This is a genomic window from Streptomyces goshikiensis (genome assembly GCF_014650555.1).
Lineage (GTDB): Bacteria > Actinomycetota > Actinomycetes > Streptomycetales > Streptomycetaceae > Streptomyces > Streptomyces goshikiensis.
This window is the reverse complement of sequence record NZ_BMVE01000004.1, coordinates 170406-227409: the sequence shown is the minus strand read 5'-3', so window position 1 is coordinate 227409 and position 57004 is coordinate 170406. Positions and strand designations below refer to the sequence as shown.

Here is a 57004-nt window from a genome sequence, read left to right as displayed (position 1 = left end):
AGGTCAGCAGCAGGGTGTTGATGTGCTGGCCGTCGACGTCGGCGTCCGCCATCAGGATGATCTTGTGATAGCGGAGCTTCTCGATGTCGAAGTCCTCGTGCACACCGGTGCCGAAGGCGCTGATCAGCGCCTGGACCTCGGTGTTCTGGAGGATCTTGTCGATACGGGCCTTCTCGACGTTCAGGATCTTGCCGCGGATCGGCAGGATGGCCTGGTACATCGGGTTGCGGCCGGACTTCGCGGAACCACCGGCCGAGTCACCCTCGACGATGAAGATCTCGCACTTGGTCGGGTCGTTCGACTGGCAGTCCGAGAGCTTGCCCGGCAGCGAGGCGCTCTCCAGCAGACCCTTGCGGCGCGTCAGGTCGCGGGCCTTGCGGGCCGCGACGCGCGCCGTGGCCGCCTGGATCGACTTGCGGATGATGTCCGCGGCCTCGACCGGGTTGCGGTCGAACCAGTCGTTGAGGTGCTCGTGCACGACCTTCTGCACGAAGGTCTTGGCCTCCGTGTTGCCCAGCTTGGTCTTCGTCTGGCCCTCGAACTGCGGCTCGCCCAGCTTGACCGAGATGATCGCCGTCAGACCCTCGCGGATGTCCTCGCCGGCGAGGTTGTCGTCCTTCTCCCGCAGCAGCTTCTTGTCGCGCGCGTAGCGGTTCACCAGACCCGTCAGCGCCGCACGGAAGCCCTCCTCGTGCGTGCCGCCCTCGTGCGTGTGGATCGTGTTCGCGAAGGAGTAGACGCCCTCCGTGTACTGCGAGTTCCACTGCATCGCGATCTCGACCGAGAGCATGCGCTCCTTGTCCTCGGCCTCGACGTCGATGACGGTCGGGTGGATCATCTCGCCCTTGCGCGAGTTCAGGTACTTCACGAAGTCGACGATGCCGCCCTCGTAGTAGTACTTGACCGTGCGCGCGGGGGGCTCGACCGCGTCCGCGTCGGGGTCGTCCGCACCGACGGTCGCCTTCGCCGACTCGCGCTCGTCCGTCAGCGTCAGGGTCAGGCCCTTGTTGAGGAAGGCCATCTCCTGGAAGCGCCGCGACAGCGTCTCGAAGGAGTACTCGGTCGTCTCGAAGATGTCGCCGTCGGCCCAGAACGTGACCGTCGTGCCGTGCGCGTCGGTCTCCTCGTTCTTCGCGAGGGCGGCCGTGGGAGCGCCGAGCTTGTAGTCCTGGGTCCAGCGGTATCCGTCGCGCTTGACCTCGACCGCGACCTTCGTCGACAGGGCGTTCACGACGGACACGCCCACACCGTGCAGACCGCCGGAGACGGCGTAGCCGCCGCCGCCGAACTTGCCGCCCGCGTGCAGGACCGTCAGCACGACCTCGACGGCCGGCTTGCCCTCGGACGGCACGATGTCGACCGGGATGCCGCGGCCGTTGTCGACGACCCGCACACCGCCGTCGGCGAGGATCGTCACGTCGATGGTGTCCGCGTGCCCGGCCAGGGCCTCGTCGACCGAGTTGTCCACAACCTCGTAGACAAGGTGGTGCAGCCCGCGCTCACCGGTCGAGCCGATGTACATGCCCGGACGCTTGCGGACCGCGTCCAGGCCCTCGAGGACCTGGATCGCGCTGGCGTCGTACGAGGCGGTTACCTCGCCGTTCTCGCCGGCTGTGGACTCGTTCTTCTCGTTGGGGTTGCCGGAATCGGCCACGAAGCGCCCTTTCTGGCACAGCACAGGCCGTACTCCGGGCCAGCAGGCATGCAAGCGGGAGCGGCTGCGTCGATCTGCGTTGTCAGCGTGTATCAGCTAGATCCCGCGAGCGCGCGGGATTCGCTTCAGTCTACCGGTACCACGGACATGAATGGGGGTTTGCCGGTACCTGAGTCCGCATGTGCCGCCCTGAACCTCCTCTCTCCGACTCCCCATATCCGGGAAGGGGCTCAAAGAGGCTCACGCGGGCATCCAGCGCTTCGGCCTGTCAACCTCCCGCTACGGTGAGGGACGCCACCCGGCGCCGGGTGGCGAGGCGGGCGCCGCAGACCCTCGCCCGGGCCGCCGTACACCCGTTCGGCGCAGTGCGCGGGCCGCCGCCGGGCGGGCCGCGCAGGCGGTGCGGGGCTCAGGAGTACGTGTCCCCCGGGCCCGTGCTCCCCGGCGCCCGCCACGGCCCGTACCGCTTCGGCCGCCCGCCCGGGCCCTGCACCTTGATCAGCCGTACGGTGCCCTGCCCCAGGTCGGCGTTGAGCCGCGCCACCAGCTGCGGGGCCAGCAGCTTCAGCTGCGCCGCCCACGCCGAGGAATCGCACCGCACCACCAGTTCACGGTCCTCGTAGCGCTCCGGTTCACAATGCGCCGCGATCTCCGGTCCGACGATCTCCGGCCAGCGCTCCATCACGCCCGCCACCGCCATCGGCATCTCCCAGCCGCGCTCGGTCCGCAGCCGGTCCAGCGCCGCCATCAACGGCATCGGATCCCGGCCGTCCGCCCGCGCGCCCGACCGCAGCCCCGGATGCTGCCGCTTCTTCCCGGCCGCCGCGTTGCCCCGCGCCCGCGCCTGCTCCCGGGCCGCCGCCAGCGCCTGCCGCGCCAGGTCGACCCCGGACGGCTCCGGGGCCTTGCGCGGCTCCCGCTCCTGCTCGTTCACAGCCGGGTCACCTCACCGCCGGACACCCCGAACCGCGCTCCCACCAACACACCCGGAACGTCATCGTCCACCGCCGCCGTCACCAGCACCTGCTCACCCGGGGCCACCAGCTCCGCCAGCCGCTCCCGGCGCCGCGCGTCCAGCTCCGCGAACACGTCGTCCAGGATCAGCACCGGCTCCGCGCCCTCGGAGCGCAGCAGCTCGTACGAGGCCAGCCGCAGCGCCAGCGCGTACGACCAGGACTCGCCGTGGCTCGCGTACCCCTTGGCCGGCAGCTCGCCGAGGCGCAGCAGCACGTCGTCGCGGTGCGGGCCCACCAGGGTCACGCCCCGCTCGATCTCCTGCTTGCGCACGTCGGACAGCGCGCCCAGCAGCACCTCGTACAGCGCTTCCCGGGTCCGCGCCTCGCCGCTGTCCACCGCCTCGCCCGCCGAGGACTTGTAGGCCAGCCCCAGCGGGCCGCCGCCGGGCGCGAGCTGCTCGTACGCCTTGTCCGCCAGCGGCAGCATCGTCGCGATCAGGTCGAGGCGCTGTGCCAGCAGCTCCGCGCCCGCGCGCGCGAGGTGCTGGTCCCACACGTCGAGGGTGGACAGGTCCATGGACCGGCCACCGTGCCGGCGGGCCATCGCCGCCGACTTCAGCAGCGTGTTGCGCTGCTTGAGCACCCGCTCGTAGTCGGAGCGCACCGCCGCCATCCGCGGCGAGCGCGCCGTGACCAGCTCGTCGAGGAACCGGCGCCGCTCGCCCGGATCCCCTTTCACCAGCGCCAGGTCCTCCGGCGCGAACAGCACCGTGCGTACGATCCCCAGCACGTCCCGGGGTCTGACCTGCGAGGACCGGTTGATCCGGGCCCGGTTCGCCCGCCCCGGGTTCAGCTCCAGCTCCACCAGCTGCTGGCGCTCGCCCTGGGTGACGGCCGCGCGGATGACCGCCCGGTCCGCGCCCATCCGTACCAGGGGGGCGTCCGAGGACACCCGGTGGCTGCCCAGCACCGCCAGGTAGCCGATCGCCTCCACCAGGTTCGTCTTGCCCTGGCCGTTGGGGCCCACGAAAGCCGTGACGCCCGGGTCGAGGGGAACCTCGGCCCGGGCGTAGGAGCGGAAGTCGGCCAGTGAGAGATGCGAAACGTGCATACGGCGCCGACCTCCCCCGGCTTCCTGCTGCTCTTTTCCTACGTTGTCACCGCTGTGCGGCCCGGCCCGTGGACGGGGCCGCTACTTCTTCTCCACCGCGTGGCCGCCGAACTGGTTGCGCAGCGCGGCGATCATCTTCATCTGCGGGGAGTCGTCCTGACGCGAGGCGAACCGCGCGAACAGCGAGGCGGTGATCGCGGGCAGCGGCACGGCGTTGTCGATCGCCGCCTCCACCGTCCAGCGGCCCTCGCCCGAGTCCTGCGCGAAGCCCCGCAGCTGCTCCAGGTGCTCGTCCTCGTCCAGCGCGTTCACCGCGAGGTCCAGCAGCCAGGAGCGGATGACCGTGCCCTCCTGCCAGGACCGGAACACCTCGCGGACGTCGGTGACCGAGTCCACCTTCTCCAGGAGCTCCCAGCCCTCGGCGTAGGCCTGCATCATGGCGTACTCGATGCCGTTGTGGACCATCTTCGCGAAGTGGCCGGCGCCGACCTTGCCCGCGTGCACCGCGCCGAACTCGCCCTCGGGCTTGAGGGCGTCGAAGACCGGCTGGACGGTCGCGACGTGCTCCTTGTCGCCTCCGTACATCAGCGCGTAGCCGTTCTCCAGACCCCACACGCCGCCGGAGACGCCGCAGTCGACGAAGCCGATGCCCTTGGCCTTCAGTTCCTCGGCGTGCTTCTCGTCGTCGGTCCAGCGGGAGTTGCCGCCGTCGACGACGATGTCGCCCGGGGACAGCAGCTCCGCGAGCTCGTCGACGGTGGACTGCGTCGCCGCGCCCGCGGGGACCATCACCCACACCACGCGGGGGGCCTGCAGGCTGTCCACAAGTTCCGACAGGCTGTGGACGTCGGCGAGGTCCGGGTTGCGGTCGTATCCGATGACGGTGTGGCCGGCGCGGCGGATGCGCTCGCGCATGTTGCCGCCCATCTTGCCGAGACCGACGAGACCAAGCTCCATCAGGTGGTTCCTTAAGCGTTGTGGCCGTCTGTGCCGGGGTTCCCCTGCTACCCGGGGACACCCCCGGCCCCGAGCCTACGCCCGGCCGCCCTGCCGGGCCCCACGGGCGCTCCAGAGCGCCCGCAGGAGGGTCCGTGGGCCCCGCGCGCCGGGGCGGACGAAGGGGGACGAACGCCGTCGGGCCCGGTCCCGCAGCCTGCGAGACCGGGCCCGACGTACGAAGGCGTCAGCCGGACAGGCGCACCGGCATGATCAGGTACTTGTAGGCCTCGTCCGCCTCGGCGTCGACCGCCGGGCGGCCGCTGAGCAGCGCCGGCTTGGTGGAGGTGGTGAAGCTGAGCTGGGCGGCCGGCGAGTCGATCGCGCTGAGGCCGTCCAGCAGGAAGGTCGGGTTGAAGGCGATCGAGATGTCGTCGCCCTCCAGGTTGGCGTCGACGCGCTCCACAGCCTGTGCGTCGTCGGAGGAACCGGCCTCCAGGATGAGCACGCCCTGCTCGAAGCTCAGGCGGACCGGGGTGTTGCGCTCGGCGACCAGGGCCACGCGCTTGACGGCCTCGACGAACGGGGCGGTCTCGATCACGGCGATGGAGTTGAACTCCGTCGGGAACAGCGTGCGGTACTTCGGCAGGTCGCCTTCGAGCAGCCGGGTGGTGGTGCGGCGGCCGGCGCCCTCGAAGCCGATGAGGCCCTCGCCCGCGCCGGAGCCCGACAGCGCCAGGGTGACGGTGTCACCGCTGGTCAGGGACTTGGCGGTGTCCAGCAGCGTCTTCGCCGGCACCAGGGCCACGGCGGAGGCGTCCGGGTTCTCCGGCTTCCACAGGAACTCGCGGACCGCGAAGCGGTAGCGGTCGGTGGAGGCGAGGGTGACGCGGTCGCCCTCGATCTCGATGCGGACACCGGTCAGCACGGGCAGCGTGTCGTCGCGGCCGGCGGCGATGGCGACCTGGGCCGCCGCGGAGGCGAAGACCTCGCCGGGCACGGTGCCGGTCGCGGTCGGCATCTGCGGCAGCGCCGGGTACTCCTCCACAGGAAGGGTGTGGAGTGTGAATCGCGAGGAGCCGCAGACCACGGTCGCCCGTACACCGTCTGTGGAAATCTCCACCGGTCGGTTGGGGAGGGCGCGGCAGATGTCGGCGAGCAGCCGGCCGGAGACCAGGACGGTGCCGTCCTCCTCGACGTCCGCCTCGACGGAGACGCGGGCCGAGACCTCGTAGTCGAAGCCGGAGAGGCTCAGCGTGCCCTCCTCGGCCTTGAGCAGCAGGCCCGCGAGGACGGGCACCGGCGGCCGGGCCGGGAGGCTACGGGCCGCCCAGGCCACCGCCTCCGCGAGTACGTCGCGCTCCACCCGGATCTTCACCGGAACCGCCTCCTGCTGTTGCTCGCTCGTCTGGCCGGCCTTCGTCTTCGGCTCCCGGTGCCTCCCGGTCTCGGCGGACCGGGGCCTCGGTGCCGGGGACCAGTCTGACGTACGGCGCCGACAGTCGTCGCGGCTGGCGGTCAAGTCGGGAGCGCGGCGGCGGCGAGGCTGCCCACCGAGTTGTGCACAGGACCTGCTTGAAAACCGAAACCGGCCTCAATCTCTATGGGGGTAGTAGTAGGGCCTGTGGAAACGGTGGATAAGCCCGTTCTCGCAGGTCAGCCCACGTTTTTTATCCCCACACCCTGTGGGTGACACCGGTGGAAAACAGGGGTGTGCTGTGGAGAACGAAAAGTTCTGCACAGGCCGTCCCCAGGTGACCCCGAGTACTCCACAGCTGCGTCCCCAGCTTTTCCCCAGTACTCCACAGCCCAAACGTCTACTTCTGTGTGACCGCTTTCACTCGGGGCGGTGAGAGGGGGTGGTGCGTTGCCGAACAGTGGACAACGGTGTGGGTAACTCGTCGGATCCTGTGCACAGGATGCGGCAACCTGTGGGTCGACGGTGGACAGAGGCGTGGATGAGGCTGTGGATGAATATTCTGTCCACAGCCTGTGGATGACGCTTGCGCACAATTCCACAGGTGGCTGACCTGGGCTGATGGTGCCTCAACCAGCGAGCCTGTGGACAGATTGTGGGTGACGGAACCCGTCCCCAGGGTGTGGACGGAAAAAAGTCGGTGAATCTGTGGATGAGTTGGCCCGTTGGGGGCGCATTCGAACAGGTTGGGGGCGCGGGGCTGAAGGAGGGCGCCCCCCAAGTACTCCGGGAGCGCCCTGTAGAAACGTTTGAGGGGGCCGCGGAAGGGCCCTCGCAGACCCTCACACGGCCCCCTCAGGGCGCGCGTCAGCCGTTCTTGATGCGGTTGGTGAGCTCCGTGACCTGGTTGTAGATGGAGCGTCGTTCCGCCATGAGGGCGCGGATCTTGCGGTCCGCGTGCATGACGGTGGTGTGGTCGCGGCCGCCGAACTGGGCCCCGATCTTGGGCAGCGAGAGGTCGGTGAGCTCCCGGCAGAGGTACATCGCGATCTGCCGGGCGGTGACCAGGACCCGGCTGCGCGAGGAGCCGCACAGGTCGTCCACCGTCAGGCCGAAGTAGTCGGCGGTGGCGGCCATGATGTCCGAGGCGGTGATCTCCGGTGCGCTGTCCTCGCCGCCCGGGATCAGGTTCTTGAGGACGTCCTCGGTCAGGCCCAGGTCGACCGGCTGCCGGTTCAGGCTCGCGAAGGCCGTGACCCGGATCAGCGCCCCCTCCAGCTCGCGGATGTTGCGCGAGATGCGGGAGGCGATGAACTCCAGTACCTCCGGCGGGGCGTTGAGCTGCTCCTGGACGGCCTTCTTGCGCAGGATCGCGATACGGGTCTCCAGCTCGGGCGGCTGGACGTCGGTGATCAGGCCCCACTCGAAGCGGTTGCGGAGCCGGTCCTCCAGGGTGACGAGCTGCTTGGGCGGCCGGTCGGAGGAGAGCACGATCTGCTTGTTGGCGTTGTGGAGCGTGTTGAAGGTGTGGAAGAACTCCTCCTGCGTCGACTCCTTGCTCGCGAGGAACTGGATGTCGTCGACGAGCAGGATGTCCATCTCGCGGTAGCGCTTGCGGAACGCGTCGCCCTTGCCGTCGCGGATGGAGTTGATGAACTCGTTGGTGAACTCCTCGGAGCTCACGTAGCGCACGCGCGTGCCGGGGTAGAGGCTCCGCGCGTAGTGCCCGATCGCGTGCAGCAGGTGGGTCTTGCCGAGGCCCGACTCCCCATAGATGAAGAGGGGGTTGTACGCCTTCGCGGGCGCCTCGGCGACGGCCACCGCGGCGGCGTGCGCGAAGCGGTTGGAGGCGCCGATGACGAACGTGTCGAAGAGGTACTTGGGGTTCAGCCGGGCGGTCGGCTCCAGCGGGCCCGAGGTGGAGCCGCCGGAGGACGCCGGCGGCGCGGGCCGGCCGGGCGCGGGGCGCGGGGCCGGCTGTTCGTACTGCTGCTGCTCGTACTGGTGGTTCTGCTGGGGCTCGTACCCGGACTGCTCGTACTTCTGCTGCTCGTACTTCTGCTGTTCATAGGAGCCCTGGTCGTAGCCGGAGGGCTCGGACTGCTGGAGGTAGCCGGGCTGCGGGGAGGCGTAGGGGTCGCGCTCGGGGAAGCCGCCGAGGCGGGGCTGCTGCCAGCCGTAGTCGTCCTGCTGTCCGCCGCGGGGCCAGGCGCCGGGCTCGGGGCGCTGCTGCTGGTAGTCCGGGTAGGCGGGGCGGGCGGTGGGCAGCTGGTCGTCGGAGGGGCCGCCGCCGTGGCCGCCCGGTCCGCCGGGGCGCTGGCCGCCGTACGGCTCGTAGGCGTCGCGCTGCGAGGAGGACGGGGCCGGGGGCGCGGGCTCGCCGGCGGAGTCGTCCACGGTGATGGCGATCCGGATGGGGCGGCCGCACTCGCGGCTGAGGGCGTCGCTGATGAGGGGGGCGAGGCGGCCTTCGAGGACGCGCTTGCCCCATTCATTGGGGACGGCGAGGAGTGCGGTGTCGGCGACGAGGGCCAGGGGCTGGCAGCGTTCGACCCACTGCTTGTCCTTGGGCTCGATCCCTTGCTGGCCCTCCCCGAGGAGCTTTTCGAGCACTCGTGGCCACACTGCGGCAAGATCGGCAGGTACGTCAGCCACAGAGCACGCTCTCTCACAGGTCCCGGTCCCACGTATGTGTGGTTCTTTGGGACGGTCGGGACAAAAGAATCCGGGATCAGACAACGGTAGTCAGGCCGGTGGGTAGGGTTCAAGTCGTTGTCCACAGCCTGTGCACAGTGTGGGGCACCGATGGCTCGGTTTGACCGGATGGCGTAGCCGCGCGTACCGTAACGAGGTCGAGTTGTCGATGGCTGCTGCCGCCTGCCTACCGATGGGCGAAGATCACGAATTGTGATCATTTAGCGGTGCCACTCGGGCGAACACGCGAGTTTCCTTCGTGGGCGCACGGTGACAGCCAGGCGATGTCCCGCCACAACGATTCATTCTCTGGAGCCCCCGAGTGAGCAAGCGCACCTTCCAGCCGAACAACCGCCGTCGTGCCAAGACCCACGGCTTCCGCCTGCGGATGCGTACCCGTGCCGGTCGCGCGATCCTCGCGAACCGTCGTGGCAAGGGCCGCGCCGCCCTTTCCGCGTAACAACACGCAGGTCATGACGTCGTGCTGTCTCCCGAAAATCGGCTGAGGCGGCGCGAGGACTTCGCGAGCGCGGTGCGCCGAGGGCGGCGGGCAGGTCGCCCGCTCCTCGTCGTCCACCTACGTACAAGCGGTGCAACGGACCCGCACGAGCCGGGGGAGATCGATCCCTCGACGCGTGCGGGTTTCGTCGTCAGCAAGGCTGTCGGCATCGCTGTGGTCCGTAACCGGGTGAAGCGCCGTTTGCGCCATCTCGTACGGGAGCGGCTGTCTCAGCTGCCCCCCGGTAGCCTGGTGGTGGTGCGGGCTCTGCCCGGATCGGGTGATGCCGGCCTTGACGAGCTGGCCCGTGACCTGGATGCCGCCTTGGCGCGGCTGCTGGGAGGCACGGCTCGATGAAGTACCCGCTGCTCGCTTTGATCAAGCTGTACCAGTGGACGATCAGTCCGCTGCTCGGCCCGGTGTGCCGTTATTACCCGTCGTGCTCGCGCTACGGATTCACGGCCATCGACCGGCATGGTGCGGTCAAGGGGACCGTCCTGACCGCCTGGCGGATCCTGCGGTGCAATCCGTGGTCCCCGGGCGGTGTGGATCACGTCCCACCCCGTAAACGCCCGCGTTGGCACGAGCAGCTGCGCAGTGCGTTGCGTAGATCTCGCAATGCTCAAGGAGCCTGATTAGTGGACACGATTGCCGGTCTGTTCAGCTTTATCACCACGCCTGTCTCGTGGGTCATCGTCCAGTTCCACAGCGTGTACGGCGCGATCTTCGGCGCGGACAGCGGCTGGGCCTGGGGCTTGTCCATCGTGTCCCTGGTGATCTTGATTCGTATCTGCCTGATCCCGCTCTTCGTGAAGCAGATCAAGGCGACGCGAGGCATGCAGGCGCTCCAGCCGAAGATGAAGGCGATCCAGGAGCGCTACAAGAACGACAAGCAGCGTCAGTCCGAAGAGATGATGAAGCTGTACAAGGAGACGGGTACCAACCCGCTCTCCTCGTGCCTTCCGATCCTGGCGCAGTCCCCGTTCTTCTTCGCGCTGTACCACGTGCTGTCGGCCATCGCCAACGGCCAGACCATCGGCGTCATCAACCAGTCGCTGCTGGAGAGCGCCCGTCAGGCGCACATCTTCGGTGCGCCGCTGGCCGCGAAGTTCACGGACAGCGCCGAGAAGGCCGCGAGCCTGAACGCCTCGATCACCGATGTGCGCATCGTCACCGCGGTCATGATCGTCCTGATGTCGCTGTCGCAGTTCTACACGCAGCGCCAGCTGATGCAGAAGAACGTCGACCTCTCGGTCAAGACGCCGTTCATGCAGCAGCAGAAGATGCTGATGTACATCTTCCCGGTGATCTTCGCCGTGATGGGCATCAACTTCCCCGTCGGTGTCCTCGTCTACTGGCTGACCACGAACGTGTGGACCATGGGCCAGCAGATGTACGTGATCAACCAGAACCCGACGCCGGGCAGCAAGGCGCAGGACCAGTACCTGACCCGTCTGCTGAAGCACGTGAGCTCGCACGGTGACGTCAAGGGCCGGGGCAAGAAGAAGATCGTCGCGGCGATCGTGGCCAAGGGCCCGGACCGCAACGACAACGAGCGCAAGTTCATCACGGCGCTGACCAAGCAGGGCATGGCCGCTCAGGCGGACGGTTCCGTGATCAAGAGTTCCGAGGCCACGGCCGACGCCGATGCGGCGAGCGGTGGTGCTCCGAAGCGACAGCAGCCCAAGAGGCAGTCGAAGTCGCAGCGTCAGACGCCCCCCAGCAAGCCCTCCAAGAAGTAAGAAGGAGTCCCTCCCGTGACGGAAGGCACCACCACCGCCGCCGCTGAGAGTGGCGACACCCTGACCCGCCTTGAGCAGGAGGGTGAGATCGCGGCCGATTACCTTGAGGGTCTGCTGGACATCGCCGACCTGGACGGCGACATCGACATGGACGTCGAGGCCGACCGTGCCGCGGTGTCGATCGTCAGTGACTCCGCCCGTGACCTGCAGAAGCTCGTGGGCCGCGACGGTGAGGTTCTGGAGGCTCTGCAGGAGCTGACCCGCCTCGCCGTGCACCGGGAGACCGGGGACCGCAGCCGTCTGATGCTGGACATCGCCGGCTTCCGTGCGAAGAAGCGCGAGGAGCTCGCGGCGCTGGGCGCGCAGGCCGCGGCCGATGTGAAGGCCTCGGGCGAGCCGCTGAAGCTCGCTCCGATGACGCCGTTCGAGCGCAAGGTCGTCCACGACGCCGTGGCGGCCGCCGGTCTCAAGAGCGAGTCCGAGGGCGAGGAGCCGCAGCGCTTCGTCGTTGTGCTCCCGGCCTGACCGGAAGTGTGTGTGGTCGGCCCCGTCTGGATCGCAGGCGGGGCCGATGTTTGTAAGCCTGACAGTTGACGACACCATCGGTTCTGTACGGAAGGACGGTCCCCGTGACGGAGGCAGCGGAGCTTCCCCCGGCGCCTGAAGAGGCGCGCGCGGTGTTCGGTGAGTTTTTCCCGGAAGCTGTGCGGTATGCGGAGCTGCTGGCGGATGCGGGTGTCCAGCGGGGCCTGATCGGTCCGCGTGAGGTGCCGCGGCTGTGGGAGCGGCACCTGCTGAACTGCGCGGTGCTGTCGGAGGTGGTGCCCGAGGGCGTCACCGTGTGCGACGTGGGCTCGGGGGCCGGCCTGCCCGGCATCCCGCTGGCCCTGGTACGGCGCGACCTGAAGATCACGCTGCTTGAGCCGCTGCTGCGACGGACGAACTTCCTCCAGGAGGCCGTGGAGCTGCTGGGCCTGGACCATGTCACGGTGGTGCGCGGCCGGGCCGAAGAGGTTCTGGGCAAGCTGCAGCCGGTGCATGTGGTGACGGCGCGAGCGGTGGCTCCGCTGGACCGGCTGGCCGGCTGGGGTGTGCCGCTGCTGCGTCCCTACGGCGAGATGCTGGCCCTGAAGGGTGACACCGCCGAGGAAGAGCTGGTGTCGGCGAAGGTCGCGCTGACGAAGCTCGGTGTGGTGAAGACCTCGGTACTCCATGTGGGCGAGGGCGTCGTGGATCCGCTGTCGACCGTGGTGCGGGTCGAGGTGGGGGAGAGCCCCGGCGGCGTGCGCTTCGCAGCGAAGCGGGCGAAGGCGGCTCGGGTGAGCCGTACGCGTCGGCGTCGCTGACACCCCTGTTCCCTTGGGAATGAGGGCCCGTTGCGCCCTATAGGTATGGATTTCGGAGTGTCGTAGGGGCCGGATGACTCGGCCCGGGCATCGTGTTTCACGTGAAACGTCGCTCTCTGCTGCACGGAATCATCAGCCGCGGTCGCGCCGCTGCGTCCCCCCGTCCCCGCAAGGGAGCAGGGGGGACGGAGTTGTCCACATCGGTGGATTCATCCACAGGAGTACGGGCCCCGCTGGTTCGCGACCCCGGGGTCATGGCAGGCTCTGTTCATCGCGAGCCCGCTGTCGAGGAGAGTGACACCGTGCGGTCCGACGCCAACCTCGCGGGGCCGATGGCCGATCCGGTCCCCGGTCCCCGCTCTGAATCGGCGGCGGACGATGTTTCACGTGAAACATCGTCTCCGCCCCTTGTAGACAACGACGCCCCCATCGGCCGAGCCGCTCAGCTGGCCGTCGATGCGCTGGGCCGTGCCGGTGAGCGGCTGCCGCGTCCGGCGCAGACCCGGATCATGGTGGTGGCCAACCAGAAGGGCGGCGTGGGCAAGACCACGACGACCGTCAATCTGGCGGCCTCTCTGGCCCTGCACGGGGCGCGCGTCCTGGTGGTCGACCTCGACCCGCAGGGCAATGCCTCCACGGCACTGGGTATCGACCACCACGCGGATGTGCCGTCGATCTACGACGTGCTCGTGGACAGCCGTCCGCTGCTGGAGGTCGTCCAGCCGGTGGTGGACGTGGAGGGCCTGTTCTGCGCTCCGGCCACCATCGACCTGGCGGGTGCCGAGATCGAGCTGGTGTCGCTGGTGGCGCGGGAGAGCCGGCTTCAGCGGGCGATCCAGGCGTACGAGCAGCCGCTGGACTACATCCTGATCGACTGCCCGCCGTCGCTGGGCCTGCTGACCGTGAACGCCATGGTGGCGGGCGCGGAGGTGCTGATCCCGATCCAGTGCGAGTACTACGCGCTGGAGGGTCTGGGGCAGCTGCTGCGCAATGTCGACCTGGTGCGGGCGCACCTGAATCCGACGCTGCACGTCTCGACGATCCTGCTGACGATGTACGACGGCAGGACGCGGCTGGCCTCGCAGGTGGCGGAGGAGGTGCGTACGCACTTCGGCAAGGAGGTGCTGCGCACGAGCATCCCGCGGTCGGTGCGCATCTCCGAGGCCCCCAGCTACGGGCAGACGGTGCTCACCTATGACCCGGGGTCCAGCGGTTCGCTGTCCTACCTCGAAGCGGCGCGGGAGATCGCGCTGCGGGGGGCCGGAATTTCGTACGACGCCTCGCAGGCCCATCTGGGCGCGGGCATGAACAGCACGCAGAGCATGGCGGAGGGGATCCACAGTGAGTGAGCGACGTAGGGGTCTGGGGCGGGGGCTCGGCGCGCTGATTCCCGCCGCTCCGCAGGAGAAGACGCCGCAGGCGATGGGCGGAGGGTCGGCGTCCGCGTCGGCCGTTCCGGTGCTGACCTCGGAGCGCGGGATCGCGGCGGCGAAGCTGGCCGCGCTGGCGCAGGCGGATGGATCACTGGAGCCGTCCCCGGCGGTGGCCGGGGGAGCGACGTCGCCGAGTGAGCCGGAGCCGGCGACGAACGAGGTGGCGGGGGCGACGTTCGCGGAGCTTCCGATGGACTCGATCACCCCGAATCCGCGGCAGCCGCGTGAGGTGTTCGACGAGGACGCGCTGGCGGAGCTGGTCACCTCCATCCAGGAGGTGGGTCTGCTCCAGCCGGTGGTGGTGCGACAGGCGGCCCCGGGCCGCTACGAGCTCATCATGGGCGAGCGCCGGTGGCGTGCCTGCCGGGAAGCCGGGCTGGAGCGCATCCCGGCGATCATCCGGGCGACGGATGACGAGAAGCTCCTCCTGGACGCGCTCCTGGAGAACCTTCACCGGGCGCAGCTGAATCCGCTGGAGGAGGCGGCCGCGTACGACCAGCTGCTGCGGGACTTCAACTGCACGCACGACCAGCTGGCGGACCGGATCGGGCGTTCGCGTCCGCAGGTGTCGAACACGCTGCGGCTGCTGAAGCTGTCGGCGTCGGTTCAGCGCCGGGTGGCGGCGGGCGTGCTGTCGGCGGGGCACGCGAGGGCGCTGCTGTCGGTGAGCGATTCCGAGACGCAGGACAAGCTGGCGCACCGGATCGTGGCCGAGGGGCTGTCGGTGCGCGCGGTCGAGGAGATCGTGGCGCTGATGTCCTCGGAGCCCGAGAGCGTGGTGAAGCCGAAGGGCCCGCGTGCGGGTACCCGGGTGGCTCCGGCGCTCAGTCAGCTGGCGACGCGGCTGTCCGACCGGTTCGAGACGCGGGTGAAGGTGGACCTGGGCCAGAAGAAGGGCAAGATCACCGTCGAGTTCGCGTCGATGGAGGATCTGGAGCGGATTCTGGGCACGCTGGCGCCGGGCGAGGGCCGGGTGCTGGAGCAGGGTCTTCCCGGGGAGTGATGCCCGGGTTCCGCCGTGGGGGCGGGCCGTACCGGTGGGAGCCGGCGCGGTCCGCCCCTTTGCCTTGCTGCGGTTTCACCTGATTCGAGCTCTGGATACGATGCCGTCATGGGTCGTCGGCTGGTACCGCTCACGCTGGACAACCTCCAGGATCTGCCCAGGCGTTGCCGCTCCTGTGTGTTCTGGGAACTCGACCCCGTGAGCGGCGAAGCCGCCGTGAAGGCGGGGACTCCGGAGCTGGAGAAGGAAGCGTGGATCTCCGCCGTCCTTCTGGAGTGGGGCTCCTGCGGCCGGGTGGTCTACGTGGACGAGGTCCCGGTGGGGTTCGTGATGTACGCGCCGCCCGCGTACGTGCCGCGTTCGACGGCCTTCCCGACCAGCCCGGTCTCTCCTGACGCGGTCCAGCTGATCACGGCATGGATCATGCCGGGCTATCAGGGGCAGGGGCTGGGGCGGGTGATGGTCCAGACGGTGGCGAAGGACCTGTTGCGGCGGGGCTTCCGCGCCATCGAGGCGTTCGGGGACGCGCGGTGGGACGGCCCGGCCTGTCTGCTCCCGGCGGACCATCTGCTCTCGGTGGGGTTCAAGACGGTGAGGCCGCATCCGGTTCATCCACGGCTGCGGCTGGAGTTGCGTTCGACGCTGTCGTGGAAGGAAGACGTCGAGCTGGCGCTGGACCGGCTGCTGGGCGCGGCGCGCAAGGAACCGGTACTGCGCCCGCTGTGAGCGGTGCTACGCGAACGGGGCCGCCCTGGTAGGGGCGGCCCCGTTTCACGTGAAACAACGGGAGGTGCGTCAGACGGCCTTGGCCTGGACGAAGCCCTCCAGGTCGCGCAGGATGGCGGCCTTCGGCTTGGCACCGACGATGGTCTTGGCGACCTCGCCGCCCTGGTAGACGTTCAGGGTCGGGATGGACATGACGCCGTAGCGGGCGGCCGTGGCCGGGTTCTCGTCGATGTTGAGCTTGACGATCTCGATCTGGTCGCCGTACTCGGCCGCGATGGCCTCCAGGGACGGCGCGATCTGACGGCACGGGCCGCACCAGGCGGCCCAGAAGTCCACCAGCACGGGCTTGTCGCTGGCGAGGACCTCGGTGTCGAAGTCAGCGTCGGTCACGTTCTTGAGGGTGCCGGCCACAGCGGCCTCCTTATTCCTGCGGGGTGTGGTGTGGGGGTGAACTGGGGGGGTCAGACAGTCGCGGTGGCGTGCTCGGCGTCCGCGAGGGCGGCGAGGTAACGCTCGGCGTCGAGGGCGGCGGAACAGCCGGTGCCGGCGGCGGTGATGGCCTGACGGTAGGTGTGGTCGACGACGTCGCCGGCGCCGAAGACACCCGTGATGTTGGTGCGGGTGGAGGGCGCCTCGACCTTGAGGTAACCCTCTTCGTCCAGGTCCAGCTGGCCGGTGAAAAGCTCGGTGCGGGGGTCGTGACCCACGGCGATGAAGAGGCCGGTCACGGGCAGCTCGGAGGTCTCACCGGTCTTGGTGTTGCGCAGGGTCAGACCGGAGAGCTTCGGGTCGCCGTGGATCTCGGCGACCTCGCTGTCCCAGGCGAACTTGATCTTCGGGTCGGCGAAGGCGCGGTCCTGCATGGCCTTGGAGGCGCGGAGGCTGTCGCGGCGGTGGACGATGGTGACGCTCTTGGCGAAGCGGGAGAGGAAGGTCGCCTCCTCCATCGCGGTGTCGCCGCCGCCGACCACGGCGATGTCCTGGTCCTTGAAGAAGAACCCGTCACAGGTCGCGCACCAGGAGACGCCACGGCCGGAGAGGGCGTCCTCGTTGGGCAGGCCGAGCTTGCGGTGCTGCGAGCCGGTGGTGACGATGACGGCCTTCGCGCGGTGCACGGTGCCGGCCGTGTCGGTGACGGTCTTGATCTCGCCCGTCAGGTCGACGGAGACGATGTCGTCGGGGATGAGCTCGGCACCGAAGCGCTCGGCCTGGCCGCGCATGTTGTCCATGAGGTCGGGACCCATGATCCCGTCCTGGAACCCGGGGAAGTTCTCGACCTCGGTGGTGTTCATCAGCGCGCCGCCGGCGGTCACGGCGCCTTCGAAGACCAGGGGCTTGAGCGAAGCGCGGGCGGTGTACAGGGCGGCGGTGTAACCGGCCGGCCCGGAGCCGATGATGATCACGTTTCGTACGTCGCTCACGGGTACTTTCCTCGTCTCTGCGGACTGCGTGCTGCCTACTGGGGGCCGGTGCGGACTCTCACCCCACCCAACGGATCCTAAGGCGCGCACATTCCCCGCTTGTCCGCGTGCCGCCCCGATCGGGTCAGCTTCGCGGGTAGGTGCTGGTCAGCAGGGGCTTTCCGGGGGCTGTCGTGGGGGTGTTCACACAGCCGGCGTCGACGAGATAGGCGTCCACCCGGGCGGCGTCGCCGGGGTGGGGGAGAACGACGAGGTACACGGGGGTGCCCTGGTAGCTGCCGCGTTCGGTGGCCAGCGGGGCGTCCGGGCGGCCGGTGGCCTCCTGCACGCAGGGCGGGACGGAGGGGACCGCGCGGTCCTGGGGGGCGACTCCCGGAGCGGGAGTGGTGTTCTCCAGCCCGAAGGTCTTGTTGCCCCCTCCCGTCTCGGCCTTGGCGCCGTCCGAGGCGGCGAGCAGCTGCTGGACGCTGCTCCGCAGGCCCTGCGCGGTGTAGGTGTCCGCCGAGGGCTGGGCTGCGCTGCTTTCGGCCCTGCCTCGGGTGGCCGTGTCGTGGGAGGGCGTGCCGGTGGGGCCGCCCAGCAGGAAGACGGCGAGGGCGAAGGCGCCGGCCCCGGCGAGGCCCGCCACGACGGCGATCCGGCGGCGGGCGCGTCGCCGGCCAGGTCCGGTTGCGCCGGACGGGTGACCGGCGGGCCGGCGGCCGCCGGATCCCGCTGCCGGGAGGGCCGGGACGGCCGGTGCGGCCGGTGTCTCCGTGTCGGCTTCCGCGGGCGGTGCCACCGGCGGGACACCGGTGTGGTCCTGGGCGGAGGGCGGGTCATCGGTGCGGTGCGCGGTGGAGTCGAGGAGCGCCTCGGCGGCGAGGGCCGCGTCGATGCGCCCGGCGACGTCCGAGGGCATCCGGGCAGGGCCCGGGAGGGTGCCGAGGAGCGCGCGGATCTCTTCGAGGGAGGCCTGGACGTCGGCGCACAGGTCGCAGTCGCCGAGGTGGCGGCGCACTTCGGCGGTGCGGGCCGGGGAGAGGAGTCCTTCGGTCAGCTCGGAGATCTCCGAGACGTCCGGGTGCCGGATCGTGCCGGTTGTGTGAGTCACGCTCGTCCACCTCCGCCCTTCACAGCGTCTGGATCCGGGGCCGGGTGCGGGGCCGGATGCATGGGGCTTGCCGCTGGTGGGACGGGTGTCCCCGGCGTTCGGTTCCTTCCCCGCTCGGTGGTGCCGTTATCCCCGGCATTGGTGCGTAGATGGGTGAGCATCGGGAGGAGCTTGGCCCGGCCGCGCGCGCACCGGCTCTTCACGGTGCCGGTGGGGACGTCGAGGATGCGGGCGGCCTCGGCCACCGGGTATCCCTGCATGTCGACGAGGACGAGCACGGCCCGCTGCTCCGCCGGGAGGGTGGCCAGGGCGGCCAGCAGCTGGCGGTGCAGGTCCTGGCGTTCCGCGGGTGCCTCGGCGGACTCGTGGGGCTCCAGGAGGCGCTCCAGGCGCTCCGTGTCGTCCAGGGGCGAGGTCTTGCGGGAGGCCGCCTTGCGGGCCCGGTCGAGGCAGGCGTTGACGGTGATGCGGTGCAGCCAGGTGGTGACGGCGGATTCGCCGCGGAAGGTGTGGGCGGCCCGGTAGGCGGAGACGAGGGCGTCCTGGACGGCGTCGGCGGCTTCCTCGCGGTCTCCGAGGGTGCGCAGGGCGACGGCCCACAGCCGGTCCCGGTGACGGCGTACGAGCTCACCGAAGGCGTCGGGGTCTCCGGCGGCGTGCAGCGCCAGGAGTTCCTGGTCGCTGCGGCCGCCGGTCTCGGCGTCGTCCAACGGTGAGCCCCTCCCCTGCCGCGTCAGCCGGCGAACTTCACATCCGTGATGGCCTGCTTGTACCCCGGTTTGGTGTAGTCGTCCGCACCGGCCTGCGGCATGGCGGTGATCCACAGGAGGACGTAGCGCGTCTTGACCGGGGTTTCCGCGGTCAGCTTGAGCGCGCTGTTCGAGCTGGTGGCGCCGACGATCTTCTTCATGGAGGAGACCGGCGTCTGCGAGGACATGTTCTTGGTCGCGTACAGCGTGACGGTGGTGTGGTTGCCGGCGTACTTCAGCGCTATCTCGGCGGCGCTGACGTCCTGCTCGGCGCCGAGGTCGTAGACGATGCCGAGGCCCTCCTTGACCTTCACCTCGGGACCGTCGTAGAAGGTGCGGGTCCGCCAGAAGGTGGAGGAGTCCCCGTCGTAGGTGTGGGGGACGCCGTCGAGGTCCTGGGGCGTGCCGTCGGGGTAGTACTCCTCGCCCCGCTTGATGGCGATCGGCTCAGGCGCCTTCTTCTCCGGTGCGTCGTCGCCGGTGGTGGTCGGCTGGTGCTGGTTGTCGCTGCTCTGGTTGCTGTGTTCCAGGAGCGTGTCGGCGAGCTGCCAGCTGCCCAGGCCGAGGGCGGCGATGAGCAGGGCCGCGACACCCCACTTGAGGGCCTTGCCGGTGCGGCTCTGCAGCGGGGGCGGCGGGGGCGTGACGGCGAGGGTCTGGGCGACGGGCCCGCCGGGAGGCGTGGGACGGCCGTAGCTGCCCTGCTGGTACGTGGTGTGCTGGTACTCGGGCGGGGCGGTGAAGACGGGCTCCGGCGGCCGGATGCGGGGCATCGCGGCGACGGCCTTGGCCAGTTCCTCGGGGGTGGTGCAGGCGGGCTCCTGGCGCGAGGCGGTGGCCCCGTCGTTGGCGAGGGCGCGCATGGCGAGCTCGCCCAGGCCCCGGTGGACGCCGGCGCGGACCTGGTCGGGAGCGATCAGGCCGACGCCCTTGGGCAGGCCGGTGAGGCCGTAGGCGTCGCTCTCGTAGGGCCAGCGCTGGGTGAGGGCGGCGTACAGGAGGGCGCCGATGGCCTCGGTGTCCGCGCGCTGCGGGGTCTCGCTGGTGATGCCGCGCAGGGCGGCGTTCACGGCGAGGCCGCGGATGCGGTACTGGCCCGTGGAGGTGCGCAGTATCGCGCTGGGCGTCAGGCGCAGGTGGGACAGGCCTTCGCGGTGGGCGGCGGCCATGGCCTGGGAGACCTGGCTGACGAGCTGGTAGGCCTCGTGGGCCTCCAGCGGCCCCACCGCGAGGAGCGCGGTGAGTTCGGTGGCGTCGGGCAGCCACTCGTGGACGACGTAGACGAGGTCGTTCTCCTCGACCGCGTCGAGGACCTGGACGAACCGGGGGTCGCCGAGGAGGGCGGAGGAACGGGCCGCGGCCAGCACGGAGCGGGCCCGCGGGTGGTCGGCGGGCAGCAGGTGGACGCCCACGGCGCGGCGGAGCTTCTCGTCCATCGCGCGCCAGCTGCTGAATCCGTCCAGACGGGTGACGCACTCTTCGAGCCGGTAGCGTCTGGCGAGTTTGTGACCGCTGTGGAGTTCGGGCGCAGCCGAGGGGGCCACGCTCGCGCGTTCGCCTTCCTTCTCGGGCATGGGTCCGTCCGCGGCTTGTCGGTTCTGGGTGTCCACCCCGTCGGCCGTGGCCTTGGCCGCTCCTGCGGCCAGCGGCTCGTCGCCGCTGTTGTCGGCCACGTCGACGGCAGCCGTGCTACGTTCCGCCACCGTCGTCCCTGCCTCCCCATCCGTTGCGCGCTGTCGGCCAGTCTGCGAAGCCATGCCAATTGTGCCCACAGTCTGGCGCTATGCACGACACGCGAAGAGGGGCAACGGTTGTGCGCATCAGCGCCCCATGCGCCCGCGGACCATTCCGACCATCGCGTTGAGCTCTTCGATGCGCATGCGCTTGGCCGCGGCGAGGAACACGGCGGCCAGGGCGATGAGTCCGGCGACCAGGGCCGCGGTGGAACCCAGGGGTCCGCTGCCCAGCCACTGGGTGATCCCGTACGCGACGGCGCCGGCGACGGCGGCGGCCGGGACACAGGCGCCGATGAGCCGGGTGTAGGTGCGCATCACGTGGGCGCCGTCGAGGTCGCCGCCGAGGCGGGCGCGCAGCCGGCGCCAGGCGACGCCCACGCCCACGGCGTAGCCGAGGCCGTAGGCCGCCGCCATGCCGACCACGGCCCAGCGGGCCGGGAGGACGACGAAGGCGAGGGCGGAGACACCCGCGTTGACCGCGGCGACGATGACGGTGTTGTAGAAGGGCGTCCGGGTGTCCTCGTAGGCGTAGAAGCCGCGCAGGACGACGTACTGGACGGAGTACGGGATCAGTCCGAGGCCGAAGGCCATCAGGATGAAGCCGATGTTCTGGGCGCTCTCCACACCGGACTTGAAGTAGAGCAGGGTGGCCATCGGGACGCCGAGCGCGAGGAACGCGAAGGCGCAGGGCACGATCGCCACGGCCGAGGTGCGCAGACCGTAGGAGATGTCGTCGCGGACGGCGGCGGCGTCTCCGTCGTGGGCGGAGCGGGAGATGCGCGGCAGGACGGCCGTCATGACGGAGACGGTGATGATGGCCTGCGGCATCTGCCAGAGCAGCAGGGCGTAGTTGTAGCCGGTGATGCCGGTACCGCCGTGGCCCTGCTTGTCGGCGACCCCGCCCGCCCAGGTGGCGAGCTGGGTGACGACGACGAGGCCGATCTGGTTGGCGAGGACGAAGAAGAACGTCCACTTGGCCAGGCCGGCGGCCTTGCCGAGGCCGTGTCCCTTCCAGTCGAAGCGCAGACGGGGCTTGAAGCCGGCGTCGCGCAGGTAGGGGATCATCGCGAGGGACTGCACGGCGAGGCCGAGCAGGGTGCCCAGGCCCAGCAGGCGGACGCCCTCGGGGGTGATGCCGGCCTCGGTGACGCCGGTGCTGGTGAAGCCGCCGAAGGCCCAGATGAAGGCGCCGAAGGTGGCGATGACGACGATGTTGTTGAGGACGGGGGTCCACATCATGGCGCCGAACCGGCCGCGGGCGTTGAGGATCTGACCGAGGACCACGTGCACGCCCATGAAGAACATGGTGGGCAGGCAGTAGTGGGCGAACGCGACGGCGACGTCCATCCGCTGCGGGTCGTCGGCGATCTTCTGCGACATCATGCCGATGAACAGCGGGGCCGCGAGGACGCAGATGGTGGTGACCGCGCCGAGCAGCACCATGACGAGGGTCAGCAGGCGGTTGGCGTAGGCCTCGCCGCCGTCCTCGTCGTTCTTCATCGCGCGCACCAGCTGCGGGATGAAGACGGAGTTGAGGGCGCCGCCGCCGACAAGGACGTAGATCATCGTCGGCAGGGTGTTGGCGACCTGGTAGCTGTCGTTGAGGGTGGCGACGCCGATCGCGCCGGCGATGACCAGGGTCCGCAGGAAGCCGGTGATGCGGGAGACGATCGTTCCGGCGGCCATCAGGGCGCTGGACTTGAGCAGACCCGCGGCGCGCCCGGCGGGCTTGCTCGGGGCCGGGGCGGCGACGGGTGCCTCCTCGGCCGGGGTGCGGGGCGCGGCCTGCTGGTCCCGGTAGAGGTGCGCGAACGCGTCGGGGCCGGGCCGGTCGTCCGTCGCGCCGGTCACGAGGGAGTCCACGCCGACGAACTGCGTGGTGGTGGCGTGGTCCCCGTACGGCAGGTGGCGGGAGGGGCCGTCGGGCTCGGGCGGCGGGGTCTGGGCCCACACCCGCGGGTCGGGACCGTGCACGGGCGTGGCCGGGGCCGCGTAGAGGGGGCCGGGCTCCTGGAAGGTGCCGGGCGGGGGCGGGGGGTGGGAGGCGCGGTCGTAGAGCACCTCCGCCACCGGGTCCTGGGCCGAGAGATCCTGCGACCGGTAGGGGTCGTGATCGTAGGCGTCCTGGACATAAGGGTCATGATCCGGCGCGGGCGCAGGCGCGGGAACCTGCCCGGGCACCGGTGTGCCCGGGGCAGTGCCCTGGGAGGGCGCTGGCCCGCCAGTGCCCTGCGCGCGGTCACCGTTGTACGGCGCGTTCATCGAAACCCCACCTCATCGTCCCAGGCCCGACCGGCCACGGCATCGCTCAACGGTCCACTGTCTCACCCGTGCCGGACCCGCTCGCGCTTTGCGGTCCGGTGTCCGGGGACTCGTCACTCGGCTGCGTGTCCTCCTCGGCGGCCGCGCGGGCCGCGACGCGCTTGCGACTGGCGTACATCTTGATGCCTGCCAGTACCAGGAGGAGCACGCCGCCGGCGATCACCAGCATGACGGTGGGAGTGATCTCGGTGGCGTCGACGGTGAACTTGCGTTCCTTGCCGTACGGCACGCCGTCCTTCGTGAACAGCTGCGCCGAGACCTCGACCGGACCGCTCGCGGTGGCGTTCGCGGTGAACTTCAGCGTCTGGCTGTGGTCGGCCTGGACGGTGACTTCCTGCTGGGCCGTGCCGCTGTCGCCGAACATCAGGCGGGTCGGGTTGGCGGACTTCACCCGCAGCACGAGGTCGTGGACGTCCTGGACCAGGCTGTTCTGCACGGTCACGGGGATGGTCGCGCTGTGCCCGGACAGGGTGGCGTCGGACTTCGGGATGACCTTGACCTTCTCGGTCAGGCCGAGCAGGTACCGCTGGGCCTGCTCCCGGTACTCCTTGGCCTCCTCGGGGCGGCCGCGCCACGTGGAGGACATCTCGCGGTTCATGGTGTTGCCGAAGGGGATCTCCACGCGGTCCGGCGCGGAGAGGATCACCTTGAAGTGATCGAGGGTGTTCTGGGTGGTGCGGATGTCCTCGAACGCGGACACCGGCAGCTCCTGCTTGCGCAGGGAATCCGGGTACTGGCCGGCCCCCGGCACCTGGGTGGCGGCGCCCGGGTCGGGCTTCGCCGCGGCCGCGGCCTCCAGATCGGTCGGCTGCGTCCAGCGGCCGCTCTGCAGGCCGCGCAGGGCGGCCGCCATCGTCTGCACCTGGCTGGAGGAGGGCATCCGCTGCGGGGCGACGACGAAGCTGCGCTGCTCCCCGGTGTTCTGCAGGTTGAGGGCGAGGCTGTGGGCCAGGAACCGCTGCACGGCGAGCGTGGAGTTCCCGGCGCCGAGCATGTCGCCCTCGAAGGCGGTGGAGAGGTCCGCGTCGGCCACGACCGCGGTGCTGCCCGCGCCGATGGGCCGGGCGGCTGAGGGGGTGTAGCCCAGGGAGCCGGTCTCACGGAGGCTGTCGCTGCGGGTGAGCACGTTGTGGGCGCCGGCCGAGGTGGCGACGTTCACGATCGACGGGTCGATCGCGCCGTCCACCGGCCAGGAGAAGCCGGTCGACGCGGGCACGTGCAGGACGGTCTCGACGGCCTGCTTCGCCTTGTCGGTGGCGGGCCGCAGCTGGCCCAGGGTGCCCGACACGTCCTTGCCGCGGTGGGCGAGGGAGGCGATGTCGGGGTCGGCGAACGGCAGCGCGACGACCTTCTTGCCCTGGACCGCGCTCTCCAGCGAACTGAGCCACTGCTCGGCCACGGCCTTGTTCTTGCCCTGGACGGTCCGGCCGTCGGGCGTGCGGACCCGGTAGCCCTTGGTCATCGCGTCGACCGTGTAGAGCAGGTCGGGATCGATGACCCAGGTGATGGGCAGCTCCTTGCCGAGCGTGACCATCTGCTCCAGGCGGCCACCGGGCTTCAGCTCGTCGGCGAGTTTGTCGTCCTGGAAGACGGGCGTCTGCGTCTCGTCCGAGCCGGTCTCCGCGGTCAGGTGCGTCGTGGAGATCAGCGGCCATGCGTAGGCCAGGTGGGAGCGCTTGGAGGCAGCCTCCGGCTGCCAGGGCAGGAAGGTCCGCTTGATGCCCAGGACCTGCTCGTACGAGCGGCTCCCGCTCTCCCCGGACAGGGACACGCCGAGCTGGTAGACGCCGTCCTTGTCCAGCGGCAGCTTGTTCACCGGGACCTTGAGGGTGAACGCCTGGCCGGCCTTCGCGGGCAGCGAGTCGATCTTCGCGGCGTACGCGGAGTCGATCTCCGCGGGGTCCGTGCCGGGCCGGAAGGCCGTGCGGTCCGCCACCTCGTCGATAGCGGCCCGGTCTCCCAGCGCCGGCCCGACCCGCAGCCCCACGTGGGCGTTGCTGATCTTCTCGCGGGTGTTGTTGACCACCGTGCCCGAGATCGTCAGCGTGTCGCCCTTGACCGGAGCCGTGGGCGCCAGTGTGTCCAATTGGACATCGACCGGGGCGTCCGCGGCCTCGGCCGGCGGCGCGGGGGCATAGACCAGGGCGGCGAGCACCGGCGTCCCGGCGAGCAGGACGACGGCGCGCCGCAGCCAGCGACGCCGGGCAGGGGCCGGTACTGCCCCCTGGTTGTCTGCCGCCTCGGCCACGCGCCCGCCCGTCCTCGAAGTGTCAGTGGTCGTCGTTTGTGCGTCCACGCATGGTAACGAGACCCGCTGTGCGCGAGTGCCGCGCCTTGCTCCACATGATCGGGTCCGCCCGCCCGCCGCCGTGTGCCGGGGTGGTCACAAACGAGGGAGCTCCCGCCGGGCCGGGCACGTACCCTTTTCTGTTGTGCCGAACGCCAATGAAGACAACCCCAGTGCCCTGAGTCAGGTGCAGCGCCGAGCGGTGAGTGAACTGCTGCGGGTCGCCCCTGTCGCCGACGAGCTCGGCCGCCGTTTCCAGGAGGCGGGATTCCGTCTTGCCCTGGTCGGGGGGTCCGTCCGCGACGCGCTGCTCGGGCGGCTCGGCAACGACCTCGACTTCACCACCGACGCCCGCCCCGAGGACGTCCTGAAGATCGTCCGGCCGTGGGCCGACTCGGTGTGGGACGTGGGGATCGCCTTCGGCACCGTCGGCGCCCACAAGCTCGGCTTCCAGATCGAGGTGACCACCTACCGGTCCGAGTCCTACGACCGGACCTCGCGCAAGCCGGAGGTCTCCTACGGCGACTCGATCGAGGAGGACCTGGTCCGCCGCGACTTCACGGTGAACGCGATGGCCGTCGCGCTGCCCGAGAAGGAGTTCGTGGACCCGCACGGGGGCCTGGAAGACCTCCAGGCGGGCATCCTGCGCACCCCTGGCACGCCGGAGGACTCGTTCTCGGACGATCCGCTGCGCATGCTGCGCGCGGCCCGGTTCGCCGCCCAGCTGGACTTCGAGGTGGCTCCCGAGGTCGTGGCCGCGATGACGGCGATGGCCGACCGGATCGAGATCGTCTCCGCGGAGCGGGTGCAGGGCGAGCTGAACAAGCTGCTGCTGTCGGCGAACCCCCGCAAGGGGCTCGGCCTGCTGGTGGACAGCGGCCTGGCCGACCACGTGCTGCCCGAGCTGCCCGCGCTTCGGCTTGAGAGTGACGAGCACCACCGGCACAAGGACGTCTACGACCACTCGCTGATCGTGCTGGAGCAGGCGATCGCCCTGGAGGAGGACGGTCCGGACCTGGTGCTGCGGCTGGCCGCCCTGCTGCACGACATCGGCAAGCCCCGCACCCGCCGGTTCGAGAGCGATGGCCGGGTCTCCTTCCACCACCACGAGGTGGTGGGCGCGAAGATGACCAAGAAGCGCATGACCGCGCTGAAGTACTCCAACGACATGATCAAGGACGTGTCCCGGCTGGTGGAGCTGCACCTGCGCTTCCACGGCTACGGGGACGGCGAGTGGACGGACTCCGCGGTACGGCGCTACGTCCGTGACGCGGGTCCCCTCCTGGAGCGCCTGCACAAGCTGACCCGCTCGGACTGCACCACCCGCAACAAGCGCAAGGCCAACGCGCTCTCCCGGACCTATGACGGCCTGGAGGAGCGCATCGAGCAGCTCAAGGAGCAGGAGCAGCTCGACGCGATCCGGCCCGACCTGGACGGCAACGAGATCCAGCAGGTGCTGGGCGTCGGCCCCGGCCCGGTGATCGGCAAGGCGTACGCGTTCCTGCTGGACCTGCGGCTGGAGAACGGCCCGATGGGGCACGAAGCGGCGGTCACGGCTCTGAAGGAGTGGTGGGCCGCACAGGCCTGACACCGGACCGCAGCGGTCGGCGGGGTCGATGTTTCACGTGAAACATCGACCCCGTTTCACGTGAAACATCAGCCGGAGCGGGTCAGCCCGAGCCGATGTTTCACGTGAAACATCGGCCCTGGCGCCGCAGGAGCGCCGCGGTCACGGCGTACACGACGGACACGCTCATGATCAGTACGACCGACTGGCCGTCGGCGGGAAGCATCAGGGAGGCGACCGCGGCGGCCCCGACGAACGCGACGTTGAACAGCACGTCGTAGACGGAGAAAACGCGCCCCCGGAACTCGTCGTCCACCTGTGACTGCACGACGGTGTCGGTGGAGATCTTGGCGCCCTGGGTGGCGAGGCCCAGTACGAAGGCGGCGGCCAGCATCGGGCCCGGGGCGAAGAACAGGCCCAGTGCGGGGACCAGGACCGCGGCGCCGGCGGAGCAGGCCGTGATCCAGCCGCGCGTGCCCAGCCGGCCCACGAGCCAGGGCGTGATGACGGCTGCCGTGAAGAATCCGGCGCCGGAGACGCCGACCGCGATGCCCAGCAGGGCCAGGCCGTCCGACTCGTTGTCCGACCAGGAGTAGCGGCAGAGGGTCAGCAGCATGACCGTCAGCGCGCCGTAGCAGAACCGCATCATGGTCATCGCTGCGAGCGCCTGGGCGGCCTCGCGCCGTTCGGCCAGGTGCCGCAGGCCCTCGGTCATGCCCCGGACGGTCAGGGCGATCCCCTCGGCTACGGACGGGTGGGTGTGGCCAGGGGGGTGGTCGGGTCCCAGGAGCCCGATGGCCAGGCGCAGCGACATCAGGGCGGCGGCCAGATACAGCAGGGCCCCGAGCAGGACGACGAGGGCATTGGAGCCCGAGGCCAGCAGCCGTACGAGGAAGGCCAGTCCCCCGCCGGCGGTCGCCGCGAGGGTCCCGGCGGTGGGCGACAGGGCATTGGCGGTGACCAGCTGGTCCGAGCCGACGACCCGGGGCAGCGAGGCGGCGAGTCCGGCCAGGACGAAGCGGTTGACGGCGGTCACCGACAGGGCGGAGGCGTAGAAGAGCCAGTCGGGGACGTGCGCGACGATCAGCAGGCCGGTGACGCAGGCCAGGACGGCCCGCAGCAGGTTGCCGTAGAGGAAGACCTGGCGGCGCCGCCAGCGGTCCAGCAGCACGCCGGCGAAGGGGCCGATCACCGAGTAGGGCAGGAGCAGGACCGCCATGGCCGAGGCGATGGCCGCGGGCGAGGCCTGCTTCTCCGGGGAGAAGACCACGTACGTGGCGAGCGCGACCTGGTACACGCCGTCCGCGGCCTGGGAAAGCAGCCGTACGGCGAGCAGATTGCGGAAATCCCTCAAGCGCAGGAGTACGCGCAGATCACGTACGACAGGCATGAGGGCAAGGGTCACATACGCGGAGGGTCCCCGGGCGTATTGCCCGGGGACCCTCCGCGGAAGAACAGCCGAAGTCCAGGTGTCCTCGCGGACCCTTGGGGTTCGACTAGCGCTCGACCTCGCCCTTGATGAACTTCTCGACGTTGGCCAGGGCCTCGTCGTCGAAGTACTGCACCGGCGGGGACTTCATGAAGTAGCTGGAAGCCGACAGGATCGGGCCACCGATACCGCGGTCCTTGGCGATCTTCGCGGCGCGCAGGGCGTCGATGATGACACCGGCGGAGTTCGGGGAGTCCCACACCTCAAGCTTGTACTCAAGGTTCAGCGGGACATCGCCGAAGGCGCGGCCTTCGAGGCGGACGTAGGCCCACTTGCGGTCGTCGAGCCACGCGACGTAGTCGGACGGGCCGATGTGGACGTTCTTCTCGCCGAGCTCACGGTCGGGGATCTGCGAGGTGACGGCCTGCGTCTTGGAGATCTTCTTCGACTCCAGGCGGTCGCGCTCCAGCATGTTCTTGAAGTCCATGTTGCCGCCGACGTTGAGCTGCATGGTGCGCTCAAGACGGACACCGCGGTCCTCGAACAGCTTCGCCATCACGCGGTGCGTGATGGTGGCGCCGACCTGCGACTTGATGTCGTCGCCGACGATCGGGACACCGGCCTCGGTGAACTTGTCCGCCCACTCCTTGGTGCCGGCGATGAAGACCGGGAGGGCGTTGACGAACGCGACCTTGGCGTCGATGGCGCACTGCGCGTAGAACTTCGCAGCGTCCTCGGAACCGACGGGCAGGTAGCAGATCAGAACGTCGACCTGGCGGTCCTTGAGGATCTGCACCACGTCGACCGGAGCCTCGGCGGACTCCTCGATGGTCATGCGGTAGTACTTGCCCAGACCGTCGTAGGTGTGGCCGCGCTGAACGGTCACACCGGCGTTCGGGACGTCGCAGATCTTGATGGTGTTGTTCTCGCTGGCGCCGATGGCGTCGGAGAGGTCGAGGCCGACCTTCTTCGCGTCGACGTCGAACGCGGCGACGAACTCGATGTCACGCACGTGGTAGTCGCCGAACTGGACGTGCATCAGACCGGGGACCTTGGCCGCCGGGTCGGCGTCCTTGTAGTACTCGACGCCCTGCACCAGCGAGGCGGCGCAGTTGCCCACGCCGACGATGGCTACGCGAACCGAACCCATTCCGGTTGCTCCCTGTTTGTTCTCGGACGAGGTCTGCGAGACCGCAGACCTCACTTTGCAGTTTCGTCGGGCGGGCCGGGATTTCTCTTGTCCCGTCCCGCCCGCTCGCTCTCGATCAGCTCGTTCAGCCAGCGGACTTCGCGCTCCACGGATTCCATTCCGTGTCGCTGCAGTTCAAGCGTGTAGTCGTCGAGGCGTTCCCGCGTGCGGGCGAGCGAGGCCCGCATCTTCTCCAGGCGCTCTTCCAGCCGGCTGCGGCGACCCTCCAGCACCCGCATCCGCACTTCACGTTCGGTCTGGCCGAAGAAGGCGAAGCGGGCGGCGAAGGACTCGTCTTCCCAGGTGTCCGGCCCGGTGTGGGAAAGGAGCTCCTCGAAGTGCTCCTTACCCGCCGCCGTCAACCGGTAGACGATCTTGGCGCGGCGCCCTGCGAGTGAAGCGGCGAGAGCGTCTTCCGGGGCGCTGCCCGGTTCCTCGATCAACCAGCCGTTGGCGACCAGCGTCTTGAGGCAGGGATAGAGCGTCCCGTAGCTGAACGCCCTGAACACACCCAGCGAGGTGTTGAGCCGCTTGCGCAGCTCGTAGCCGTGCATGGGGGATTCGCGAAGCAGGCCGAGGACGGCGAACTCGAGGATGCCTGAGCGTCTGCTCATCCGCCTGCCTCTCCTCCGCCCCTGAGTCTTTATGTCGAGCTGATGTATCGACTCGATACATCCAGACGATAGAACGGGCTGCCCCCGGCGACAAGAGATGGCGTAGTGACCGGCATCACATCACCAATTCGTACGAGGCAAGTTGCCTGATTTGGGGTGAACTTCGACACTGAATGGGTTTTGAGCGTGCGTAGTCTGTGCGCCATGACACCGGGGGGACCGGAACTCACCTGCCGCTTCCAGGCCACTCGCCTGGCCGAGGAGTAGTCGTTCGATGAGCGAGCACCGCCGCAAACCGCCCCAGCCCGAACCCCAGGGCGGGAGCCGCGCCGCGACCCGCCGGGCTGCCCAGCAGCGCCCAGGCCGGGGCGCCCCCGGCGCCGGACGCGACGTACCCACCGCGTCCCCGAGCGTCCCTTACGGCGAGCCGGCCGGCCGCGCCGATGCCCGTAGATCCACCCAGCGGGGGTCCGGCCCCCGTGGCCGCGGTCAGGCGGGCAGGGGTGCGGGGCGCCCGGACAAGCGGCTGATCAACTACCCGCGGTCCGACAAGGACGGCTGGAAGCGCTTCATGCCGTCCTGGAAGCTCGTCGGCGGCACCGCGCTGGGCTTCTTCGCGGTCGTCACCGCCGGCGCCGGCATCGGCATCGCCATGGTGAACACGCCGAACCCGAATCTGGCCGCCAAGGCGCAGAACAACGTCTTCTTCTGGGCAGACGGCACCCAGATGGTCGCGACCGGCGGTTCCATGAACCGGCAGATCGTCCCGATCTCCAAGATCCCCCGCTCGATGCAGGACGCGGTGATCTCGGCCGAGAACGAGTCCTTCGAGACCGACAAGGGCGTCGACCCCATGGGTATCGCCCGCGCCGTGTGGAACATGGCCAAGGGCGGCTCGACCCAGGGTGGCTCGACCATCACCCAGCAGTACGTGAAGAACACCTACCTCGACTCCGACCAGACGCTCAAGCGCAAGGTCACCGAGCTCTTCATCGCAATAAAGCTGGGTGTGAGCGCCGAGAAGGACGACGTCCTCGCGGGCTACCTCAACACCGCGTACTACGGCCGGGACGCCTACGGCATCCAGGCCGCGGCCCGTGCCTACTTCGGCAAGGACTGCGAGGAGCTCACGCCCTCCGAGAGCGCCTTCCTCGCCTCCGTGCTCAAGGGGCCGAACCTGTACAACCCGGACGGCGGCATCGGCACCGCCGCCACCCCGCAGGCCAACACCGAGCGAGCCCGGCAGCGCTGGGCCTGGGTGCTGGACCGCGAGGTCCAGGTCGGCCGGATGCAGAAGGCGGACCGGGACCAGATCAAGGAGTTCCCCAAGCTGGTGGACTCCGAAATGGCCCGCGGCATGTCCGGCCAGATCGGCTACCTGGTCGAGACCGCCAAGCAGTACGTGATGAAGACCAAGGACATCCCGGCCGAGAAGATGGCCCTGGGCGGCTACCAGATCCACACCACCTTCGAGAAGCCGAGGGTGGACGCCCTGGTCAAGGCCGTCGAGGAGACGCGCGACGACTTCCTCGACGAGAAGAAGCGTCCCGACTACGACACCTTCGTGCAGTTCGGCGCCGCCTCCGTGGACGTGAAGTCCGGGGCGATCGTGGCCATGTACGGCGGTCCGGGCTGGGACAAGAAACACTTCACCAACAACGCCAACACCATCGGTGTACCGGTCGGCTCGACCTGGAAGCCGTACGTGCTGGCGGCGGCGCTGGAGTACGGCACCCAGAACTCGAACGGGTCGGGCCTCTCGGTCGACAGCAAGTACCCGGCCAACGACCTCACCGTGATCAACAACCGTCAGGGCAAGCCGCTGACGGGCAGCAACGGCAAGCCGTTCCAGCAGAAGAACGAGAGCTCGACCCCCTACGGATACGTGACCCTGAACGAGGCGATGGAGAAGTCCATCAACGTTCCGTTCGCGCAGCTCGTCTTCGACGTCGGCCACAGCAAGGTCCGCGACGTGGCCAAGTCCACGGGCATCCTCACCGAGTCGATGGACCCGGACAACACCGCCTCCTTCGCGCTGGGCACCTCCACCCCCAGCGCCATCCGGATGGCCGACTCGTACGCCACCTTCGCCGCCTCCGGTACCCACCACGAGCCGTTCTCGGTGACCAAGGTCGAGCAGGACGGCAAGGAGCTGTCCGGCTTCGAGGCTCCCAAGGCGCAGCGCGCCATGGACAACGCCATCGCCGACAACGTCACCAAGGTGCTGGAGAACGTCGTCCAGAACGGCACCGGCGTCAAGGCCAAGAAGCTCAACCGGCCCGTCGCGGGCAAGACCGGCACCACCGACAAGAACAAGTCGGCCTGGTTCGTCGGCTACACCCCGGAGCTGTCCACCGCGGTCACCCTGTTCCGTACCGACCCCACCTCGGCGGACAAGAAGCTCATGTCCATGAACCACGTGGGCGGTGTCGACTCCATCCACGGTGGTGACATCCCGACCGTGATCTGGACCGAGTACATGCGCGAGGCGCTCAAGGGACTCCCCTCCAAGGAGTTCCCCGAGCCCGACGACATCGGCGTCACCGCGGACGCCTCCGGCGCGCCCTCCCCGAGCCCCTCGGTCGCTCCCTCGCCGTCCACGCCGCCGTCGCCGTCCACGTCGCCGAGCACCTCGCCCCCGGTCTCCCCGAGCCCGTCGGGCGGAGGCAAGCCCTCCTGCAAGCCGTGGCGGGTGTGCTACGACCCGACGACGAACGGGGGCACCACCAGCGGCGCCGACAACGGCGGAGTCAACGGCGGGGGTGTCAACGGCGGAGCGGCCAACGGCGGAGGCGTCAACGGCGGAGGGGCCGACGGCGGACCCACCGGGCCTCCGTCGCCGCCCACGGGCAAGCCGGGCCGGCCGGGCGGCATCACCGGCTGGGGCGGCACGTCCACCGGGACCACCGCCGGTACCGGGGGCTGACCCGCCCCGCCCCGCGCTGACGAGGGCCGTCGCACCCCGTGCGGCGGCCCTCCCTCATGCCCGGCCCCGTACGGCAGGATGTGCGCATGACGAAGGTGCACGAGGAACCGCCCGTACTGCCCACCCAGCAGGACGAGGTCGCCGCGGCCGGCAGCGAACTCATCGGCGGCCCGCTCGGCCGGCACGCCCGGCTGGGCGGCCACCGGCTGACTCCCGTGCGGGTCGTCATCCTCGTCGCCCTCGGGATGTTCGCGCTCGGCATGGTCCAGAAGCTCCCCTGCTACGACTGGGCCTGGTTCCAGGGAGCGGGTTCGCAGTACACCCACGCCTGCTACTCCGACATCCCGCACCTGTACTCCGCGCGCGGCTTCGCCGACGGGCTCATCCCGTACTTCGACCGGTTCCCCGACGGCGACCCGAAGTACGGCGACATGCAGTACGTCGAGTACCCGGTCCTGACCGGCGCCTTCATGCAGTTCGCCTCCTGGCTCACCCCGGGCGGCGGCTCCATCCAGCACCGCGAGCAGCTGTACTGGATGGTCAACGCGGGCATGCTGATGATCTGCGCGGTGGTCATCGCCTACTGCGTCGCCCGCACCCACCGCCGCCGGCCCTGGGACGCGCTGCTCTTCGCCCTCGCGCCCGCCTTCGCCCTCACCGCGACGATCAACTGGGACCTGCTGGCCATCGCTCTGACCGCCGCCGCGACGCTGATGTGGTCCCGTGGCCGGGCGGTCCTGTTCGGCGTGTTCATCGGACTGGCCACCGCCGCCAAGCTCTACCCGGTACTGCTGCTCGGCGTGCTGTTCGTGCTCTGCTGGCGGGCCGGGAAGTGGCGCGCGTTCGGCGCCGCCCTGCTGGGCGCGGCCGGCTCCTGGCTCCTGGTCAACGGGCCGGTCATGTACTTCGCCTGGGACGGCTGGAAGCGGTTCTACGTCTTCAGCCAGGAAAGGCCCATCGACTTCGGCTCCGTGTGGCTGCTGATCTCCCAGCGCTCCGGCAACCCCCTCGACGGCGCCAACACCTACGCGACGGTCCTGACGCTGCTGCTGTGCGCCGCCATCGGCCTGCTCACCCTGGCGGCCCCGCGGCGCCCCCGTTTCGCGCAGCTGGCCTTCCTGGTGGTGGCCGCGTTCATCCTGGCGAACAAGGTCTACTCGCCGCAATACGTGCTGTGGCTCATCCCGCTCGCCGCGCTGGCCCGGCCGCGCTGGCGGGACTTCCTGATCTGGCAGACCGGCGAGGTCATGTACTTCCTCGGCATCTGGTTCTACCTCGCCTACACGACCAGCGGGGACAAGCACCAGGGCCTGCCCGTGGAGGGCTACCAGCTGGCGATCGCCGCCCACCTGATCGCGACGCTCTACCTGTGCGCCGTCGTCGTCCGCGACATCCTGCTGCCCGAACGGGACGTGGTGCGCCAGGACGGCTCGGACGACCCCTCCGGCGGTGTCCTGGACGGCGCCGAGGACGTGTTCACCCTGGCGCACATGACGAAGGCGCCGCAGGATGCGGCGCCTTCGCAGGGACAGCGGGTCGAGTGGGGAGCGGACCTCAGGGACTGAGCGGCCCCCGCGGCCGGCCCGTCACCACCCGGTGGATCAGGCGTCCAGCACCCGGTCGAACTGGGTGGTGGTGTGTCGCAGGTGCGCCACCAGCTCGTCGCCGACCTTCGGCTCGGTCGCGTCCGAGGGCACGAACAGGATCGACACCTGCATGTGCGGCGGCTCCGCGAACCAGCGCTGCTTGCCCGCCCAGACGAACGGGGACAGGTTCCGGTTCACCGTGGCCAGGCCCGCGCGGGCCACGCCCTTGGCGCGCGGCATGACCCCGTGGAGGGCCTTGGGAGCCTCCAGCCCCACCCCGTGCGAGGTGCCGCCCGCGACCACGACGAGCCAGCCGTCGGAGGCGGCCTTCTGCTGGCGGTAGCCGAACCGGTCGCCCTTCGACACGCGCGTGACGTCCAGGACCGCGCCGCGGTACTGGGTGGCCTCGTGGTCGCCGAGCCACAGCCGGGTGCCGATGCGGGCCCGGAAGCGGGTCTGCGGGAACTGCTGCTGGAGCCTGGTCAGCTCCTGGGCCTTGAGGTGGCTCACGAACATCGTGTGCAGCGGCAGCCGGGCCGCGCGCAGCCGGTCCATCCAGCCGATGACCTCCTCGACGGCGTCCGAGCCGTCAGGGCGGTCCAGCGGCAGGTGCAGGGCGAAGCCCTCCAGGCGGACGTCCTCGATCGCCGAGTGGAGCAGTCCCAGGTCCTGCTCGGAGATGCCGTGGCGGCGCATCGAGCTCATGCACTCGATGACCACCCGGGCGCCGACCAGGCCGCGGACCCCGTCCACCGAGGACACCGAGCGGATGACCCGGTCCGGCAGGGGAACCGGTTCCTCGCCCCGCCGGAACGGGGTGAGGACGAGCAGGTCGCCGCCGAACCAGTCCTTGATGCTGGCGGCCTCGTACGTGGTGCCGACGGCGAGGATGTCGGAGCCCATCCGGGTCGCCTCTTCGCACAGCCGCTCATGGCCGAAGCCGTAGCCATTGCCCTTGCAGACGGGGATCAGCCCGGGGAACTGGTCCTGGATCTGCTTCTGGTGCGCACGCCAGCGCGCGGTGTCGACGTAGAGCGTGAGCGCCATGCCCGTCCGGAGCCTCTCTGGAAAACAGCTGCCTGTGCAGCGTTGCGGTGTGTGTGGAGCAGTGCGGTGCGGTGTGGGTCAGCGCCGCGACATGTAGATGTCGAGGGCCTTGTGCAGCATCTTGTTGAGCGGGAAGTCCCACTCGCCGACGTACTCGACGGCCTCGCCGCCGGTGCCGACCTTGAACTGGATGAGACCGAACAGGTGATCGTTCTCGTCCAGGGTGTCACTGATGCCGCGCAGGTCGTAGACGCTCGCACCGAGCGCGTACGAGTCGCGCAGCATCCGCCACTGCATCGCGTTCGACGGCCGAACCTCGCGCTTGTGGTTGGCCGATGCGCCGTACGAGTACCAGACGTGCTGGCCGACGGTGAGCATCGTGGCGGCGGCCAGCGGCTCCCCCTCGTGGGTGGCGATGTACAGCCGCATCCGGTTGGGGTCCTCGGAGTTGAGGGCCGTCCACTGACGCTGGAAGTAGCTGAGCGGGCGCGGGCGGAACTTGTCGCGCTCGGCCGTGATCTCGTACAGGTGCTGCCAGGTCGGCAGGTCGTCGTAGCCGCCCTGGACGACCTCGACACCGGCCTTCTCGGCCTTCTTGATGTTGCGGCGCCACAGCTGGTTGAAGCCCTTGAGGACGTCGTCCAGCGAGCGGTTGGCCAGCGGCACCTGGAACACGTAACGCGGCTGGACGTCGCCGAAGCCGGCGCCGCCGTCCTCGGCTTGCTGCCAGCCCATCCGGCGCAGCTTGTCCGAGACCTCGAAGGCGCGCGGCTCGATGACCGAAGCCTCCACGTCGCGCAGTCGCTTGACGTTCGGGTCCTGGATACCGGCCTTGATGGCCGCCGAGTTCCAGCGGCGGATCACGACGGGCGGGCCCATCTTCACGGTGAAGGCGCCCTGGTGCTTCAGGTGCGCCAGCATCGGCTGGAGCCATTCCTCCAGATTCGGGGCGTACCAGTTGATGACCGGGCCCTCGGGCAGGTACGCGAGGTAGCGCTTCACCTTGGGCAGCTGCCGGTACAACACGAGGGCGGCGCCGACGAGTTCCTCCGACTCGTTGAACCATCCGAGGTTCTCGGAGCGCCACTCGTTCTTCACGTCGGCCCACGCCGGGACCTGGCAGTGGCTCGCCGAGGGCAGGCTCTGGAGGTAATCCAGATGCTGCTCTCGACTGATGGTCCTCAGGGACAGGCTCATGCGGGGCGTCTCCTCCGGCGGCTTCGCTGGCTATGGCGCGAAGCCTACTGCGACAAGGGCGCCACCCATCTGGGGGACGGGCCGTGCCCGTCCCCGTGGCGGCCGGCGCCCTTGTCGCGGAGATGCCCCGGTCAGCCGCTCAGCCGCCGAAGAGACCGCCGTGCGCCATGCCGAGGTAGAAGCCGATGGCCGAGGCGCCAAGGCCGATGATCAGTGCGAAGCGCTCGCGTGTCGTGACGGAGATGAACTGTCCGTACGCGCCGGTCAGGATCCCGATCAGCCCGGTCCACGAGCTGAGCAGGTGGAGATTGTGGAAGAACGCCGTGACGAACGCCACGGCCCCGAGGACCAGCGTGACCGCCAGCAGGGTGTCCTGCAGGGGGTGGGGCTTGCCGTCGGTCGCGAAGAGGGAGATGGAGGACTGGCGTCGCATTGCCTGTGCCATCGGAAAGGCACCTCCTGGCTGAAGCAGAGCGGTGCACCGGGGCCGCCTCCGGGAGGAGCCGGGGGCTTAGCACCGAGCGCACCCGTTGAGTACAGATTGTGGCCTCCTCCTGCCGGATTTCAACCGGAAGGAGTCGAGCAGGTAGTCTGTACGGTCTGCGCGGTGTCTGTTCTCAGGCACCGTGCCACGCATCACGACCCTCCTGCCACGGAACGACCGTGGCCGCTGAGTCCAAAGGAGGTGGGTTCCACATGCGTCACTACGAAGTGATGGTCATCCTCGACCCCGATCTCGAGGAGCGCGCTGTCTCCCCGCTGATCGAGAACTTCCTCTCCGTCGTCCGTGAGGGCAACGGAAAGGTTGAGAAGGTCGACACCTGGGGCCGTCGTCGTCTCGCTTACGAGATCAAGAAGAAGCCCGAGGGCATCTACTCGGTCATCGACCTTCAGGCCGAGCCTGCGGTCGTCAAGGAGCTTGACCGACAGATGAACCTGAACGAGTCGGTTCTCCGGACCAAGGTCCTTCGCCCCGAGACCCACTGAACTTCGGTTCAGCGGTAATCGGGAACGAGTAGCACAGCAGCCCAGCAGCAATCCCCGCCGAGAGGTTCATCCATGGCAGGCGAGACCGTCATCACGGTCGTCGGCAATCTCGTCGACGACCCCGAGCTGCGCTTCACCCCCTCGGGTGCGGCGGTCGCGAAGTTCCGTGTCGCGTCCACTCCCCGCATCTTCGACAAGCAGACCAATGAGTGGAAGGACGGCGAAGGCCTGTTCCTGACCTGCTCGGTCTGGCGTCAGGCGGCGGAGAACGTCGCCGAGTCCCTTCAGCGGGGCATGCGCGTCATCGTGCAGGGCCGGCTGAAGCAGCGGTCGTACGAGGACCGTGAGGGTGTCAAGCGCACGGTCTACGAGCTGGACGTCGAGGAAGTCGGCCCCAGCCTGAAGACCGCCACGGCCAAGGTCGCCAAGACCACCGGTCGCGGCGCTCAGGGTGGATACGGCGGCGGCGGTCAGCAGCAGGGTGGCGGCGGCGGTGGCTGGGGCGGAGCCCCCAGCGGCGGCGCACCTCAGGGCGGCGGAGCTTCCTCCGACGACCCGTGGGCGTCCAGCGCGCCGACCGGCGGCCAGCAGCAGGGCGGCGGCGGGGGCGGCTGGGGCGGAAGCTCCGGCGGCTCCGGTGGTGGCTACTCGGACGAGCCGCCCTTCTAGGGCAGCTCGCATCCCCACTTCTTGATCACACAGGAGAGACACAATGGCGAAGCCGCCTGTGCGCAAGCCTAAGAAGAAGGTCTGCGCGTTCTGCAAGGACAAGACCGCTTACGTGGACTACAAGGACACGAACATGCTGCGGAAGTTCATTTCCGACCGCGGCAAGATCCGTGCCCGCCGCGTTACCGGCAACTGCACGCAGCACCAGCGTGACGTCGCCACGGCCGTGAAGAACAGCCGTGAGATGGCGCTGCTGCCCTACACGTCCACCGCGCGATAAGGAAAGGGTGACCGAATAATGAAGATCATCCTGACCCACGAGGTCTCTGGCCTCGGCACCGCCGGCGATGTCGTCGACGTCAAGGACGGTTACGCTCGCAACTACCTGGTCCCGCGTGGTTTCGCGATCCGCTGGACCAAGGGTGGCGAGAAGGACGTGGCGCAGATCCGCCGCGCCCGCAAGATCCACGAGATCGCGACCATCGAGCAGGCCAACGAGTTCAAGGCCAAGCTTGAGGGCGTGAAGGTCCGTCTGGCCACCCGCGCGGGTGACGCCGGTCGTCTCTTCGGTTCCGTCACTCCGTCCGACATCGCCACGGCGATCGAGGCTTCCGGTGGCCCGAAGGTCGACAAGCGCCGCGTTGAGCTGGGCTCCCCGATCAAGACCCTCGGTTCGTACCAGGTCTCCGTGCGTCTGCACGCCGAGGTCGCCGCGAACGTGGGCATCGAGGTCGTCGCCGCCTAAGGGCTGCGCATGAAGGGCCGCACCCCGATGGGGTGCGGCCCTTCGTCGTTGCCGGGCGATGTTTCACGTGAAACAGGAGCGGGCCTTGCCCTGTGTTTCACGTGAAACACAGGGCAAGGGCCAAGGGCACCTCTCAGCGCGTCGCCCCCGCGATCAGCCAGCGGCCGGAGCGGGCGCGGAGCTGGAGGGTGGCCATCCGGACCACCATCATCAGCGTCATGGCCCACCAGAGCGCGGTCAGGCCCCCGCCGAGGGCCGGGACGAGCAGAGCGGCCGGGGTGAACACGGCAAGGGTGAGCAGCATCGCCCAGGCGAGGTAGCGGCCGTCTCCGGCGCCCATCAGGACACCGTCCAGGACGAAGACGATCCCGGAGACGGGCTGGGAGACCGCCACGACCAGCAGGGCGGGCAGCAGGGCCTTCTCTACCGTGGGGTCGCTGGTGAACAGCGGAATGAACACCGGGCGGGCCAGTACGACCAGCAGGCCGAGCACGATGCCCGAGGCGATGCCCCACTGCACCATGCGCCGGCAGACGGCCTTGGCCCCGTGGGTGTCACCGGCTCCGAGGTAGCGGCCGATGATGGCCTGTCCCGCGATCGCGATCGCGTCCAGGGCGAAGGCCAGCAGGCTCCACAGCGCGAGCAGGATCTGGTGGGCCGCGATGTCGGCGTCGCCCAGCCGTGCGGCGACCGCCGTGGCGATCATGAGTACGGCGCGCAGGGACAGGGTGCGGACCAGCAGAGGGGCACCGGCCTGGGCGCAGGCCCGGATGCCCGCCGGGTCGGGGCGCAGGGAGGCCTGGTGCTCGCGGGCGCCCCGGACGACCACGAAGAGGTAGGCGGCGGCCATGGCGCACTGGGCGATGACCGTGCCCCAGGCGGATCCGGCGATCCCGAGCCCCGCGCCGTAGACGAGGGCGACGTTCAGGGCGCCGTTGAGGGCGAACCCGCCGATGGCCACGTAGAGCGGGGTCCTGGTGTCCTGGAGGCCGCGGATGACGCCGGTGGCGGCGAGCACCATCAGCATGGCCGGGATGCCGAGGGCGGAGATCCGCAGGTAGGTGATCGCGTACGGGGCGACCGTGTCCGAGGCCCCGAAGAGGGAGATCAGCCAGGGCGCTGCGGGCATGACGACGGCGATGACGGCCGCGCCGAGCAGGAGGGCGAGCCAGATGCCGTCCATGCCCTGCCGGATGGCCGCCTGGAGGTCTCCCGCGCCGACGCGGCGGGCGACGGCCGCGGTGGTCGCGTAGGCGAGGAAGACGAAGACGCTCACGGCGGTGGTGAGCAGTGCGGCGGCGATGCCGAGGCCGGCGAGCTGGGGTGTGCCGAGGTGCCCCACGATGGCGCTGTCGGCCATCACGAAGAGGGGCTCGGCGACGAGGGCGCCGAAGGCGGGGACGGCGAGTGCGAGGATCTCGCGGTCGTGCCGTCTCGGGGCAGCCTTCGGTGCTGCGGGGGCCTGTGTCATGTGCTCAATCTAATCTTCCACAGGTAATAGATACAAGGGTCTTTTGATCCTTACCGGCGCGCTGACTTGGGCGTTCTTCACACCCCGTTGGAGGCGATCTTGTGGCGGTGGCCAAGAATTTTCTTCCCCACAGTCAGTGGAAGAAGAAATAGCAGGTCAACATGGGTGTATGGGTAGGGCAGGTGATTTTGTCCACAGCCCCGTCCCCCGGTCCGTGCACAGCTTCGGCGGAGTTACCCACAGCATTGGTGCCGTCATCCACATCTCATCCACACACCCTGTGGATAACAAGATTGGCTGACGTCGCCAACGGCCCTACCGTTGTGCGTTGCCCGACGTGCCGAGAGCCGATTCGGGTGCCCCAAATGTCAGAGCCGTGTCGTAGAAAAAGAGTGGCACGGCGAGGTCCGCGTTGCGGACGGGAGGAGGCGGCCCGGTGAGCATGCCCGAGCCCATGGACGACCCTTGGGCCGACAGCGGTCCAGGCGACCGTCTGCCCGCCCGTCCGCGCCGTAACGGCGAGGGACGCGGCCGCGGGGACGACCAGCAGGACCGGGGCCGCGAGGGCGGCTCCTGGGACGGCGGAGGCGGCGGCTTCGAGCGCGTCCCGCCGCAGGACCTCGACGCCGAGCAGTCCGTCCTCGGCGGCATGCTGCTCTCGAAGGACGCGATCGCCGACGTGGTCGAGGTCCTCAAGGGCCACGACTTCTACCGGCCCTCGCACGAGACGATCTACCAGGCCATCCTCGACCTGTACGCGAAGGGCGAGCCGGCCGACCCGATCACGGTCGGCGCCGAGCTCACCCGGCGCGGCGAGATCAGCAAGGTCGGCGGGGCCTCGTACCTGCACACCCTGGTCCAGTCGGTGCCCACGGCGGCGAACGCCGAGTACTACGCCGAGATCGTCCACGAGCGGGCGGTCCTGCGCCGGCTGGTCGCGGCCGGCACGAAGATCACGCAGATGGGATACGCGGCCGACGGCGACGTCGACGAGATCGTCAACAGCGCCCAGGCCGAGATCTACGCCGTCACCGAGCAGCGGACCTCCGAGGACTACCTGCCCCTCGGCGACATCATGGAAGGCGCCCTCGACGAGATCGAGGCGATCGGCTCCCGCAGCGGCCAGATGTCGGGCGTCCCGACCGGCTTCACCGACCTCGACTCGCTCACCAACGGCCTGCACCCGGGCCAGATGATCGTCATCGCGGCCCGACCCGCCATGGGTAAGTCCACCCTCGCGCTGGACTTCGCCCGGGCCTGCTCCATCAAGAGCAACCTGCCGAGCGTCATCTTCTCCCTCGAAATGGGCCGCAACGAGATCGCGATGCGCCTGCTGTCGGCGGAGGCCCGGGTGGCGCTGCACCACATGCGCTCCGGCACGATGACGGACGACGACTGGACCCGGCTGGCCCGCCGGATGCCCGACGTGTCCGCGGCCCCCCTGTACATCGACGACTCCCCCAACCTGTCGATGATGGAGATCCGGGCCAAGTGCCGTCGGCTCAAGCAGCGCAACGACCTCTCGCTCGTGGTCATCGACTACCTCCAGCTGATGCAGTCGGGTGGCTCGCGCCGTCCCGAGAGCCGTCAGCAGGAGGTCTCGGACATGTCCCGAAACCTCAAGCTGCTGGCGAAGGAGCTGGAGGTCCCGGTGATCGCGCTGTCCCAGCTGAACCGTGGTCCCGAGCAGCGCACCGACAAGAAGCCGATGGTCTCCGACCTTCGTGAATCGGGTTCGATCGAGCAGGACGCCGACATGGTCATCCTGCTGCACCGTGAGGACGCGTACGAGAAGGAGTCGCCCCGTGCGGGCGAGGCGGACCTGATCGTGGCGAAGCACCGTAACGGCCCCACGGCGACGATCACGGTGGCCTTCCAGGGCCACTACTCGCGGTTCGTGGACATGGCCAACACGTAGCATCCGATCATGGATGCCGTACCTGAAGACCTGGATCTGCTCCCCACCACCCGGCGCGCGCTGAGGCACCGGATCGCCGTCGCCCAGAGCGAAGGGCGGGCGCCGTCGGTGGTGGCGGCCGTCGTACGCGGGGGCGAGCTGGTCTGGGAGGGCTCCCGGACCTCGGTCGAGGGGCACGGGCCCGACGGGAACGTGCAGTACCGGATCGGGTCGATCACCAAGACCTTCACCGCTGTTCTCGTGATGCGGCTGCGCGACGAGGGCCGGCTGACGCTCGGAGACCCGCTGGAGAAGCACCTCCCGGGGACCGGCGCCGGAGAGGTGACCGTCGCCCAGTTGCTGGCCCACACCGGCGGGTTGGCCGCGGAGACCCCGGGGCAGTGGTGGGAGCGGTCCTCGGCGGCGTTGCGGCCGGAGCTGTCGGACGTACTGGGGGAGGAGCCGTTCCGGCACGAGCCCGGGCGGCGCCACCACTACTCCAACCCCGGCTACACGCTGCTCGGTTCGCTCGTCGAGGCGTTGCGCGGGAAGCCGTGGGCCGAGGTGCTGCGGGCCGAGGTGCTGGAGCCGCTGGGGCTCGGCCGTACGAGCCCGCTGCCGCAGGCCCCGCACGCCGGTGGCTGGGCTGTGCACCCGTGGGCGGACGTGATGATGCCGGAGCCGCTGGAAGACCTGGGGCTGATGGCCCCGGCCGGTCAGCTGTGGTCCACGACAGGGGACTTGGCGCGGTTCGCGGCGTTCCTGGCGCGCGGTGACGAGCGGGTGCTGAGCGCGGATTCGGTACGGGAGATGCGGACGTCGGCGGCTCCGCCGGAGCCCGGCCTCGCCGAGGCCGGTTACGGGCTCGGCCTCCAGCTGATGGACGGCGCCGGCCGCCGGCTCGTGGGGCACAGCGGTTCGCTTCCGGGGTTCGTCGCGGGGCTGTGGCTCAGCGAGGCGGACGACGTGGCGGCGGTGGTGCTGGCGAACTGCACGTCGGGGCTGCCCGCGACGGCGCTGGCCGCCGACCTGGTGGCGATCGTCGCGGACGCGGAGCCGCGGTTCCCGGAGCCGTGGCGGCCGTTCCGGGAGGCGGACCACGTTTCGCTGGAGCTGTGCGGGCCCTGGTACTGGGGGACTTCGGCCCAGGTGCTGCGGCTGACGGCGGACGGGCTGCTGGAGCTCCGCCCGGTGGGCGCGGTGGGCCGGGCCGCCCGGTTCCGCACCGGGCCGGACGGCAGCTGGACGGGGCTGTCCGGCTACTACGCGGGGGAGACGCTGCGGGCGGTCCGCCGGGAGGACGGTTCGGTGAGCCACCTCGATCTGGGCTCGTTCGTGTTCACCCGGGAGCCCTACGACCCCCAGGCGCCGGTGCCCGGCGGGGTGGACCCGCGGGGCTGGCGGGGCATCGGCTGACCTCTCCAGGACCGCCCGGACCGTTCCCGCGGGCTCAGGCCACGAGTTCGCGTTCGAGCGGGGTACGGAATCGCGGGGTGACGCGGGCCTCGCCCAGCCACTGGGCGAGGCGGACGGCCTCGGCGGTGACGGCCTCCTCGGCGGCTCGGCCGGGGTCGGCCAGCAGACGCCAGACGATCTCGCCGCTGGGGCGCTGCGCCCAGCCGCCGACGATCTCGCCGTTCCACCAGACGGTGGGTCCGAGGTTGCCGGCGTAGTCGAAGAGGGCCGGCCGGTGCGCCCGGTCGAGGTGGAAGCCGCGGTCGGCCCAGCCCATGCCGCTGGGGTCGAGGCCGGGCAGGAGGGCCGCCCAGGGTTCCGGGGCGGGTTCGGGCGCAGTGTCACCGGGGCTGACGAGTGCGGTGCTGCCGTCTTCGAGGCGGACCTGGTCGGCGCCGGCGGCGGCGAGGGCCTTGCGTACGTCGGTGAGGGTCCAGCCGGTCCACCATCTGAGGTCGGCCTCGGTGGCCGGACCGTAGGCGTGGAGCCAGCGGCGGGCGATCTCGGCGCGGGCCTCGGCAGCGGGCAGGGCGGGCCAGGGTTCGGTGTGCACCCACCGGAACTGGCTGGAGGTCCACGAGCCGCGGGGCCGGTCGCGGCGGATCCTGCCGTCGGCGGCGAGCAGACGGATGACGCGGGTGGCGACGCCGGCCTCGGTCTCGTACTTCTTGCCCCGGCCGATGGTGATCTTCTGGCGCAGGGCGGGTACGGCGGCGGAGATCTGGCTGCCGGTGGACGCCCCCTGGGCATCGAGGGCCGCGAGCGCGTCGGCTTCCGCCTGGGCGAGCCAGGCGGCATCGAGGCCCTGGCCGTCCTCGGCGAGGTGCTTGAGGAGGGTGCGGCGTTCCTTGGCGGCGATACCCCGGGCGGTGGAAGCGTCCACGTACGGGGCGAGTCCGGTGGAGACGGCGAAGAGCGTGTTGCGCATGCTGAGCAGCCGGACGAGGCTGACGTCCTCGTAGAGGGCCTTCTCGATCTCGGCCGGGCCGTCCCCCTCGGAGAGGCGGGCGCGGGCGGAGAGGAAGACGGTCGCGGCGTCGGTGGCGTGCAGGGCGACGACGGCGTCCGCCGCCTGGGCGGCGCTGGTGGCCCGGGCGGAGGGAGCCAGGCGGTGCCGGCGCCCGAGCCGGTGGCGGCGCTCGGCCGTGGTGACGAGGGGGAGGCTGGGGCTCATCCTCCCGATCGTAGGCCGGGCCGCCGACAGCGACCCGGCCCTGCCGGGGAGCTCGTCAGAGCTGCAGCTTGAAGCCGACGTGGGAGGCGGTGAACCCGAGCCGCTCATAGAAGCGGTGGGCATCGGTGCGGGTCACGTCCGAGGTGAGCTGGACGAGTTGGCAGTTCTCACGGCGGGACTGGTCGATGGCCCATTCGACGAAGCGGGTACCGAGGCCGCTGCCCCGTTCATCGGCGTGGACGCGGACGCCCTCGATGATCGAGCGGGTGGCTCCCTTGCGGGAGAGGCCCGAGACGATGGTGAGCTGGAGGGTGCCCACGACCCGGTCTCCCCGTACGGCGACGACCACGTGCTGGTGAGGGTCCTCGACCAGCCGCTTCAAGGCCGCGGCGTACGGGGTGAGGTCGTCAGGGGACTCACGGGTGGCGCCGAGGGGGTCGTCGGCGAGCATCGCGACGATGGCCGGCAGATCGTCCTCGGTGGCGGGGCGGATGGCCAGTTCCGGGGTGTCGGTCATGTGGTGGTCCTTTCTCAGCCGGCTGCCACGGTGAGGGGTGCCCAGCGGCGGGTCCAGTCACCCGGCAGGCCCGGGATGTCGCGGGTCATGACGGCGTTGAAGGCGATGGAGCCGAGGCCGCGGTCCTTGAGCCAGGCGAGGAGCTCCTCGTGGCGCTCGTCGACATCGGTGCGCAGGGGCCGGTCGGTGGTGGCGGCGAGGGCGGTGACGAGCGCCTGGGCGCCGGCGGTGTCGCGGGCGATCAGGGGGCCGATGACATGGGTGTCCATGTTGGGCCAGAGGGCGGCGTAGCCGGTGAGTTCGCCGGCCCGGTCCTCCGCGACCACGAGCCGGTCCGCGAAGGCGGGCAGCCGCGTGATCATGTGGGTCCGGTCGGCGCCGAAGACGTCGGCGTCCAGGCGGAGGATCCGGGAGAGGTCCTCGGCGGTGGCCGGCCGGACCTGGACGGTGGCCGACGCGGCGGCGGTGCTCTCGGGGTCGTGGGTGAACGCGCCCCTGAGCATCTCCGCTCGGCCCGTGGTGTCGAACCCGAGTTCCTCGTAGAGGGGCCGGCCGTAGGGGGTGGCGTGCAGGGTCAGCGGGATGCCCTTGAGGACGTCGTCACAGACGTGTGTCATCAGGCGGCGCCCGAGGCCCTGGCGGGCGTAGCGGTCGGCGACGAGGACCATCCCGATGGCGGCGAGGTCAGGCGCGGCAGGGTCGGGCCCGTACCGGGTGACGACGCAGGTGGCGGCGAGGCCCTGTCCGTCAGGGGCGTCGATGCCGTAGCCGTCGCCGGCGGCGAGGAGTAGCCCCCACTTGTGGTCCTCGCGGAGCCAGCCGCGGTCTTGGGACAGGTCGGCGCAGTGGCGGAGGTCCCCCGGGGTCAGCGCGCGGATCGGCAGTTCGGTGAGCTGTGGTGGTGTCACGGCCTCAGAGTGGATCATGGATGGGAAGCCGTCCAGAGGATTTGGAGTGGATGTTTCACGTGAAACATCCACATGCCTTCCGGAAAAGGGCTCGATGTTTCACGTGAAACACGCTGTTTCTCCCGTAGCTGACGTTCGGCAGTGCCCTGGGTGAAACGTACGGGCTAGCCTCCACTGTTATGACTCTCCTGCACCTCTTTGATCTCGACGGGACGCTGATGTACGGCTCGGCCGCGCCGGTCGAGATTTCCCGGCAGCTCGGCGTGAGTACGGAGATCGGCGAGCTGGAGCGCGCCTTCGCCGCGCGGGAGCTCACCCCTCAGGAGTTCTCGATCGCGGCACACGGGCTGTGGTCGGAGCTGACGCCGGTGCATGTCCGGGCCGCGTTCGACGGTGCTCCCTGGCTGTCGGGGATCCGCGAGGTGTGGCGGGAGATCCACGATCGCGGGGACTACTGCGCGGTGATCTCGCTGTCTCCGTCCTTCTTCGTGGAGCTGCTCCTGGAGTGGGGAGCGCACGCCGCCCATGGATCGGTCTACCCGTCCGTGCCGTTCACCGGGCCGCTGGACGTGGCGGGGATCCTGACGCCCGAGGGCAAGGTCGATGTGGCGGACCGGCTGTGCGAGCGGTTCGGGGTGAACCGGTCCGAGTGCGTCGCGTACGGGGATTCCCTGACGGATTCGGCGCTCTTCGAAGCGGTGCCGAGGTCGGTGGCGGTCAACGCGCGGCCCTATCTGGCGGAGCGCGCGACCTATGTCTATGAGGGGCGGGACCTGCGCGAGGCATACCAGCTATTGGGGTTGGCACGCCCGGGAGTTGAGACATCTTAAGGGGAAGGAAGGTTCGAAACGCGGAATTCCCGCATTCCCCCGCAGGCCTCTCGGTCGGCTGGCACGCTGTGAAACCCGGAACCACGGATTCGAGGCCGTGGCGTGTGCAGACCCGACCGAGATGCTCGAAGCGAGGCACCGCATGGACGCTGCGCCCACCAGATCGGCAAGACCGAGGACGGGCCGGATACCCCCCCCAGGGCGGTGAGGTCGAACCCTCTCCGGATGCCTTGCTCATCCGCAGGACCCTGGCGGAGATCGGACCCGTCGCCGACAAGATGACCTCGTACTTCTACGCCCTGGTGTTCACCAGGCACCCCGAAGTGCGGAGCATGTTCCCCCCGGCCATGGACATGCAGCGGGACCGGCTGCTGAAGGCCCTGCTCACGGCCGCCGAGCACATCGACGACCCGGACGTACTCGTCCCCTATCTGCGCCGGCTGGGCAGTGGCCACCGCAAGTACGGCACGATGGCGGGCCACTACCCGGTGGTCGGTGAGGCCCTGATCAGCGCGCTGGCCCGGTACGCGCAGCTGACCTGGGGACCCGAGCCCCAGGCCGCGTGGGTGCGCGCGTACACCGCGATCTCGCAGATCATGATCGATGCCGCCGCGGAGGAGGAGCGGACGAGCCCGCCGTGGTGGCACGCGGAGGTGGTCTCCCACGATCTGCGCACCCCGGACATCGCGGTGCTGACGGTGCGCCCCGACCAGCCGTACCCGTTTGTCGCCGGTCAGTACACGAGCATGGAGACCCCGTGGTGGCCGCGCGTGTGGCGGCACTACTCCTTCGCCTCGGCCCCCCGTGCCGACGGGCTGCTGTCCTTCCACGTGAAGGCGGTTCCGGCGGGCTGGGTCTCCAACGCGCTGGTGCGGCACGCCCGGCCGGGCGATGTGCTGCGGCTGGGTCCGCCGGCCGGGTCGATGGTGGTGGACCACAGCACCGACAACGGGATGCTCTGCCTGGGCGGCGGTACCGGCATCGCGCCGATCAAGGCCCTGATCGAGGACGTCGCCGAGCACGGCGAACGGCGCCCGGTGGAGGTCTTCTTCGGGGCGCGCTGTGACAACGACCTGTACGACAAGGACACCCTGCTGGGGCTGCAGCGTTCGCATCCGTGGCTGTCGGTGCGCCCGGTGGTCGGAGAGGGGCTGGCCGGCCAGCTGCCACAGGCGGTCGGTGAGCACGGGCCGTGGAGTTCGTACGACGCGTTCATCTCGGGGCCGTCGGCGATGATCCGCAGTGGCGTGGACGCCCTCAAGCGGATCGGGATCCCCGGAGACCGGATCCGGCACGACGCCGTGGAGGAACTGGAAGCCGTCGGCGGTTGAGGCCGGCGAGGACTGAGGCCGACGGCTTTCGCCGGCCTCAGACGTACCGCGGTCGGGACCCGGATCAGCCCAGGTCGGGGGCATGCATGGCGCGTACCCCCTCGATGTTGCCGTCGAGGTAGTGGCGCAGGGACAGCGGGACGAGATGGACGGCGGCGATGCCGACCCGGCTGAACGGAACCCGGACGATCTCGTAGGTCCCGTCGGGCTGGTCGACCTCGGGTCCGTGCCGTTGGCCGGGGTCCATCGATTCGAGGTGGCAGACGAAGAAGTGCTGCACCTTCACACCGGTCACCCCGCCGTCGGCGATGTGCTCGATCGTGTCGACGAAGCAGGGCACCACATCGGTGATCTTCGCGCCGAGTTCTTCGTGGACCTCCCGGTGGAGGGCGTCGATGACGGTGGCGTCCGAGGGCTCCACTCCCCCGCCGGGGGTGAGCCAGTAGGGATCGACGCCGGGCTTGGTGCGCTTGATGAGGATCAGGTCGTCACCGTCGAGCAGGATCGCGCGGGCGGTGCGTTTGACCACGGGACGTTCGGTCATGGGAGAAGAGTGGCCCAGGACTCCGCTTCTGAAACGCGCCGGGCCGCACAACCGGGGGGCTCACCAGTGCGCGGCGGCGCGCAGTAGCCGGTCGTGAGCGCGGGAGACGTGGGAGAGGGCCAGGCTTCCGGCGCGGGCGACGAGGAACCAGGTGCGTAGCGGCGGTACGGCCGGCTCCAGCAGGGCGACGACCTCGCCGCGCGCGAGCGCGTCCCGGCACAGGTAGCGGGGCAGTACGGCGAGCCCGGCGCCGCCCCGGACGCATTCCAGCACGGCGCGCAGGTCGGGGGCGACCACGGTGGCGGCGTCGGGCCGGGTGTCGGGCCGGGTGTCGAAGACGGCGGCCCAGTACCGGGTGACGAGGGGCAGCGATTCGTGGACCTCGACGAGCGGGATGCCGTCGAGGGCGGTCGGACCGCTTTCGCGCAGCCGGTCGGGGTCGACGAGCGCGGCCCAGTAGGGCGCGGCGACCAGCACGTGCTCCTCGTCGCACAGGGCGGCGGCGGTGAACAGGGCGCGGCGCGGGCGGGTGGTGGTGGCGATGAGGTCGTGGTGGCCGGCGGCGAGTGCGTCGAGCAGCTCCTCGGATCCGGCCTGAAGGACGGTGCGCAGGGTGTGGCCCTGGCCGACGAGGGGCGCGAGGGCGGGGAGCACGCGCAGCGACAGGAACTCGGGAGGCCCGGCGATGTGCAGGGTGCGGGGCGCGCCGGCGGCCTCCCGCTCGGTCTCGGTGATGCGCAGCAGCGCGTCGAGGTGGGGGGCGGCCTTGTGGGCGAGCTGGTCACCGACAGGGGTGGGGGTGACGCCGCGGGCCCGACGGTGGAACAGCGGTCGGCCCAGCTGGCGTTCGAGGGTGCGGATCTGTGAGGTGACGGCGGGCTGGGACAGCCCGAGCAGTGCGGCGGCCCGGGTGAACGAGCCCGCCCGGTGCACGGCGACGAAGGTGCGCAGCAGGGCCAGGTCCATGTCGGCCCCTCTCGGTGGGGGCCTACAACTATAAATATGTCGATAGGCCCCTGTCGTTACCGTGATTGGACTCTGACAGAGGGTCAACTAGCCTTGTGCCCGTGGTTCTTCGCGCGCGGAACCCGGGGCGGTCCGAGCCACTAGGGGGGAGGCTCGGATCGCCCGTCCGCGTGAGCGCGGTGCCTGCGGCCCCGCCGGTCAGCCGGCCGGGCCCGCCGCGTCCAGGGCCCGCAGTACGTCGCTGACCAGGTCCTCGGTGTCCTCGGCGCCCGCGGAGAAGCGGATGAACCCCTCCGGCACCGCGTCGCCTCCCCACCGTCCGCGCCGCTCGGCGGTGGACCGTACGCCGCCGAAACTGGTGGCGTCCTCGACCAGGCGCAGGGCGCTCATGAACCGTTCCGCGTGCCGGCGGTCGGGCAGGGTGAAAGAGACGACCGAGCCGAAGCCGGCCATCTGCCGGGCGGCGGTCTTGTGGGAGGGGTCCGAGGGCAGCCCCGGGTAGCGCAGCCCGGTGACCTCGCCGCGGCCGGCCAGCGCTTCGGCGACGGCCAGGGCGTTGGCCCACTGGCGCTGGGCGCGCAGCTGGATGGTGGCCAGGGAACGGTGGGCGAGCCAGGCCTCCATGGGACCCGGGATCGCGCCGACGATCTTGCGCCAGCGGCGGACGGCCGCGGCGAGCTCGGGGTCGCGGCAGACGACGTAGCCGAGCAGCAGATCACCGTGGCCGGTCAGGCCCTTGGTGCCACTGGCGACGGAGAAGTCGGCGCCGAGTTCCAGGGGCCGCTGGCCGAGCGGGGTGGCCAGGGTGTTGTCGACGGCGACGAGCGTGCCGCCGGCGTGGGCGGCCTCGACCAGGCGGCGTACGTCGCAGACGTCGAGTCCCGGGTTGGAGGGGGTCTCGATCCACAGCAGCCGGGCGCCTTCGAGAGCGCCGAGCTGGGCGTCGTTCCCGGTCGGGGCGGTGCGTACGCGGACCCCGTAGGCCTCCAGCTGCTCCCGGAGCAGGGGCAGCGCCTGGTAGCCGTCGTCGGGGAGGACGACGGTGTCGCCGGTGCGCGTCTGGGAGAGGAGGACGGCGGAGATCGCGGCCATCCCGGAGGCGAAGACGACGGTCTGCGCGCCGTCCGCGCCGGGCGCCTCCAGCTCCCCGATGGCCCGCTCCAGCAGGGTCCAGGTGGGGTTGGTGTCGCGGCCGTACGTGTACGGGCCCTCGACGTCGCCCGGGAGGTGGAAATGCGCGGCGAAGACGGGGCCGGGCAGGGGCGGTTCGTTCTTGACGGGCTCGGGCAGTCCGGCGCGCACGGCGCGGGTGCCGTCGCCGATCCGGTCGGTGCCGGCCTGGTCTGGGGTGCGGTCGGTCACGGGGAGGTGCTCCTTCGCGGCGTGGCGGACTTCACGGCGTAGCGGCGCCGGCCCACACGGTGCCCGCTCAGTCCTTGTCGGGCAGGACCATGTTCACGGCCCAGGAGACGACGGAGATGATCAGGCCGCCGACGACGGCGGTCCAGAAACCGTCCACGTGGAAGCTGAGGTCGAGCTGCTTGGCCAGCCATGAGGTCAGCAGCAGCATCAGGGCGTTCACGACGAGGGTGAACAGCCCGAGGGTGATGATGAACAACGGCAGCGAGAGCAGTCTCACCACCGGCTTGACGATGAAGTTGACCAGTCCGAAGACCAGCGCGACCAGGATCAGGGTAAGTGTGCGGCGGCCCAGGCTGCTGCCGTCGTCGAGGGTGATGCCGGCGAGGAGCCACACGGCGACGGCCAGGGCCGCCGCGTTGGCGAGCGTCTTGACTACGAAATTGGTCATGTGTCTGATCGTGGCAGAGAAGATCCTGGCAGGACATCGGCAGATCAGCGGATGCCGCGGCACAAGAGAGCACAAGGGGCACAAGGACGATGAAAGCGTTCCGGCTGGACGAGCTCGAAGCGGAGCGGGCCGCCAACGACGGCGCCTATCTGCAGTTCCTGCGGGAGCGGAACATGTCGGTCGGCCTCTACGCGCTCGACGCGGGGCAGACCGACCCCCAGCAGCCGCACCGTCAGGACGAGGTGTACTTCGTCGTGAGCGGCCGCGCCTCGATCACGGTCGGGGAGGAGACGACGACGGTGGCGAACGGGAGCGTGGTCTACGTTCCGGCCGGCGTGCCCCACAAGTTCCACCACATCACGGAGAACCTGAAGGTGATGGTGGTCTTCTCCCCGCCGGAGAACTGAGGGGAGCGGGGCGCCGGGGAGTACCGGGGAGTGAGGGTCGGCCCCGGTCCCCCTAGGGGCCGGATCAGGGGACTCCGGGGGCTCGCGGGCCCCCGCTCGGACCGGTGGACTCCTAGCATCGTGAGCAGGAAGTCACGGACGAGGAAGAGGTTGTGGACATGGACGGGATCCGGCAGATATTCGCGGGCATGCCCTGGTGGGTGAAGTGGGTCGCTGTTCCGCTGCTCGTGCTCTTCGTGTTCGGCGGTGTGATCACCAGCATCATCGGCGCCCTGATCGGATTCGTGTTCAAGCTGCTGCTGCTCGCCGCGCTCGTCGGCGGTCTGATCTTCGTGGTGAAGAAGTTCACCGGTGGCGGCGCGAAGTCCTCCTCCGGGGAGTGGTAGTTCGGCCCGGTCCGGGCCGTACCGGGATTGACCCAGGTGAGCGAACGTGAGGGGCCAAACCCCTCACGGGCCGGGAATCGGTGGATAGAGTGGCAATCCGTGCCGATCCCTGGGCACCGACTAGTCGGTAAAACCGCCCCTGACCTGCGGTTGTACAGAGCAGCTGGCGCGTACGCCCCCAGGAGCCACGGCATACGCGGGGGCGGCCCCCGCAGGGTGGGCCCCAAGGCCCGCCGCCACGCCTGGGGGTGAGCTTTGGCTGCGGTTCACAATGCCGGTGTGCCGACCCTGATCGGTTCGGTGCAGAGGGCGCTGAGACTGCTCGAAGCGGCGGGATCCCACAGCGAGGGAGCCCCGGCGAAGCAACTGGCGCGCGAAGCCGGGCTCCCGCTTCCCACCGCGTACCACCTGCTGCGCACCCTGACGCACGAGGGCTACCTGCGCCGGGAGGGCGGAGTCTTCGTGCTCGGTCCCGCCGCCGGAAGGCTCGCCGACGGGGGGCTCCAGCAGAAACGTCGCAGCATGATCGTTGACTCGCTCGCTTACTTCCGCGACGCGGTCGGGGCTCCCGTCTACTTCGCGGCGTACCGCGAGGGTGAGATCGAGCTGATCGCCGTATCGGACACTCCGGACGGCCCGGCCTGCGAGGAGTGGGCCGATTTCCGCGCGACCGGCCACGCGCACGCCATCGGGCAGTGCCTGCTGAGCCAGCTCGACGAGAGGGCGCGCAAGGACCACTACGATCGGCATCCGGTCGGGGCCATCACGCCGTACACAGTCGCCGACCTGCGCTCTTTGGAGAACCGGATCGCCGCGATGGGGCGGAACCGGCCAGTGGTCGAGCGGCAGGAGTACGCCCTGGGAACGGTGTGCGCGGCCATCCCGATCACCGCCGGGGACACCATCGCGACCATGGCCATTTCTCTACCACTGCACCAGGAAGAACGATTGCTGTATGTAGTCGATCGACTACGGAGTGAAGTAGGCGCGCTGTTGAGCACCCTCTCCTTCTCTATCAGTATCTGAAAACTCACTCCTTGTGATCTGCTCGCGCTTCCACCACTCTTGTCAAGAGAGCCTGGGGGGATCAATCTTGGCCACTTCCACTACAGCGGGGTAGGCAATGCGCGAGTCGGTACAGGCAGAGGTCATGATGAGCTTCCTCGTTTCCGAGGAGCTCGCGTTCCGGATTCCAGTGGAACTCGGGTACGAAGCCCGTGACCCCTACGCGGTCCGCCTGACCTTCCACCTTCCCGGAGACGCGCCCGTGACCTGGGCGTTCGGCCGGGAACTCCTCCTCGACGGCATCAACAAGCCATGTGGTGACGGTGATGTGCACATCGCGCCCACCAGTCCCGAGGGCCTGTCCGATGTCCACATCCGTCTCCAGGTCGGCTGCGACCGGGCGTTGTTCCGCGCGAGCGCGGCGCCCCTCGTCGCGTTCCTCGACCGCACCGACCGGCTGGTCCCCCTCGGTCAGGAGCGCAATCTCGGGGACTTCGAGGAGAGCCTGGACGAAGCACTCTGCAAGATCCTCGCCGAGTCGCGGCAGAACGAGCAGAACGCGGGCTGAAGCGGGTGGGCCCGTGTCAGCGCTTGCGCCGCCGGCCCCGGCCGCCGCGGGCCGGTCCCGAGGCCGGTGCGGCGTCCGGGGATCCCGGCCGGTCGGCGGAGACCACCAGCGCGGCCAGGGCCGTCGTCACCGGGACCGAGGCCACCAGGCCGATCGAGCCCACGAGCGTCCGTACGATCTCCTCCGCGACCAGCTCGCTGTTGGCCACCGATCCCACGCTGCTGTTGGCGATGGAGAACAGCAGCAGCAGCGGCAGAGCCGCGCCCGCGTAAGCCAGGACCAGCGTGTTGACCACCGACGCGATGTGGTCGCGGCCGATCCGGATGCCCGCCCGGTACAGGGCCCGGGGCCCCATGGAGGGGTCGGCCTGGCGGAGTTCCCAGACCGCCGAGGTCTGGGTGACCGTCACGTCGTCGAGGACGCCCAGCGATCCGATGATCACGCCGGCGAGGAGGAGACCGCTCATGTCGATGTTCGGGTAGAGACCGTGGATCAGCCCGGTGTTGTCGTCGGTGTTGCCGCTGAGGAACGCCCAGTCGATGAACCCCGAGCCCAACAGCCCGATCAGCAGCAGCGAGACGAGCGTGCCGAGGACGGCGACCGAGGTACGGGCGGTCAGCCCGTGGCACATGTACAGGGCGATCAGCATGATGGCGCTGGCCCCGACGACCGCGACGACCAGCGGATTCGAGCCCTGCAGGATCGCCGGCAGGATGAAGAGGGTCAGCACGGCGAAGCTGACGCCGAGCGCGATCAGGGCGAACAGCCCGCGCATCCGGCCGACCAGGACCACCGCCACGGCGAAGATGCCGGCCAGCACCGCCATCGGGAGCTTGCGGTTCACGTCGATCACTGAGTACTGGAGGTCCCGGGGGGCGTCGGGCGCGTACGCCACCACCACCTCCTGGCCGTCCGCCAACTGCCGCGGTGCGCCGGGCTGGACGATCTCGATGAAGGTGCGGCCCTTCTCCGGACCGCTGACGACCTCGATGGTCGCCTTCTTGCACTCGCCGGTCTGGGCGGCCCGCGCCTCGCGCCCCTCGGGAGTGGAGACGTTGGCGGTGGGCGGCACCTGCGAGGCGTTCACGGACTTGCAGTCGACCTGCTCCAGGGCGGTCACCTTGCCCTGTTGGGTCTGCCGGTCGAAGCCCACTCCCGAGCGCTCGTGGGCGGGAGCGCCGCCCGGCCAGAGCACCATCAGCCCGATGACGACGGCAGCGGCGAAGGGGATCAGCACGGCGGCGATGACCTTGCGCAGGTGCTTCGAGACGGGGGCCGCCGGGCCGTGGCTGTGGCTGTGGGAGTGCCCGTGGCCGGCCCCTGGGGCAGGGTGCGAGTGCCCGGAATGGCCAGAGGGTTCGGTGTGCTCGATGGGGGGCTGCGGCGAGATCGTCACTGCCCGATCATCGCAAGAGATGAGGGGGCCCACTGTTCAGCACGCCATAGATGACGCTAGCGTGGGGGCACCTTTGCACAACGCGGGAGCTCGGAGCACCGGGCTGAGAGGGCGCTGATCACCGTAGGCGCGTCGACAGACGCGCACGGGAAGAGGCTGCGCCGACCGCCGAACCTGTTACCGGGTAATGCCGGCGTAGGGAGATAGGTCTCATGACCATTCAGGACGCACGCACGCCTGCCGTCAGCCAGGACGCCGACGGCCAGACCGAGCGCCAGCCGGGCTGGCACAAGGGCTACGTCGCGGGCTCCCGCCCCGACATCCGGGTGCCGGTCCGCCAGGTCCACCTCACCAACGGCAAGGACGTGACGCTCTACGACACGTCCGGGCCCTACACCGACCCGCAGATCGAGACCGATGTGCGCCGGGGCCTCGCGCCTCTGCGCGAGAACTGGATCATCGGCCGCGGCGACACCGAGGAGTACGCGGGCCGTCCCGTGCGCCCCGAGGACGACGGCATCAAGCACACCTCGCCGCGCGGTGGCCTCAAGAACCTCGACGCGGTCTTCCCGGGCCGCCCCCGCCAGCCCCGCCGGGGCCGTGGCGGCGCCGCCGTCACGCAGCTCGCGTACGCCCGCCGCGGTGAGATCACCCCGGAGATGGAGTACGTCGCGATCCGCGAGAACGTCTCCCCCGAGGTCGTCCGCGAGGAGATCGCCGCGGGCCGCGCGGTGCTCCCGGCGAACGTGAACCACCCGGAGATCGAGCCGATGATCATCGGCAAGAAGTTCCTGGTGAAGGTCAACGCCAACATCGGCAACTCCGCCGTCACCTCCTCCATCGAGGAGGAGGTCGACAAGATGACCTGGGCCACCAAGTGGGGCGCCGACACGGTCATGGACCTCTCGACCGGCCGCAACATCCACACCACCCGCGAGTGGGTGCTGCGCAACTCGCCCGTGCCGATCGGCACCGTGCCGCTCTACCAGGCGCTGGAGAAGGTCGACGGCCGGGCCGAGGACCTGACCTGGGAGATCTACAAGGACACGGTCATCGAGCAGGCCGAGCAGGGCGTCGACTACATGACGGTCCACGCCGGCGTACTGCTCCCGTACGTCCCGCTGACCGCCCGCCGCAAGACCGGCATCGTCTCGCGCGGCGGCTCGATCATGGCCGCGTGGTGCCTGGCGCACCACAAGGAGAACTTCCTCTACACGAACTTCGAGGAGCTCTGCGAGATCCTCGCGACGTACGACGT

The 57004-nt window shown here is 69.9% G+C and carries 53 protein-coding genes (2 of these 53 only partly in view); 25 read left to right on the top strand and 28 right to left on the bottom strand.

Translation table 11 applies throughout. The annotated features are described in order from the left end of the window. From gyrB to dnaA, 6 genes are all read right to left on the bottom strand, one after another. Window positions 1-1678: the 5' portion of a DNA topoisomerase (ATP-hydrolyzing) subunit B gene (gene gyrB / locus IE248_RS14350; RefSeq protein WP_037795420.1), read on the bottom strand. 386 nt of this gene lie to the left of the window's left edge; only the first 1678 of its 2064 coding nucleotides appear in the window; it begins with the start codon at window positions 1676-1678; its stop codon lies beyond the left edge, outside the window. 385 nt (window positions 1679-2063) lie between these two features. Then, window positions 2064-2588, bottom strand: coding sequence for a DciA family protein (locus IE248_RS14345; protein WP_008743891.1), 525 nt, complete (start codon window positions 2586-2588; stop codon window positions 2064-2066). Next, window positions 2585-3721 (bottom strand): DNA replication/repair protein RecF, encoded by a 1137-nt coding sequence (gene recF / locus IE248_RS14340; protein WP_008743890.1) that lies wholly within the window; start codon window positions 3719-3721, stop codon window positions 2585-2587. Before recF ends, IE248_RS14345 begins: the two co-directional genes overlap by 4 nt. Before the next feature lie 81 nt (window positions 3722-3802). Then, window positions 3803-4678 carry a phosphogluconate dehydrogenase (NAD(+)-dependent, decarboxylating) gene (gnd, locus tag IE248_RS14335; protein ID WP_037797877.1) on the bottom strand — a complete coding sequence of 292 codons (876 nt, stop codon included), beginning with the start codon at window positions 4676-4678 and terminating at the stop codon, window positions 3803-3805. A 226-nt stretch (window positions 4679-4904) separates the two neighbouring features. Next, complete coding sequence (gene dnaN / locus IE248_RS14330; protein WP_008743888.1) at window positions 4905-6035, bottom strand: DNA polymerase III subunit beta; 1131 nt, start codon at window positions 6033-6035, stop codon at window positions 4905-4907. A gap of 906 nt (window positions 6036-6941) precedes the next feature. After that, window positions 6942-8729, bottom strand: coding sequence for a chromosomal replication initiator protein DnaA (gene dnaA, locus IE248_RS14325; RefSeq protein WP_073797762.1), 1788 nt, complete (start codon window positions 8727-8729; stop codon window positions 6942-6944). A 361-nt stretch (window positions 8730-9090) separates the two neighbouring features. Here dnaA and rpmH point away from each other — a divergent pair, with 361 nt between their 5' ends. The 9 genes from rpmH (at window position 9091) to IE248_RS14280 (ending at window position 15517) form a co-directional block, all read left to right on the top strand. Continuing rightward, window positions 9091-9228 (top strand): 50S ribosomal protein L34, encoded by a 138-nt coding sequence (rpmH, locus tag IE248_RS14320; protein ID WP_008741645.1) that lies wholly within the window; start codon window positions 9091-9093, stop codon window positions 9226-9228. Between the two features lie 21 nt (window positions 9229-9249). After that, window positions 9250-9624, top strand: coding sequence for a ribonuclease P protein component (rnpA, locus tag IE248_RS14315; protein WP_008741646.1), 375 nt, complete (start codon window positions 9250-9252; stop codon window positions 9622-9624). Next, entirely contained in the window at window positions 9621-9902 is a 282-nt protein-coding gene (yidD, locus tag IE248_RS14310) for a membrane protein insertion efficiency factor YidD (RefSeq protein WP_008741647.1), read from the top strand. Before rnpA ends, yidD begins: the two co-directional genes overlap by 4 nt. 3 nt (window positions 9903-9905) lie before the next feature. Further along, window positions 9906-11009, top strand: a complete 1104-nt coding sequence (gene yidC / locus IE248_RS14305) for a membrane protein insertase YidC (RefSeq protein ID WP_008741648.1) — start codon at window positions 9906-9908, stop codon at window positions 11007-11009. Window positions 11010-11024: 15 nt separating this feature from the next. Then, window positions 11025-11534: a Jag family protein gene (locus tag IE248_RS14300; RefSeq protein ID WP_008741649.1), complete on the top strand. Its 510-nt coding sequence runs from the start codon at window positions 11025-11027 to the stop codon at window positions 11532-11534. Between the two features lie 104 nt (window positions 11535-11638). Next, the gene (gene rsmG, locus IE248_RS14295) at window positions 11639-12355 is read left to right on the top strand and encodes a 16S rRNA (guanine(527)-N(7))-methyltransferase RsmG (protein ID WP_073797761.1); all 717 of its coding nucleotides are present in this window, start codon (window positions 11639-11641) and stop codon (window positions 12353-12355) included. 254 nt (window positions 12356-12609) lie between these two features. Further along, window positions 12610-13704 (top strand): ParA family protein, encoded by a 1095-nt coding sequence (locus tag IE248_RS14290; RefSeq protein WP_008741651.1) that lies wholly within the window; start codon window positions 12610-12612, stop codon window positions 13702-13704. Then, the gene (locus tag IE248_RS14285; RefSeq protein WP_008741652.1) at window positions 13697-14791 is read left to right on the top strand and encodes a ParB/RepB/Spo0J family partition protein; all 1095 of its coding nucleotides are present in this window, start codon (window positions 13697-13699) and stop codon (window positions 14789-14791) included. Before IE248_RS14290 ends, IE248_RS14285 begins: the two co-directional genes overlap by 8 nt. A 108-nt stretch (window positions 14792-14899) precedes the next feature. Further along, window positions 14900-15517, top strand: a complete 618-nt coding sequence (locus tag IE248_RS14280; protein WP_008741653.1) for a GNAT family N-acetyltransferase — start codon at window positions 14900-14902, stop codon at window positions 15515-15517. A 69-nt stretch (window positions 15518-15586) separates the two neighbouring features. Here the strand turns inward: IE248_RS14280 and trxA are convergent, their stop codons facing one another. The 7 genes from trxA to IE248_RS14245 form a co-directional block, all read right to left on the bottom strand. After that, window positions 15587-15928, bottom strand: a complete 342-nt coding sequence (gene trxA / locus IE248_RS14275; RefSeq protein ID WP_008741654.1) for a thioredoxin — start codon at window positions 15926-15928, stop codon at window positions 15587-15589. 50 nt (window positions 15929-15978) lie between these two features. Continuing rightward, window positions 15979-16938: a thioredoxin-disulfide reductase gene (trxB, locus tag IE248_RS14270; protein ID WP_008741655.1), complete on the bottom strand. Its 960-nt coding sequence runs from the start codon at window positions 16936-16938 to the stop codon at window positions 15979-15981. A gap of 124 nt (window positions 16939-17062) precedes the next feature. Continuing rightward, a complete protein-coding gene (locus tag IE248_RS14265) occupies window positions 17063-18031 on the bottom strand; it encodes an anti-sigma factor family protein (protein ID WP_190030896.1) in 969 nt (322 codons plus the stop codon). Further along, complete coding sequence (gene sigM / locus IE248_RS14260; protein ID WP_008741657.1) at window positions 18028-18741, bottom strand: RNA polymerase sigma factor SigM; 714 nt, start codon at window positions 18739-18741, stop codon at window positions 18028-18030. Before sigM ends, IE248_RS14265 begins: the two co-directional genes overlap by 4 nt. A 23-nt stretch (window positions 18742-18764) precedes the next feature. Continuing rightward, window positions 18765-20483 (bottom strand): protein kinase family protein, encoded by a 1719-nt coding sequence (locus tag IE248_RS14255; protein ID WP_100581290.1) that lies wholly within the window; start codon window positions 20481-20483, stop codon window positions 18765-18767. 117 nt (window positions 20484-20600) lie between these two features. Beyond that, on the bottom strand, window positions 20601-22778 hold the full coding sequence (gene murJ, locus IE248_RS14250) for a murein biosynthesis integral membrane protein MurJ (RefSeq protein ID WP_008741660.1): 2178 nt from the start codon (window positions 22776-22778) through the stop codon (window positions 20601-20603). A gap of 46 nt (window positions 22779-22824) precedes the next feature. Beyond that, entirely contained in the window at window positions 22825-25086 is a 2262-nt protein-coding gene (locus tag IE248_RS14245) for a DUF6049 family protein (protein ID WP_079196203.1), read from the bottom strand. Between the two features lie 184 nt (window positions 25087-25270). On the opposite strand from IE248_RS14245, the gene IE248_RS14240 reads away from it, so the two are divergent. Next, window positions 25271-26713: a CCA tRNA nucleotidyltransferase gene (locus tag IE248_RS14240; RefSeq protein WP_073774001.1), complete on the top strand. Its 1443-nt coding sequence runs from the start codon at window positions 25271-25273 to the stop codon at window positions 26711-26713. Window positions 26714-26813: 100 nt separating this feature from the next. Here IE248_RS14240 and IE248_RS14235 read toward each other — a convergent pair whose 3' ends face one another. The 3 genes from IE248_RS14235 to IE248_RS14225 form a co-directional block, all read right to left on the bottom strand. Next, a complete protein-coding gene (locus IE248_RS14235; RefSeq protein ID WP_190030895.1) occupies window positions 26814-28082 on the bottom strand; it encodes an MFS transporter in 1269 nt (422 codons plus the stop codon). A 106-nt stretch (window positions 28083-28188) separates the two neighbouring features. After that, window positions 28189-29271, bottom strand: a complete 1083-nt coding sequence (locus IE248_RS14230; RefSeq protein WP_008741664.1) for an inositol-3-phosphate synthase — start codon at window positions 29269-29271, stop codon at window positions 28189-28191. 50 nt (window positions 29272-29321) lie between these two features. Then, window positions 29322-29924 (bottom strand): PadR family transcriptional regulator, encoded by a 603-nt coding sequence (locus IE248_RS14225; RefSeq protein ID WP_008741665.1) that lies wholly within the window; start codon window positions 29922-29924, stop codon window positions 29322-29324. A gap of 274 nt (window positions 29925-30198) precedes the next feature. On the opposite strand from IE248_RS14225, the gene IE248_RS14220 reads away from it, so the two are divergent. Together IE248_RS14220 and IE248_RS14215 are read left to right on the top strand one after the other, a co-directional pair. Next, window positions 30199-32850, top strand: coding sequence for a transglycosylase domain-containing protein (locus IE248_RS14220; RefSeq protein ID WP_229895312.1), 2652 nt, complete (start codon window positions 30199-30201; stop codon window positions 32848-32850). 86 nt (window positions 32851-32936) lie between these two features. Then, a complete protein-coding gene (locus IE248_RS14215) occupies window positions 32937-34415 on the top strand; it encodes a glycosyltransferase family 87 protein (protein WP_190030894.1) in 1479 nt (492 codons plus the stop codon). Between the two features lie 36 nt (window positions 34416-34451). Here the strand turns inward: IE248_RS14215 and IE248_RS14210 are convergent, their stop codons facing one another. From IE248_RS14210 to IE248_RS14200, 3 genes are all read right to left on the bottom strand, one after another. Beyond that, entirely contained in the window at window positions 34452-35483 is a 1032-nt protein-coding gene (locus IE248_RS14210) for an alanine racemase (RefSeq protein WP_073797754.1), read from the bottom strand. Window positions 35484-35561: 78 nt separating this feature from the next. Next, a complete protein-coding gene (locus IE248_RS14205) occupies window positions 35562-36680 on the bottom strand; it encodes a lipid II:glycine glycyltransferase FemX (protein WP_008741671.1) in 1119 nt (372 codons plus the stop codon). A gap of 139 nt (window positions 36681-36819) precedes the next feature. Further along, entirely contained in the window at window positions 36820-37125 is a 306-nt protein-coding gene (locus IE248_RS14200; protein ID WP_073774007.1) for a hypothetical protein, read from the bottom strand. A gap of 251 nt (window positions 37126-37376) precedes the next feature. Here IE248_RS14200 and rpsF point away from each other — a divergent pair, with 251 nt between their 5' ends. The 4 genes from rpsF (at window position 37377) to rplI (ending at window position 39081) form a co-directional block, all read left to right on the top strand. Further along, a complete protein-coding gene (gene rpsF, locus IE248_RS14195; RefSeq protein WP_004950685.1) occupies window positions 37377-37667 on the top strand; it encodes a 30S ribosomal protein S6 in 291 nt (96 codons plus the stop codon). A 72-nt stretch (window positions 37668-37739) separates the two neighbouring features. Further along, window positions 37740-38336 (top strand): single-stranded DNA-binding protein, encoded by a 597-nt coding sequence (locus tag IE248_RS14190; protein ID WP_190030893.1) that lies wholly within the window; start codon window positions 37740-37742, stop codon window positions 38334-38336. 43 nt (window positions 38337-38379) lie between these two features. Beyond that, the gene (rpsR, locus tag IE248_RS14185) at window positions 38380-38616 is read left to right on the top strand and encodes a 30S ribosomal protein S18 (RefSeq protein ID WP_005315025.1); all 237 of its coding nucleotides are present in this window, start codon (window positions 38380-38382) and stop codon (window positions 38614-38616) included. A gap of 18 nt (window positions 38617-38634) precedes the next feature. Beyond that, complete coding sequence (rplI, locus tag IE248_RS14180) at window positions 38635-39081, top strand: 50S ribosomal protein L9 (protein ID WP_008741674.1); 447 nt, start codon at window positions 38635-38637, stop codon at window positions 39079-39081. A gap of 133 nt (window positions 39082-39214) precedes the next feature. Here the strand turns inward: rplI and IE248_RS14175 are convergent, their stop codons facing one another. After that, the gene (locus IE248_RS14175) at window positions 39215-40552 is read right to left on the bottom strand and encodes an MATE family efflux transporter (protein WP_073797753.1); all 1338 of its coding nucleotides are present in this window, start codon (window positions 40550-40552) and stop codon (window positions 39215-39217) included. Window positions 40553-41006: 454 nt separating this feature from the next. On the opposite strand from IE248_RS14175, the gene dnaB reads away from it, so the two are divergent. Together dnaB and IE248_RS14165 are read left to right on the top strand one after the other, a co-directional pair. Further along, window positions 41007-42470 carry a replicative DNA helicase gene (gene dnaB, locus IE248_RS14170; RefSeq protein WP_037793400.1) on the top strand — a complete coding sequence of 488 codons (1464 nt, stop codon included), beginning with the start codon at window positions 41007-41009 and terminating at the stop codon, window positions 42468-42470. Window positions 42471-42479: 9 nt separating this feature from the next. Next, on the top strand, window positions 42480-43865 hold the full coding sequence (locus IE248_RS14165) for a serine hydrolase domain-containing protein (protein ID WP_190030892.1): 1386 nt from the start codon (window positions 42480-42482) through the stop codon (window positions 43863-43865). Between the two features lie 34 nt (window positions 43866-43899). Here IE248_RS14165 and IE248_RS14160 read toward each other — a convergent pair whose 3' ends face one another. From IE248_RS14160 to IE248_RS14150, 3 genes are read right to left on the bottom strand one after another with little or no spacing between them, the layout of a single operon-like run. Then, the gene (locus tag IE248_RS14160) at window positions 43900-45078 is read right to left on the bottom strand and encodes a winged helix DNA-binding domain-containing protein (RefSeq protein WP_190030891.1); all 1179 of its coding nucleotides are present in this window, start codon (window positions 45076-45078) and stop codon (window positions 43900-43902) included. A gap of 55 nt (window positions 45079-45133) precedes the next feature. Then, a complete protein-coding gene (locus IE248_RS14155; protein WP_073797750.1) occupies window positions 45134-45595 on the bottom strand; it encodes a GNAT family N-acetyltransferase in 462 nt (153 codons plus the stop codon). A gap of 14 nt (window positions 45596-45609) precedes the next feature. Continuing rightward, on the bottom strand, window positions 45610-46521 hold the full coding sequence (locus IE248_RS14150; protein ID WP_073797749.1) for a GNAT family N-acetyltransferase: 912 nt from the start codon (window positions 46519-46521) through the stop codon (window positions 45610-45612). Between the two features lie 161 nt (window positions 46522-46682). On the opposite strand from IE248_RS14150, the gene IE248_RS14145 reads away from it, so the two are divergent. Further along, the gene (locus IE248_RS14145; RefSeq protein WP_008741681.1) at window positions 46683-47333 is read left to right on the top strand and encodes an HAD family hydrolase; all 651 of its coding nucleotides are present in this window, start codon (window positions 46683-46685) and stop codon (window positions 47331-47333) included. A gap of 68 nt (window positions 47334-47401) precedes the next feature. Next, a complete protein-coding gene (locus tag IE248_RS14140; RefSeq protein WP_373301515.1) occupies window positions 47402-48664 on the top strand; it encodes a globin domain-containing protein in 1263 nt (420 codons plus the stop codon). A gap of 64 nt (window positions 48665-48728) precedes the next feature. Here the strand turns inward: IE248_RS14140 and IE248_RS14135 are convergent, their stop codons facing one another. From IE248_RS14135 to IE248_RS14120, 4 genes are all read right to left on the bottom strand, one after another. After that, window positions 48729-49208: an NUDIX domain-containing protein gene (locus tag IE248_RS14135; RefSeq protein WP_008741683.1), complete on the bottom strand. Its 480-nt coding sequence runs from the start codon at window positions 49206-49208 to the stop codon at window positions 48729-48731. 60 nt (window positions 49209-49268) lie between these two features. After that, window positions 49269-50174, bottom strand: coding sequence for a LysR family transcriptional regulator (locus tag IE248_RS14130; RefSeq protein ID WP_190030890.1), 906 nt, complete (start codon window positions 50172-50174; stop codon window positions 49269-49271). A gap of 198 nt (window positions 50175-50372) precedes the next feature. Beyond that, window positions 50373-51536, bottom strand: a complete 1164-nt coding sequence (locus IE248_RS14125) for a cystathionine gamma-lyase (protein WP_100581298.1) — start codon at window positions 51534-51536, stop codon at window positions 50373-50375. 67 nt (window positions 51537-51603) lie between these two features. Next, complete coding sequence (locus tag IE248_RS14120) at window positions 51604-51984, bottom strand: phage holin family protein (protein WP_008741686.1); 381 nt, start codon at window positions 51982-51984, stop codon at window positions 51604-51606. An 89-nt stretch (window positions 51985-52073) separates the two neighbouring features. Here IE248_RS14120 and IE248_RS14115 point away from each other — a divergent pair, with 89 nt between their 5' ends. The 4 genes from IE248_RS14115 to IE248_RS14100 all read left to right on the top strand — a co-directional run bounded on the left by IE248_RS14115 (window position 52074) and on the right by IE248_RS14100 (window position 54350). After that, the gene (locus IE248_RS14115; RefSeq protein ID WP_008741687.1) at window positions 52074-52391 is read left to right on the top strand and encodes a cupin domain-containing protein; all 318 of its coding nucleotides are present in this window, start codon (window positions 52074-52076) and stop codon (window positions 52389-52391) included. A 158-nt stretch (window positions 52392-52549) separates the two neighbouring features. Beyond that, window positions 52550-52777, top strand: coding sequence for a DUF5326 family protein (locus IE248_RS14110; RefSeq protein WP_174261699.1), 228 nt, complete (start codon window positions 52550-52552; stop codon window positions 52775-52777). 255 nt (window positions 52778-53032) lie between these two features. Then, on the top strand, window positions 53033-53803 hold the full coding sequence (locus IE248_RS14105) for an IclR family transcriptional regulator (RefSeq protein WP_100581301.1): 771 nt from the start codon (window positions 53033-53035) through the stop codon (window positions 53801-53803). 97 nt (window positions 53804-53900) lie between these two features. Beyond that, the gene (locus IE248_RS14100; RefSeq protein ID WP_073797746.1) at window positions 53901-54350 is read left to right on the top strand and encodes an SsgA family sporulation/cell division regulator; all 450 of its coding nucleotides are present in this window, start codon (window positions 53901-53903) and stop codon (window positions 54348-54350) included. 16 nt (window positions 54351-54366) lie between these two features. Here IE248_RS14100 and IE248_RS14095 read toward each other — a convergent pair whose 3' ends face one another. After that, entirely contained in the window at window positions 54367-55746 is a 1380-nt protein-coding gene (locus IE248_RS14095) for a YibE/F family protein (protein WP_229895310.1), read from the bottom strand. A gap of 212 nt (window positions 55747-55958) precedes the next feature. Here IE248_RS14095 and thiC point away from each other — a divergent pair, with 212 nt between their 5' ends. Continuing rightward, on the top strand, window positions 55959-57004 hold the 5' portion of the coding sequence (gene thiC, locus IE248_RS14090; protein WP_008741692.1) for a phosphomethylpyrimidine synthase ThiC. The gene runs 742 nt beyond the window's last position; only the first 1046 of its 1788 coding nucleotides appear in the window; its start codon is at window positions 55959-55961; its stop codon lies beyond the right edge, outside the window.

Excerpts from the sequence above, each read along its gene's own strand:
- IE248_RS14280 (WP_008741653.1), top strand. The coding sequence starts at position 14,900 with ATGGGTCGTCGGCTGGTACCGCTCACGCTGGACAACCTCCAGGATCTG.
- rpsF (WP_004950685.1), top strand. The coding sequence starts at position 37,377 with ATGCGTCACTACGAAGTGATGGTCATCCTCGACCCCGATCTCGAGGAG.
- IE248_RS14115 (WP_008741687.1), top strand. The coding sequence starts at position 52,074 with ATGAAAGCGTTCCGGCTGGACGAGCTCGAAGCGGAGCGGGCCGCCAAC.
- IE248_RS14155 (WP_073797750.1), bottom strand. The coding sequence starts at position 45,595 with ATGACCGACACCCCGGAACTGGCCATCCGCCCCGCCACCGAGGACGAT.
- IE248_RS14100 (WP_073797746.1), top strand. The coding sequence starts at position 53,901 with ATGCGCGAGTCGGTACAGGCAGAGGTCATGATGAGCTTCCTCGTTTCC.
- IE248_RS14130 (WP_190030890.1), bottom strand. The coding sequence starts at position 50,174 with ATGGACCTGGCCCTGCTGCGCACCTTCGTCGCCGTGCACCGGGCGGGC.
- IE248_RS14215 (WP_190030894.1), top strand. The coding sequence starts at position 32,937 with ATGACGAAGGTGCACGAGGAACCGCCCGTACTGCCCACCCAGCAGGAC.
- IE248_RS14135 (WP_008741683.1), bottom strand. The coding sequence starts at position 49,208 with ATGACCGAACGTCCCGTGGTCAAACGCACCGCCCGCGCGATCCTGCTC.
- gnd (WP_037797877.1), bottom strand. The coding sequence starts at position 4,678 with ATGGAGCTTGGTCTCGTCGGTCTCGGCAAGATGGGCGGCAACATGCGC.
- IE248_RS14230 (WP_008741664.1), bottom strand. The coding sequence starts at position 29,271 with ATGGGTTCGGTTCGCGTAGCCATCGTCGGCGTGGGCAACTGCGCCGCC.
- IE248_RS14205 (WP_008741671.1), bottom strand. The coding sequence starts at position 36,680 with ATGAGCCTGTCCCTGAGGACCATCAGTCGAGAGCAGCATCTGGATTAC.
- recF (WP_008743890.1), bottom strand. The coding sequence starts at position 3,721 with ATGCACGTTTCGCATCTCTCACTGGCCGACTTCCGCTCCTACGCCCGG.
- IE248_RS14110 (WP_174261699.1), top strand. The coding sequence starts at position 52,550 with ATGGACGGGATCCGGCAGATATTCGCGGGCATGCCCTGGTGGGTGAAG.
- IE248_RS14175 (WP_073797753.1), bottom strand. The coding sequence starts at position 40,552 with ATGACACAGGCCCCCGCAGCACCGAAGGCTGCCCCGAGACGGCACGAC.
- IE248_RS14145 (WP_008741681.1), top strand. The coding sequence starts at position 46,683 with ATGACTCTCCTGCACCTCTTTGATCTCGACGGGACGCTGATGTACGGC.
- rpsR (WP_005315025.1), top strand. The coding sequence starts at position 38,380 with ATGGCGAAGCCGCCTGTGCGCAAGCCTAAGAAGAAGGTCTGCGCGTTC.
- IE248_RS14200 (WP_073774007.1), bottom strand. The coding sequence starts at position 37,125 with ATGGCACAGGCAATGCGACGCCAGTCCTCCATCTCCCTCTTCGCGACC.
- IE248_RS14165 (WP_190030892.1), top strand. The coding sequence starts at position 42,480 with ATGGATGCCGTACCTGAAGACCTGGATCTGCTCCCCACCACCCGGCGC.
- murJ (WP_008741660.1), bottom strand. The coding sequence starts at position 22,778 with ATGAACGCGCCGTACAACGGTGACCGCGCGCAGGGCACTGGCGGGCCA.
- IE248_RS14120 (WP_008741686.1), bottom strand. The coding sequence starts at position 51,984 with ATGACCAATTTCGTAGTCAAGACGCTCGCCAACGCGGCGGCCCTGGCC.
- rplI (WP_008741674.1), top strand. The coding sequence starts at position 38,635 with ATGAAGATCATCCTGACCCACGAGGTCTCTGGCCTCGGCACCGCCGGC.
- yidD (WP_008741647.1), top strand. The coding sequence starts at position 9,621 with ATGAAGTACCCGCTGCTCGCTTTGATCAAGCTGTACCAGTGGACGATC.
- IE248_RS14210 (WP_073797754.1), bottom strand. The coding sequence starts at position 35,483 with ATGGCGCTCACGCTCTACGTCGACACCGCGCGCTGGCGTGCGCACCAG.
- IE248_RS14290 (WP_008741651.1), top strand. The coding sequence starts at position 12,610 with ATGGCAGGCTCTGTTCATCGCGAGCCCGCTGTCGAGGAGAGTGACACC.
- IE248_RS14220 (WP_229895312.1), top strand. The coding sequence starts at position 30,199 with ATGAGCGAGCACCGCCGCAAACCGCCCCAGCCCGAACCCCAGGGCGGG.
- IE248_RS14160 (WP_190030891.1), bottom strand. The coding sequence starts at position 45,078 with ATGAGCCCCAGCCTCCCCCTCGTCACCACGGCCGAGCGCCGCCACCGG.
- IE248_RS14225 (WP_008741665.1), bottom strand. The coding sequence starts at position 29,924 with ATGAGCAGACGCTCAGGCATCCTCGAGTTCGCCGTCCTCGGCCTGCTT.
- IE248_RS14235 (WP_190030895.1), bottom strand. The coding sequence starts at position 28,082 with ATGCCTGTCGTACGTGATCTGCGCGTACTCCTGCGCTTGAGGGATTTC.
- dnaB (WP_037793400.1), top strand. The coding sequence starts at position 41,007 with ATGGACGACCCTTGGGCCGACAGCGGTCCAGGCGACCGTCTGCCCGCC.
- IE248_RS14150 (WP_073797749.1), bottom strand. The coding sequence starts at position 46,521 with ATGATCCACTCTGAGGCCGTGACACCACCACAGCTCACCGAACTGCCG.
- IE248_RS14190 (WP_190030893.1), top strand. The coding sequence starts at position 37,740 with ATGGCAGGCGAGACCGTCATCACGGTCGTCGGCAATCTCGTCGACGAC.